Consider the following 55638-nt stretch of genomic DNA (forward strand, 5'->3'; position numbering starts at 1 on the left):
GACGACCCAGACGAACCAGAAGCTTGCCGGTGAGGCGAAGAAGTCCGCCGCGCGCCAGACTGAAGTCGAGCAAATGGAACAGAAGAAGGTCGAGCAGGAAGCGATAAAGGCCGCGGAACAAAAGAAAGAGGAAGCGGCTCAAAAGGCCGAGGAAGCCAAGAAGGCCGATGAGGCGAAAAAAGCGGACGAGGCGAAAAAGGCTGACGAAGCCAAGAAAGCCGACGAAGCGAAGAAAGCCGAGGCCAAAAAGGCAGAAGAGAAACAATTGGCTGATATAGCCAAGAAGAAAGCCGAAGAAGAAGCCAAGAAAGCCGCTGAAGAAGAGGCCAAGAAAGCGGCCGCTGAAGAAGCGAAGAAAAAGATCGTCGAGGACGCGAAGAAAAAAGCCGCCGAAGACGCCAAGAAGAAAGCTGAAGCTGAAGAGGCGAAAAAGAAAGTCGCCGAAGACGCGAAGAAGAAAGCCGCCGCCGACGCCGCCAAGAAAAAGGCCCAGGACGCAGCGCGTAAATCCGCCGAAGACAAAAAGGCCCAGGCCTTGGCAGATTTGCTTTCCGACACGCCGGAGCGCCAGCAGGCATTGGCTGATGAGCAGGGCGATGAAGTCGCCGGCAGCTACGATGACTTGATTCGCGCACGAGCGGCAGAAGGCTGGGCTCGTCCACCTTCGGCGCGCAAAGGCATGACGGTCGTATTGCAAATCGGCATGTTGCCCGACGGTACGGTTACCTCGGTCAGCGTCGCCAAGTCCAGTGGTGACGGTCCGTTCGACGCTTCGGCGGTCGCAGCGGTCAAGAACATTGGGCGATTGACGGAAATGCAAGGAATGAAACCGAGCGACTTTGCTCCCTATCGTTCATTCAAGATGACATTCACACCTGAGGATCTAGCCTTGTGAGAAACCTTCTTCGATCAATGCTGGTCGTTATCTGCTGCCTGGCAGGGATAGCGGTAGCAGAGGAAAAGAACATCCTGGTCACCAGCGGCAGCGACCGGGCGACCCCGATTGCCGTCGTACCGTTCGGCTGGCAGGGCGGTAACGTCCTGCCGGACGACATGGCGGAAATCATCGGCAACGACCTGCGCAACTCGGGTTACTACGCGCCGATTCCGAAGCAGAACATGATCAGCCTGCCAACCCAGGCCAGCGAAGTCATCTACCGTGACTGGAAGGCCCTGGGCGCCCAGTACATCATGGTCGGCAGCATCGTTCCGGCTGGCGGTCGCCTGCAGGTGCAGTACGCCCTGTTCAACGTCGCCACCGAACAGCAAGTGCTGACCGGCAGCGTGTCGGGCAGCGTCGATCAATTGCGTGACATGGCGCACTACATCGCCGACCAGTCGTTCGAGAAACTTACCGGCATCAAGGGCGCGTTCTCCACTCGCATGCTCTACGTGACGGCCGAGCGCTTCTCCGAGAACAACACCCGCTACACCCTGCAGCGCTCCGACTATGACGGCGCCCGTGCGGTGACACTGCTGCAATCGCGCGAGCCGATCCTGTCGCCGCGCTTCGCCCCCGATGGCAAGCGCATCGCCTATGTCTCGTTCGAGCAGAAGCGCCCGCGCATTTTCGTGCAGCACATCGACACCGGTCGTCGTGAGCAGATCACCAACTTCGAAGGCCTGAACGGCGCGCCAGCCTGGTCGCCGGACGGTTCGCGCCTGGCATTCGTGCTGTCCAAGGACGGTAACCCGGACATCTACGTGATGAACCTGGCTTCGCGTTCGATTTCCCGTGTCACCAACGGCCCGGGCATCAACACCGAACCGTTCTGGGGCAAGGATGGCTCGACCATCTACTTCACCTCCGACCGTGGCGGCAAGCCACAGATCTACAAGACCAGTGCGGGTGGCGGCGGTGCCGAACGCGTGACGTTCGTCGGTAACTACAACGCCAACCCGAAGTTGTCGGCAGATGAAAAGACCCTGGTGATGATCCATCGCCAGGATGGTTTCACTAATTTCAAGGTGGCGGCCCAGGATTTGCAGCGCGGTAGCGTAAAAATCCTCACTGATAGCACTCTGGACGAGTCACCCACTGTTGCGCCCAACGGCACCATGGTAATCTACGCCACCCGCCAGCAGGGCCGGGGAGTCTTGATGCTCGTGTCCATTAATGGACGCGTGAGGCTCCCGCTTCCTACCGCTCAAGGCGAAGTCAGAGAACCGTCCTGGTCCCCTTACCTGAACTGACGCGGCGCTATACGTTTTACTTAACACACTGGGGTTCATTAGGAGTTTCACGATGGAAATGCTGAAGTTTGGTAAATTTGCTGCGCTGGCTCTGGCCATGGCTGTAGCTGTAGGTTGCTCGTCCAAAGGCGGCGACAATGCCGGTGAAGGCGCTGTTGATCCAAACGCTGGTTACGGCGCTAACACCGGTGCAGTTGACGGCTCCCTGAGCGAAGAAGCTGCTCTGCGCGCAATCACCACCTTCTACTTCGAATACGACAGCTCGGACCTGAAGCCAGAAGCCATGCGCGCTCTGGACGTTCACGCCAAGGACCTGAAAGCAAACGGCGCTCGCGTTGTTCTGGAAGGCAACACCGACGAACGTGGTACTCGTGAGTACAACATGGCACTGGGCGAGCGTCGTGCGAAAGCCGTTCAGCGCTACCTGGTACTGCAAGGTGTTTCCCCAGCTCAGCTGGAACTGGTTTCCTACGGCGAAGAGCGTCCAGTTGCTACCGGCAACGACGAGCAGTCCTGGGCTCAAAACCGTCGCGTCGAACTGCGTAAGTAATTCGTCATGCGAACGTGCCGTCGTGCTGTAACTGTTCTGGCTCTCAGCCTTGCGCCGCTTGCGGCGTGGGCTGCGGTTCCTGTGGTCGATAACGATGCCGGCTATAACAATAGCGGGAGTAGCTATCCGCCTGCGGGTTACGGTACGAACGGCGCCTATGCCGGGGGAGGGGTTTCGGCCCCTGTCTCGGCACAGGGCCAGCTGTTCAACCAACTGCAGCAAATGCAGGATCAGATCTCGCGCCAACAGGGTGTGATCGAAGAACTGCAAAATGATATTTCGCGCATGAAGCAGGAAAACCTGGAGCGATACCAGGATCTTGATCGGCGCATAGGAACCGGCGTTGCACCTGCACCTGCCGCGACTCCTGAGAATTCTCCTGCCGGTGGCGACTTGAACGCCCCCGGCGCAGCCGCAGGCGCGGGGGCAGCCGCTCCCGCAGCACCTGCCGCCGGTGGCGAGCCGGCTGATCCGGCGAAGGAAAAGCTCTATTACGATGCTGCCTTCGACTTGATCAAGGCCAAGGATTTCGACAAGGCCAGCCAGGCTTTTGCCGCTTTCCTGCGCAAATACCCAAACAGCCAGTACGCGGGCAATGCCCAATACTGGTTGGGCGAAGTGAACCTGGCCAAAGGCGACCTGCAAGGTGCCGGCCAGGCATTCGCCAAGGTTTCGCAACTGTATCCCAAGCACGCCAAGGTGCCGGATTCGCTGTACAAGCTGGCTGATGTAGAGCGCCGCCTCGGTCACACCGACAAGGTAAAAGGCATTCTGCAGCAGGTGGTGGCCCAATATCCGGGGACATCCGCCGCCCAGTTGGCCCAGCGCGATCTGCAACGCATGTAAGCTGGCTTGACCTGTTTTGAAGAAACCCGCGCCTGTCGCGGGTTTTTTCGTTAGAATTCACGCCCTTTTTATGAAACACGCTTTTTGGGATCTGCGCGTTGGCGGGGTTCCTTGAAGTGCCTGACGGAGGCGGACAGCCTGTTTAGCTGTTACGCCCGTGGCGACTATGCAAGACACATTGAGAATCACCGAAGTTTTTCACTCTTTGCAGGGTGAAACGCGGACGGCTGGGCTGCCCACAGTATTTGTGCGCCTCACCGGTTGCCCGCTACGTTGCCAATACTGCGACAGTGCCTACGCGTTCAGCGGCGGCACCGTGCGAACCCTCGACGATATCCTTGAGCAAGTGGCCGGTTATCGTCCGCGTTATGTCTGCGTCACGGGCGGTGAGCCCTTGGCGCAACCCAACGCCATCCTCTTGCTCAAGCAGTTGTGTGATGCCGGTTACGAGGTTTCCCTGGAAACCAGCGGCGCCCTGGATATCTCGGCCGTCGACCCGCGCGTCAGCCGCGTCGTGGACCTGAAGACTCCAGGCTCCAAGGAAGCGCACCGTAACCGTTACGAGAATATCGAGTTGCTGACCCCTAACGATCAGGTCAAATTCGTGATCTGTTCACGGGAAGATTACGACTGGGCCGTGTCCAAGCTGATCCAGTACGGGCTCGACCAACGGGCCGGCGAAGTGTTGTTGTCGCCGAGCCATCACGATTTGAGCGCTCGGGACCTGGCGGACTGGGTGGTGGCGGATAACCTGCCGGTGCGCCTGCAACTGCAGCTGCATAAATATCTTTGGAACGACGAGCCGGGGCGCTGATATGACTGAACATTCGAACATTGCCGAAAAACGTGCGGTCATCCTGTTGTCCGGCGGCCTGGATTCGGCCACCGTCGTGGCCATGGCCCGTGCCGAGGGTTACCGCTGCTACACCATGAGTTTCGATTATGGTCAGCGCCACCGCGCAGAACTGCACGCGGCCGAGCGAGTGGCCCGGGACCTGGGCGTGGTGGAACACAAAGTGATCGGCCTGAACCTCAACGGCATTGGTGGCTCGGCCTTGACCGACAGCTCCATCGACGTGCCGGAGGCGCCTAGCGAAGGCATCCCGGTGACCTATGTGCCGGCGCGTAACACCGTATTCCTGTCCTTGGCATTGGGCTGGGCCGAAGTGCTGGGCGCCCGTGATATTTTCATCGGCGTCAATGCTGTGGATTACTCCGGTTACCCGGATTGCCGCCCGGAGTTCGTCGAAGCCTTCGAGCGCATGGCGAACCTGGCGACCAAGGCCGGCGTAGAAGGGCAGGGTTTCCGCATCCAGGCACCGTTGCAGAATCTCAGCAAGGCCGACATCGTCAAGGCCGGTGTGAAGCTTGGCGTGGACTATGGGCTCACTGTTTCCTGCTATCAGGCCGACGATCAGGGCCGTGCTTGCGGCAAGTGCGACAGCTGCCGCCTGCGCGCAGAAGGCTTTGCCGCGGCGGGTGTGAGCGATCCAACCCGTTATTTTTGATTTATTTCAAATTAGGTGTTGAATAGTCCTTAGAAATCAGTATTATACGCGCCACCACACAGCGGGTCGTTAGCTCAGTTGGTAGAGCAGTTGGCTTTTAACCAATTGGTCGTAGGTTCGAATCCCACACGACCCACCATTTTTTGCAGTTTTAAAAGTCTGGAAGGCCCACGAAAGTGAGGATTTCCGGATTTTTTTTTGCCTGGAATTAAGTGTCCTCCCGCCCAAGGGCAGGGAGTCAGCAGTCCTGTCGTGGAGCCGTCGCCATGCTCACGACTGCCAGGGCCTTCAGCCCTTTTTCTCGCCCGACGCGGAGCGATGAGCGCCAGAAACCAGCGCTTCCCATGCGAGCCAACGTCCTGCCTGGATCTGCCATGAGGGCACCCGGCAAGCCCATTCTTTCTGTGGTTTCCTGGCGAATACCGGTAACCGAGGTTTGCGCACAACCTTGCTATTGAGCGTGCTGACACAGAACTTCGAGTAGTTTTTCAGCTCTTTGAGTTCAAGTGACAGCATGTCTTTTGGGCACAGTAACAGTACGTCCCCAAAGGAATACAACTGGAACGCCTCGACTTCTATTTTTTGCGCAGCAACCTGACGTGTTTTCCACATGGTGGCGCTCAGGTCTTGCAGTTTTATCTCTTCTGGCAAGGCGTATCGCTCCGCCGTTTGTTGGCGAACCGATAAGCCTCCTGCTGCGATGTAGGTGATCTGGCTCAAACTGCCCGGCGAAAGCAATGTGAAGGCGCAGAAGGCCAGGATCATTGCGATCAGGCCATTGAAGGTCCGCCTGTAGATGTCCCCCTTGAAACAATGAAATATGACGACCGGTAGCAGGGTGAAGATGAGTGTCAGCCAGGACAGACCCGCCACGTAGGGGACGGTGTCAGGTGTTTCCCTCTCCATATATGAACGTATCGTCAGCAGGATTGGAAAGGCGGCGAAGAGCACGGTGACGAATATGGAGATCGAGAGCAGGGTGACGAGCCAGAACTCTTTGCGAGCCCGTACCCACGCCTGTAACCGCTGCCATTTTTCTTTTAGCCAGCGCCACGCTGGCGTCGTCTTGTTTTTGAGTGCCTGCAAACAGGTGAGCCATTTTTGCAGCCAGGCCTTCCGGGGGCGGGCAGGTTTATGTTGCTGCAGCTTTTTCCGCTTTATTTGTTGATGGGCTGCCAGGCGTTTCAAGCGGGCTCGCTCCAGCCTGGCTTGGACAAGTGTGCTTTTCCTGATGACTCTTTTGAACGGCGTGAATGCGTACATGAGAAAGCACGCAACGAAGACGATCAGGAGCAATGCCGCGAATATCGTCCAGGCGTTCAATGTGGACAGGAAAAAGGTGGCCCAGATGAATGCGCTAAATCCCACAACCGTGGGGAACACCAGATAGAAAACAATCTTCGATTGGTTGTCCTTCATGTTTGAAAAAAGCGAAACCGAGCAGCCGAACATCCACGTTGTCGCCCCCAAGATGAACAAATACGACAGCATCAGCAGCAGGACCAGCACGACCCAGACCAACAGTGCAGACTTCACATCGATGGACGGCATGAACAGATCGATTCGTCCAATCGTCCGGGTATAAAGGTACAACGTGACGAACCCAAGCCCTGTCGCGAGTAGGCCTAACGTGACGGTGATCTGGGTCCAATAGGAAAGAATGCGTTTGACGGTGTGCTTGAGCACTTCAGCGAAGGTTCTGTCAGGAATGACGGACAAGGCGTAGCTCCCTTACGAGGTAAAAATCCTGGCAGGTATAGTAACGCCAAGTCGCACCAGCTAAATCTTCAACCTAGCAAGTCCTCCTACTGGAAATTCAGCGGATGTGCTGTCCGTAATGTTTCGGGTCCAGGCGCAATACCATCACCATCATCAACGCCATGACCGCCGTGAGCGACCACCAGGCCCACTCAAAACTCCCCAACTGGTCGCGGATCATCCCGGCAATCAATGGCGAGAGGCCGGCGATGAGATAGCCGACACCCTGCACGAACGCGGTAAGGCCACCGGCCCGGCGTGGGTTGTCCAGGTGGTCGAGGGATACGATCAGGCTCATGGGGAATAGGCCGCCGATACCCAGCCCCAGCAGGCAGGCCCAGAGCAGGCTGAAGCGTTCCGGACTGAGGATCAGGCCGCAGAAGCCGCCGATGATCAGGGCCAGCAGGACGCTCAGGACCAGGCGTTTATCCCGGCTGCGGTTGGCAATAGCCGGAGTGACCAGGCCGGATAACACTTCCATTGCCGTGAGGAACCCCAGCAGCAGGCCAGCGTGCTGTTCGCTCCAGCCCTTTTCCACGTAGTACGGCGCCAGCCAGGCCAGCACGCAGGTGTAGGAAGCAGTGCCCAGGCCAAAGAAAATCGCCAGGAGCCAGGCCCGGGCGTTGCGGGAAAACGCTTCGTGATGCCGGGACGCTGCTTCGGGCAAGGGCGTGATGTTCGAACGCTGGGCGTACCAGCAGCCCAGGGCGACCAGCGCCAACAATGCCCAGATCGCCAGGCCGACGCGCCAACTGCCGGTCTGCGTCAGGACAAAGGGTGAAAACGATGCGGCAATCGCCGCCCCGCCCATGATGGAGGTGACGTACAAGCCCATGAACAGCGAGACGTTGTCGGCGAAGCGTGACTTGATCAGTGCCGGCATCACCGCCTGGATCAAGGCGATCCCAAGCCCGGCGACGATCGCACTGGCGATCAACCCGGCGGCGCTGTCCAGGTACAAGCGCGAGGCCGTGGCGATGCCAATGATCAACAGCGACAGCACGATGGTGCGGTGTTCTCCGATGCGCAGGGCGATGCGCATGCCCAGGAACATCGCCAGGCCCATCGCCATGACGGGCAACATGGTCAGCAGCGAGGCGGTACTGAAACTCAAGGGCACCTCGCCGCGAATGGCCGACAACAAGGGCCCGACCGCCGCCATTGAGGGTCGCAGGTTCAGCGCCACCAAGACGATGCTGACCATCAGCCAGATGGCGTGGGTGGTTGAGGTTCGAATGTTTTCCATGGAGCCGCCTTTGCTGGACAAAAGGGCATTTAGGCTGGGGCGGCCTGTCATGGGCAAACTGAAAACTGGCAGGGCGTATCGAAAAATTAAATACGGCACGCAATCAGTGAAGGGATCAGAGTTTTTGTGTGGCGAGGGAGCTTGCTCCCGCTGGGGCGCGTAGCGGCCCCTTGCGGTGTGTCAGGCAAACCAGGGGGCTGCTTCGCAACCCAGCGGGAGCAAGCTCCCTCGCCACACAATAGTCGTTCACAACCTCCTATTCCATCGCCGGGCTCAGCGTCCCCAGCCACGCCACCAATCCCAGAATGATCACCGCCACACAGAACTCCAGCACCATGCTGCGCCGCAGGGCATTCACCGCAACGCCGTGCTCGCCGGTCTGTCGGGCCTGTTCCAGCAATGGGCTCAGATGAAAGCGGTTCAGCGCGGCGAACACCAACATGGCCGCGAACAAGATCAGCTTGAGCGCCAGTAACTGACCATAAGTGCTGTCCAGCAGCCCTTCGACATTCGGGCCGACGATAAACAGATAATTCACCACCCCCGTCACGCTGATGACCACCACGATCACCGCTCCGGCGGTTTCAAACCCGGTCAACGTCCGGGCCAGTACCGCCAGCCGAGGTTCGGCCTGGCGCAGCAGCAGCGCAAACGCGGCCAAGGCCCCGACCCAGCCACCCGCCGCCCACAGGTGCAGGAAGTCGGTGATGAAGTGCCAGTTGCGGCGCTCACCTTCGTCCATGGCGCCATGCCCGGCCCAGGCCAGCGTCGCCAACGCGACGGCGCCGCCCAGCATGACCAGCCATAGGCTGAGGGTCGGCCAACGTCCATTGAGCGTCGCGGCGACACCGGCCAACAGCAGCGCCGCTATCCGCAGTGTCCAACTCAAGCCGACGTCGGTCTCCAACACCATCATTTCAATGTGCGGCCACAGTTCGGCCCAGTCTGAAACACCGCTCATGGCCCAGGCCATGCACGCCATGGCGGCGAAGGACAGCAGTCCGCCCAGCACCGCCGTGGTCACTAGCAGCGGTGTGAAAGGCAACTGCGCGCCCGACGCCCGCTCCTGGCCTCGCAGGCTATAGAGCCCGAACGCGGCCAGGCCGAACAACAACATCAGATCCAAATACAGGGCAAACCGCAGGGCGATGTTGATCGAGTCGCTCATCAACTCACTTCACCTTGAACGTGACGTTACCGGTGATCGGGTGAGTGTCGGACGACACCGCGCGCCACTGGACCTGATAGGTGCCGGCGCTGAGGGGACCATTCGGGACAATGACCATGGTTTTCGGGTCATCGCTGCCGGAGACCTTGGCTGGCATGGGCATGGGCGAATGCGCCGCCATGCCGGGCATCTCGGTCATCATCAGCTTGGCACCGGAAAACTTGGTCATCAGGTTTTCGGAAAAGTGCAGCTCGATCTTTGCCGGTGCCGCACCCTCGGCGCCCTCGGCGGGGGTAGAGGACAGCAGCTTCGGATGGGCCTGGGCCAAGCCGCTGATCAACAGGCCAGTGGACAGGGCGACAACAGCAACAGCGTTTTTGAGCAATGACATGCAAGGACTCCTACAACGTGGTTTTTTAATTTTGGGTGAAACAGCTCAGCGGGTCAGAACCACATGCGCAGCCCCAATACCAGGCGGGCTTCGCTGCGATCTTCACCTTCTGCGCGGGCGTAGTCGGCGGTGTTGCCGTAGGTCCGGTTCCAGGTGACGCCAACGTATGGCGCGAATTCGCGGCGTATTTCATAACGTAGCCGTACGCCGAGTTCGGTGTCCGACAGCCCTGAGCCGACACCGCGGGCGGGGTCGTTCTTGCCATAGAAGTTGACCTCGGCGGTGGGCTGCAGGATCAACCGATTGGTCAGCAGGATGTCGTAGTCGCCTTCCAGCCGCGCCGCGCTCTGGCCACCTTCGCCGATGAACGCGGTGGCTTCGGCTTCGAAGTTGTACAGCGCCATGCCTTGCACGCCGAAGGCGGCCCAGGTTTGCGCATCGCCCGGCTTGAAGTCCTGGCGTACGCCGGCCACCAGGTCCCACCAAGGACTGATGGCGTGGCCCCACAGGGCCTGAAGTTCCGCCTCGTCGGTCTTGCCGTTGAGGCGTTCACCTTCGGAGCGCAGCCATAAACGGTCGATGTCGCCACCGATCCAGCCGGAGGCATCCCAGCTCAGGGCGCTGCCGTCATCGGCGTCTTGCCACTCCAGCTGGTCGATGAGGAAAAACGAATTGATTGCGCTGTCATGCACCGCGTGTCCGCCATGATCCTCGTAGACGGCGGCGCGATCAGCGGCTGTCAGTTCCGGGATCGGCGTGCGGCTGGTGGTCGGCGCTGATTGCATGGGCTCCATGCCCTGCATCGAGTCCATGCCTTGCATTGAATCCATACCTTGCATCTGGCTATGGTCCATCCCGGGCATCTGGCTGTGATCCATGCCTTGCATGTCGTTGCCCGCCGCCCAGGCCGAGGTGGTGGCGCCGAGGGTGAGGCTGGCAATGAGTGCCATGGGGTATTGAAAAAAAGTGGTCATGGTCGGCTCCTCATTCCTGCACCCGAACTTCACGGAACATCCCCATCTCCATGTGAAACAGTAGATGACAGTGGTACGCCCAGCGCCCGAGGGCATCGGCGGTGACGCGGTAGCTGCGCTTGGCGCCCGGTGGCACGTCGATGGTGTGCTTGCGCACCATGAACTGGCCGTTCTCGTCCTCCAGATCGCTCCACATGCCGTGCAGGTGGATGGGGTGGGTCATCATGGTGTCGTTGATCAGCACGATGCGCAGTCGCTCGCCGTACTTGAGCAGCAGCGGCGCGGCGTCGGAAAATTTCACGCCGTTGAACGACCAGACGAATTTCTCCATGTGCCCGGTCAGGTGCAGCTCGATCGTACGGCCCGGCTCGCGACCGTCGGGGTCGGGGAAGGTGCTGCGCAGGTCTGAGTAGGTCAGCACTTTGCGGCCGTTGTCGCGCAGCCCCATGCCTGGGTCGTCGAGCTTGGGCTTGACGCTCATGGCCTGCATGTCGACCAGGGGGTTGTCTTTCTCGGTGTCGGGGTGCGACAGCATGCCGTCCATGCCTTGCATGGCACCGTGATCCATACCGGCCATGTCGCCCATCCCCTGCATCTGGCTGTCGTCCATCCCGGCCATGTCCTGCATCGAGCCGTGGTCCATGCCGCTCATTTGCCCCATGTCGCCCATGCTGCCGTGGTCCATGCCACCCATGCCCATGTCGTCCATGGTCACCAGTGGCCGCGGGTCCAGGGGCGGCACCGGTGCCGACAACCCGGCCCTGGCCGCGAGAGTGCCGCGGGCATAGCCGGTGCGGTCCATGGACTGGGCGAACAGGGTGTAGGCCTCCTGGGTCGGTTCGACGATGACGTCATAGGTTTCGGCCACGGCGATCCGAAACTCATCGACACTCACCGGTTTGACGTATTGGCCGTCGGACGCCACCACCGTCATCTTCAAGCCGGGAATGCGCACGTCGAAATAGCTCATGGCCGAGCCGTTGATAAAGCGCAGGCGAAGACGCTCGCCAGGCTTGAACAGGCCGGTCCAGTTCATGTCCGGCGCCTGGCCGTTCATGAGGTAGGTGTAGGTGGCGCCACTGACATCGGCCAGGTCAGTGGGGTTCATCTTCATCTCGGCCCACATCTTGCGATCGGCCACAGTGCTGGCCCAGCCGTTCTTGCCCACATCGTCAATGAAGTCGCCGACGGTGCGTTTGTTGTAGTTGTAGTAGTCCGACTGTTTCTTGAGCTTGCGAAGGATGTTGCCGGGGTCTTCATCGGTCCAGTCGGTGAGCATCACCACATAGTCCCGTTCGTACTGGAAGGGCTCCGGTTCCCTGGCGTCGATCACCAGCGGGCCGTAGACCCCGGATTGTTCCTGGAAGCCAGAATGGCTGTGGTACCAGTAGGTGCCGTTTTGCCGGACCTTGAACTGATACACGTACATGCCGTCGGGTTCGATGCCCTTGAAACTCAACCCCGGAACACCGTCCATGTTGGCTGGCAGCAGGATGCCGTGCCAGTGGATGGAGGTTGTCTCCTTCAAGCGATTGCGCACCCGCAGGGTGACGGTGTCGCCTTCACGCCAGCGCAGCAGCGGGCCGGGAATGCCGCCGTTGATGGTCTGGGCGGTACGTGGGTTGCCGGTGAAGTTGATCGGGCTTTCGCCGATGAACAGATCGAACTCGGTGCCGCTCAGAACGTTGGGTTGGCCAGGGCTGGTGACCGCCCAGACAGGCGCGCGCCACAAGCCCAGGCCACCGAGGATGCCGCCGGCAGTCAGGCCCTTTACGAAGGTTCGCCGGGAAGTTTTTGTTTGCATGCGATGGAAGTCCGTCAGTCGATTCGCAGCGAGCACTGGGGCATTGCCCAGTGCCGGTGTGAACAGAAGATGACATAAGCCGGCTGGGCAGGTGATTACATTTCAGTCAGCTTGCCGGAGGCGCTTATCCACTGGCATGAACGGACTTTTGTGGCGAGGGAGCTTGCTCCCGCTGGGTTGCGAAGCAGCCCCAAAAAGGCTGGGTACAACGCACCTTGCGCGTCAAATGATGGATTTTGGGGCCGCTGCGCGCCCCAGCGGGAGCAAGCTCCCTCGCCACGGAGGGCCGCGTCCGGCCCCGGGACCTGGGCACAGGTCAGAATGATCTTTTGCATCGGTGGGATATTCTGTAGCCTTGCCGGCTTCATGCAGTCCCGTGCCTGATTGATACCCACTTTCCCGGCGGTACCCGAGTGGTCCGGAGCCGGGTGTATACTCGACTTTCGCGCTAAACGCGCTTGCAGGTCTTGCGAACATGACGCAAATTTCCGAACGCCTTCTGGTCCAGGCCCACCTCGACGCCAAGCAGCCCAAGCCGCTGAGCGCCGAGCAAGAGGCCTGGTACCGCGCCGCCATCGCCGCCGAGCTCAAGGCTCAGGACGCGGTGCTGGTCGCGCACTTCTACTGCGACCCGATCATCCAGGCCCTGGCCGAAGAGACCGGTGGGTGCGTGTCCGACTCCCTGGAAATGGCCCGCTTCGGCAATGCCCACCCGGCCAAGACCGTGGTGGTGGCGGGGGTCAAGTTCATGGGCGAGACCGCCAAGATCCTCAACCCCGAAAAACGTGTGCTGATGCCCACCCTGGAAGCCACCTGCTCCCTGGACCTGGGCTGTCCGGTGGACGAGTTCTCGGCGTTCTGCGACCAGCATCCGGAGCGCACCGTGGTGGTGTATGCCAACACCTCGGCGGCAGTGAAGGCCCGGGCCGACTGGGTGGTAACGTCCAGTTGCGCGCTGGAAATCGTCGAGAGCCTGATGGACAACGGCGAGACGATCATCTGGGGCCCGGACAAGCACCTGGGCACTTACATCCAGCGCAAGACCGGCGCCGACATGCTGCTCTGGGACGGTGCCTGTATCGTCCACGAAGAGTTCAAGTCCAAGCAGTTGGAGGACATGAAGGCGCTGTACCCGGACGCCGCGATCCTGGTGCACCCGGAGTCGCCGACGTCGGTGATCGAACTGGCGGATGCCGTGGGTTCCACCAGCCAATTGATCGCTGCGGCCCAGACCCTGCCGAACAAGACGCTGATCGTCGCCACCGACCGGGGTATTTTCTACAAAATGCAGCAGCTGTGCCCGGACAAGGTCTTCATCGAAGCCCCGACCGCCGGCAACGGCGCGGCGTGCCGCAGTTGCGCGCACTGCCCGTGGATGGCGATGAACACCCTGGAACGCACGCTCAAGAGCTTGCAGGAGGGTGCCAACGAGATCTTCGTCGACCCGGCGCTGATCCCCCAGGCGATTCGTCCGCTCAAGCGCATGCTGGACTTCACCCAGGCGGCGCGAATGAAGCTGGCGGGGAATGCCTGAAGCTGAAGAAGATTTCGAGGCTAGCGAGGTTTTGTGGTGAAGGGATTTATCTGTGGTGAGGGGATTTATCCCCGTTGGGCTGCGAAGCAGCCCCCTCTATTTTCCTGACATTGCACGGTGTCAGGTTTTAGGGCCGCTTCGCGACCCAGCGGGGATAAATCCCCTCGCCACAAATGTATTTCAACTTTTCTGATTAGGTGGCTTTACTTGGTCTTCTTGGGAATCCGCACCAGCTGCGTATCCGAGTAGATGTCATGCCAACTGCGCTTGCGCTTGTCGAACAGCGCCCAGATAAAGCCCAGCCCCACCAGCAGCAATGACGCAATCGATACCACGAACCGCAACAGCGCCTGCCACAGGCTGATGGCCGTGCCATCGGCGTTCTGTACGCGGATGCACCACACCTGCATACCCAGGGTCTGGCCATTGTGGGTCCAGAACTTGGCGAAGAAGCCGAACAGCACGAACAGCAGCACGGTGGACAGCAACGGGTCGCCGTCCAGTGCGCCAGCTTCGGTCAGGGCACGCATTTTTTCTTCACCGATGATCGCCATCTGGATCATCTTGTAGGCGCCGCTGGTAACGATCAGCAGCGCCGTGCACAGCAAAAAGTCATAGAACATTGCCGCCAGGCGACGGCCCAGGCCGGCGGGGGGGAAGTCGCCCTGGGGCGTGAGCAGGTGTTGGGGCATGACGGTCTCGGACGAAAAAGAAGCCATTTTACGGATTTACGCCCATAAAAAAGCCCCTGATATCAATCAGGGGCTTTTTAGTTCGCGAAAGCCTTAGGCTTCGGCTTGAACCTCGTCAGCCTGCATGCCTTTCTGGCCTTGCACAGCAACGAAAGTGACTTTCTGGCCTTCTTTCAGGCTCTTGAAGCCGTTGCCCTGGATGGCGCGGAAATGCACGAACAGGTCCGGACCGCTTTCAGGCGTGATAAAACCAAAACCCTTCTCGTCGTTGAACCACTTGACGGTACCGCTCTGACGTTGAGACATTTTCTTATTTCCTTTGACGCTAAAATTGATGACAGCCTCTTTCGCATGAAAGAGTACTGGGCTGGGTTGCAGGAAAGTAAGAGACGTCGAACGGGATGTAGCAAACTTCATAAGCTACTGCCCAGGTCACGATTCCAAGCGACCCATGCAAACACAGTGACCAAACTCTACGCCAACTACGAATGAAAAAACAACCCCCCGGGGAAGCCCGTATTTGCTCAGCTTGCAGGCATTTACATACATCGCCGGGCGGGGCTTATTCGATAGGCTAGTTCAATTGTTAACGACTGTTATAAGCGCCATTGAATGTCTAAGGATATGCACCTTTTTATGGCGGTTGCGTTACACATTAGTGCACGTATAACGCAATCGCGTTACTTATAGAAACAGTCAATCAACCGCGGTAGTAGCGCTGTGGGACGAATGGCATTTTGCTTACAAGTAAAGGCACCTTTTTCCCACGCACGATGGCCCAAACTGGCGTATCCAGGGCGACATAGGCGCTGTCCAGGTAACCCATCGCCAACGGACCGCCCAGGGTCGGGCCGAAACCGCCGCTGCACACCGTGCCGATAATCTCGCCCGCTTCGTTGACGATCTCTGCGCCTTCGCGCACCGGTGTACGTTCCTGGGGCAGCAGGCCGACGCGTTTGCGCTTCACGCCGCCCTGTTGTTGGGCGTACACGGTTTCAGCGCCGGGGAAACCGCCGGCGCGGGCGCCGTCGGCGCGACGTACTTTGGAAATCGCCCACAACAGGCTGGCTTCGATCGGCGTGGTCTCGGTGTTCATGTCGTGGCCGTAGAGGCACAGGCCGGCTTCCAGGCGCAGCGAGTCACGGGCGCCGAGGCCGATGGCCGCGACTTCCGGCTCGGCCAGCAGGGCACGGGCCAGTTTTTCCGCCTCGGCGGCAGGTACCGAGATTTCGAAACCGTCTTCACCGGTGTAGCCCGAACGGCTGACAAAGCAGTCCATGCCCAACAGCGTGACTCGCTGGAACTGCATGAAGGTCATCTTCGCCACGTCCGGCGCCAGGCGTGCGAGCACGGTGACGGCGGCCGGGCCTTGCAGGGCGAGCAGGGCGCGGGCTTCGAACAGTGGCTCGATGCTGCACTGCGCGCCAATATGGGCTCGCAGGTGGGCCAGGTCCTGGTCCTTGCAGGCCGCGTTGACCACCAGGAACAGTTCGTCATTGCCCAGGTTGGCGACCATCAGGTCGTCGAGGATGCCGCCGTTCTCGTTGGTGAACATGGCGTAGCGCTGCATGCCCACCGGCAGGTCGATGATGTCCACCGGCACCAGGGTTTCCAGGGCCTTGGCGGCGCCTGCGCCGGTCAGGCGGATCTGGCCCATGTGGGACACATCGAACAGCCCGGCCTGGTCGCGGGTGTGCTGGTGTTCCTTCATCACCCCCAGAGGGTACTGCACCGGCATGTCGTAGCCGGCGAACGGCACCATACGGGCGCCGAGTTCGAGGTGCAGCGCCTGCAGCGGGGTCTTCAGCAGTTGTTCGGTGGACATATCAGCTCCTGGAAAAGATGTGGAAGTGAGGCAAGCGCATCAGCATTCGATGATGTTGACCGCCAGACCGCCGCGGGCGGTCTCCTTGTATTTGCTTTTCATGTCGGCGCCGGTCTGGCGCATGGTGCGGATGACTTTGTCGAGGGAGACGAAGTGATGCCCGTCGCCGCGCATGGCCATGCGCACCGCGTTGATGGCCTTCACCGAGCCCATGGCGTTGCGTTCGATGCACGGTACCTGCACCAGGCCGCCGATCGGGTCGCAGGTCAGGCCAAGGTTGTGTTCCATGCCGATCTCGGCGGCGTTTTCCACTTGCTGCACGCTGCCGCCGAGCACTTCGCACAGGGCGCCGGCGGCCATGGAGCAGGCCACGCCGACTTCACCCTGGCAGCCGACCTCGGCGCCGGAGATGGAGGCGTTTTCCTTGTACAGGATGCCGATGGCGGCGGCGGTCAGCAGGAACCGCACCACGCCATCTTCGCTGGCGCCGGGGATAAAGCGCATGTAGTAATGCAGCACCGCCGGAATGATCCCCGCCGCCCCGTTGGTAGGCGCGGTGACGACGCGCCCGCCATAGGCGTTTTCTTCGTTAACCGCCAAGGCGTACAGGTTGACCCAGTCGAGCACCGACAGCGGGTCGCGCAGTGCGGCCTCCGGGTTCTTGCACAGCTGGCGGTGCAACGCCGCGGCCCGGCGCTTGACCTTCAGCCCGCCCGGCAGAATCCCTTCGTTGCGACAGCCCGCCGCCACGCAATCCTGCATCACCTGCCAGATTTTCAGCAGGCCGGCACGGGTCTCGGCTTCGGGGCGCCAGGCGCTTTCGTTGGTCAGCATCACCTGGCTGATGGACAGGCCATAGGTGCTGCAATGGCCCAGCAGGTCCTTGGCGCTCTTGAACGGGAAGGTCAGGGGCGTGGCATCTTCGACGATGCGGTCGGCGCCGGCCGCGCCTTCGTCGACGACAAAACCGCCACCGACCGAGTAGTACTCGCGGCTGCGCACTTGCAGCCCTGCGGCATCGAAGGCGCGGAAGATCATGCCGTTGGGGTGAAAGGCCAACGGCTTGCGGATCATCGCCAAGTGCAGCTTTTCATTGAATTCGATGGAGTGTTCGCCGAGCAGGTTCAGGCGACCGCTGCTGCGGATCGCTTGCAGGCGGGCGTCGACGGTTTCGGTGTCCACGGTGTCGGGATGCTCGCCTTCCAGGCCCAGCAGCACGGCCTTGTCGCTGCCGTGGCCCTTGCCGGTGGCGCCGAGCGAGCCGTAGAGCTCGACCTTGACGCTGGTGGTGCAATTGAGCAAGTCATCGCGACGCAGCCCCTCGGCGAAACGGGCAGCGGCACGCATCGGGCCGACGGTATGGGAGCTGGAAGGGCCGATACCGATCTTGAACAGGTCGAACACGCTTAACGACATGGTGTTTCTCCGGTTTCTTTTTATGAGGATCGACGGTTATGAAATGAGGCACAGGCTCCTTTGTGGGAGCGAGCTTGCTCACTCCCACAAAGGAGATGTGGTCCTTGAGAAGGTGACCTTCCACAAGGTTCGCGGTGTTGTTGAGAGGGGCGAGCAAACCCGCCCCCCTACAGGTCAAGCGTAGCTTTCGATCGACGGGCAGGCGCAGACCAGGTTGCGATCGCCGAACACGTTGTCGACCCGGCCCACCGGCGGCCAGTACTTGCCTTCGATCAACGACGCCACCGGGTACACCGCCTGTTCGCGGCTGTAAGGGTGGGTCCACTCACCGACGATTTCCGCCGCAGTGTGCGGGGCGTTCTTCAGTGGGTTGTCGTCTTTGTCCAGGCTGCCGTTTTCCACCGCGCGAATTTCTTCGCGGATGCAGATCATGGCGTCGCAGAAGCGGTCCAGCTCTTCCTTGGACTCGCTTTCGGTCGGCTCGATCATCAACGTGCCGGCCACCGGGAACGACATGGTCGGCGCATGGAAACCGAAATCGATCAGGCGCTTGGCCACGTCATCGACGCTGATGCCGCTGCTGTCCTTGAGTGGACGCAGGTCGAGGATGCATTCGTGGGCCACCAGGCCGTTGCTGCCGGAGTAGAGCACCGGATAATGCTCTTCCAGGCGACGGGCGATGTAGTTGGCGTTGAGGATCGCCAGTTGCGAGGCGCGCTTGAGGCCGGCGCCGCCCATCATGCGGATGTACATCCAGGTGATTGGCAGGATGCTCGCGCTACCGAACGGCGCCGCGCACACCGCGCCTTGCTTGCGTTCCATGTTGGCGTGGCCCGGCAGGAACGGTGCCAGGTGCGACTTGACGCCAATCGGGCCGACGCCAGGGCCGCCACCGCCGTGGGGGATGCAGAAGGTCTTGTGCAGGTTCAGGTGCGAGACGTCGCCACCGAACTTGCCTGGGGCGCAGAGGCCAACCATGGCGTTCATGTTGGCGCCGTCGATGTACACCTGGCCGCCGTTGTCATGAATGATGCCGCAGATTTCGCGGATACCTTCTTCGAACACGCCGTGGGTGGACGGGTAGGTGATCATCAGCGCCGCGAGGTGTTCGCGGTGCTCGATGGCCTTGGCCCGCAGGTCCTCGATGTCGACGTTGCCGCGGGTATCGCAGGCGGTCACGACCACGCGCATACCGGCCATGTGGGCGGTGGCCGGGTTGGTGCCGTGGGCCGAGGACGGGATCAGGCAGATGTTGCGACGGTCTTCGCCACGGCTCTGGTGATAGGCACGGATCGCCAGCAAGCCGGCGTATTCGCCCTGGGAACCGGCGTTGGGTTGCAGCGACACCGCGTCATAGCCGGTGGCGGCGCAGAGCATGGCCTCCAGCTCGTCGGTCAGTTGCTGGTAGCCAGCGCTCTGCTCGGCCGGGGCGAACGGGTGCAGGGCGCCGAACTCGGCCCAGGTCACCGGGATCATTTCGCTGGCGGCGTTGAGTTTCATGGTGCAGGAACCCAGCGGGATCATGGTGCGATCCAGGGCCAGGTCCTTGTCGGCGAGCTTGCGCAGGTAGCGCATCAGCTCGGTTTCGGAGTGGTAGCGGTTGAACACTGGGTGGCTGAGGATCGCCGATTGGCGCACCAGCTCGGCCGGGATATGGCTTTGCACGCTGGCGGCCAGTGCCGCGAAGTCCGGCACGGCCTTGCCGTCGGCCATCAGGTTACCTATCAAACGGAGCAGTGCTTCGACGTCAGCCTGGCTGGTGGTCTCGTCCAGGGACAGGCCCAGGCGTTCAGCGTCCACCACACGCAGGTTGATGCGCTGCGCGCGGGCCTTGTCGTGCAGGGCAGCGGTTTGCGCGCCGGTGCGCAAGGTCAGGGTGTCGAAGAAGCTCTCTTGCTCGACGCTCAGCCCTAGCGCGCCCAGGCCCTTGGCGAGGATCGCGGTCAGGTGATGGATGCGATTGGCAATTTGCACCAGGCCCTTGGGACCGTGGTACACGGCGTACATGCTGGCGATGTTGGCCAGCAGCACCTGGGCGGTGCAGATGTTGCTCGTGGCTTTCTCGCGGCGGATGTGTTGCTCGCGGGTCTGCATCGCCAGGCGCAGGGCCGGTTTGCCGAAACGGTCCACGGAAACGCCGACCAGGCGGCCCGGCATGTCGCGCTTGAAGGCGTCCTTGGTGGAGAAATACGCCGCGTGCGGGCCACCGAAGCCCAGCGGCACACCGAAGCGCTGGGCGCTGCCGATGGCCACGTCGGCGCCGAACTCACCGGGTGGGGTCAACAGGGTCAGGGCCAGCAGATCCGCGGCCACCGCTACCAGGGCGTTGGCCGTGTGGAAGCGTTCGGTCAGTTCGCGGTAGTCGAACAGGTCACCGTTGCTGGCCGGGTATTGCAGCAGCGCGCCGAAGAAGCCGCTGACGTCGCTCAGTTCGCGCTCATCGCCGACCACCACGTCGATGCCCAGGGGCTCGGCACGGGTGCGCAGCACGTCGAGGGTTTGCGGGTGGCTGTGCACGGAGGCGAAGAACGCGTTGCTGCCCTTGTTCTTGCTCAGGCGCTTGCAGAAGGTCATGGCTTCGGCGGCGGCGGTGGCTTCGTCGAGCAAGGACGCGTTGGCGATCGGCAGGCCGGTAAGGTCGCTGATCAGGGTCTGGAAGTTCAGTAGCGCTTCGAGACGGCCCTGGGAAATCTCTGGCTGGTACGGGGTGTAGGCGGTGTACCAGGCCGGGTTTTCCAGCAGGTTGCGCAGGATCGGTGCCGGCGTATGGCAGTTGTAGTAGCCCTGGCCGATGTAGGTCTTGAACAGTTGGTTCTTGGCGGCGATGGCCTTGATCGAGGCCAGTGCATCGGCTTCGCTCTGGCCGTCGCCCATGTCCAGCACGCTGGTGCCCTTGATGCTTTCCGGGATGACGCTGGCGCTCAGGGCTTCCAGGGAGTCGTAGCCCAGGCGCTCGAGCATGGCTTGCTCGTCGCTGGCACGCGGGCCGATGTGGCGGGCAATGAATTCGTTGGCAGTGCCGAGATTAACAGTCATGTGGCGCTCCTCAGGCTTCGGCGTTGGCTTTGATCAGGCGGTCGTAGGCATCCTGATCCAGCAGTTGGCCAACGGCAGCGGCGTTGACTGGCTTGAAACGGAAAAACCAGCCATCGCCCAGGGGATCTTCGTTGACCAATTCCGGATTGCTTTCCAGGGCCGGGTTCACCTCGAGCACTTCACCGTCCAGTGGCATGTAGACACCGCTGGCCGCTTTCACCGATTCCACGGTGGAGGCTTCGGCACCCTTGTCGTAGCTTTGCAGTTCCGGTAACTGAACATAGACCACATCGCCCAAGGCGTTCTGGGCAAACGCAGTAATACCGACAGTAACGCTGCCGTCGGCTTCGGTGCGCAGCCATTCGTGATCTTCAGTGAAACGCAACTCGCTCATGGAAACTCCTGGGGCCAGATTCGTCTGGTGGACGCGAAGAAAGGCGCGGGGCTTGGCCCGGCCGAATGCTAATAACCATAGCAAGAATGCGGCCAATGTTAATAAGTGCTTATATATCAATGGCTTGGTTGGTTTTGTCGAAACTTGGATCGACTTCGCTGTAGCGAAATCGCTACAGCTGGGAGGCTGGATAAAATCGTTGTGGGATCAAAGCCTTGCGCAGCGCTGCTTGGCGATGAGTGTAGCGATATCGTTCCACTGTAGCGCTTTCAGTACAGGTGGAGGTCGTTTTTGACGTGATTTCGACCACAGCTCAGAACCCTGTGGGCGCTTGCTCGCGACAGCGGTGTGTCAGTCAACCTATGGCTGACTGGGCTACCGTCATCGCGAGCAAGCTCGCTCCCACAAGGGGGACTGCGGCGGGTTTATGGCTTCCCGGAAATCCCGTACTTGCGCAACCGATGGGCAATCGCGGTGTGGGAAGTTTGCAGGCGGCTGGCGAGCTGGCGGGTGGAGGGGTAGTTGACGTAGAGGCTTTCGAGCAGGTGCTTCTCGAAGTTTTCCACGGCCTGTTCCAGGCTTTCGACTTCCACATCGCCCTGGCGCGCGACGGAGGTGCCGGCGATGTCCAGGTCGCCGATGTCCACCAGGCTGCTTTCGCAAATGGCGGCGGCGCGGAAGATCACGTTCTGCAATTGCCGCACGTTGCCCGGCCAGCGGTTGCCCAGCAGGGCCGGGTACGTGCCGGGGGCCAGGCGGCAGACCGGGCGCTGGATCTGCGCGCAGGCCTGCTGCATGAAATAACGCGCCAGCAGCAGGATGTCCTGGCCGCGTTCACGCAGCGGCGGGACTTCGACATTGAGCACGTTCAGGCGATAGAACAGGTCTTCGCGGAACGAGCCCTCGCTGACCATTTTCTCCAGGTTGCGGTGGGTGGCGCTGAGGATCCGCACGTTGACCTTGATTTCCCGGTCGCCGCCCACCCGGCGGAAGCTGCCATCGTTCAAGAAGCGCAGCAGCTTGGCTTGCAGGTATGGCGACATCTCGCCGATTTCATCGAGGAATACCGTGCCCTGGTTCGCCAGCTCCATCAGCCCCGGCTTGCCGCCTCGTTGCGCGCCGGTGAAGGCGCCGGGGGCATAGCCGAACAGTTCGCTTTCGGCCAGGTTCTCCGGCAATGCCGCGCAGTTCAGGGCCAGGAACGGTGCGCCATGACGGGCGCTGATGGCATGGCAAGCCCGGGCCACCAGTTCCTTGCCGGTGCCGGTTTCGCCCTGGATCAGCAGCGGTGCGTCCAGCGCCGCGACCCGCTGGGCCCGGGCCTTGAGGGTGCGGATTGCCGGGGATTCGCCCAGCAGCGCGTCGAAGCCTTCGGCGTGATCGTGATGCAATGCCGACAGGCGCTCGCCGATGCGGTTCGGCTGATACAGCGTCAGCAGCGCGCCGGCATCGGTGATGGGCGTAGCGTCCAGCAGCAAGGTCTGGCCATTGAGGGTGATTTCCCGCAGCGGCAAGCGAAAACCGTTCTCCAGCAAGGCGTCCAGCAATGCCTCGTCACCGAACAGCTCGGCCACGCTTTCCCCGGCCGGTTCACGCCCGTACAGGGCAATCAGCGCCGGATTGGCCAGCAGCACCTTGCCGGCACTGTCCAGGGCCAGCACCGGGTCGGTCATGGCCGCGAGCAAGGCATCGAGCTGCAAGTGCCGACGCTGGCCCGGCAGGATGTCCACCACGGTGACCGCCTGCACGCCGCGCACGCTGAACAGCGCCTCGCGCAACTCGTCGAGCACTTGCGGGCTGAGGGTCGGGGCGTCGATGTAGACGTTGGGCGGCACCATCTCCACCGCATCCAGGTTTAGATTGCGTCCACCGAGCAAGGCCAGGACTTCCTGGGTGATGCCGACGCGGTCGATGAAACTGACGTGGATACGCATGGGGCGATGGGTTCTGGAACTCGGAGGGTCGCAAGTATGCCTTGGGGCGGGCTATTGGTGAAATCCTGGTGCAACTCTTGAGAAACGCACCGAACTCCCACAGGGGGACGGTGGTGAGGCGAATATGTTCTACAACCCCACATCCCACTCCGGTACCTCGGGAAATTTCTGTACTAGGAAATCCAGCAGACTGCGCAGCGCCGAGGGCATGTGCTTGCGTGAGGCGTACACCGCGTACATGTTCATCCGGCGGGGTTCGGCGTGGGGCAGCAGGCGGATCAGTTCGCCGTTCTTGATATGGGCGCCGGCCTGGTAGCTGGGCAGCATGGCCACGCCGGCACCGGCTATCGTTGCCTGAAGCAATGTGCTGGCTTCGTTGGCGCTGATATTACCTTGCACCGGCACCGAGACCTGCTCGCCGTCCTGCTCGAAATGCCACAGGCTCTTGCCGACGTAGGAGTGGGTCAGGCAGTTGTGTCGGCTCAGGTCTTCCACTCGCAGCGGTGTCGAGTGCTCGCGCAGATACTGTGGCGAGGCGCAGATCACCGAGCGGCAGACCGTGAGGCGACGGGCAATCAGGTTCGGGTCCAGGTCGTTGCTCATGCGGATCGCCAGGTCGATGCGCTCATCCACCAGGTTCACGGTGCGGTCGAGCATCTGCAGGTCGACGCTCACCCCTGGGTAGCGCTTGACGTATTCGGCCATGGCGCTCGCCAGTTGGGCCTGGCCGAACGAGGTACTGGCACTGATACGCAACATGCCCCGTGGCGCATCGTCCGGGGTGCTGACGGCGGCTTGCATGTCGCCGGACAGCTCCAGCATCTGCCGGCACCGGGGCAGGATCTCCGTGCCTGCGGCCGTCAGGCTCAGCTTGCGGGTGGTGCGGTGCATCAGCCGGGCACCGACCCAGTCCTCCAGCTCCGCCAGATACCGCGACACCACTGGGCGCGACAGGTCCAGATGCTCGGCCGCCGCCGACTGACTGCCCAGGTCCACCACCGTGACGAACACCCGCATTGCTTGTAGACGATCCATGATCTGCCCGATTTCAGAAACAAACTATGTTGGATCATCGCATTTTTTGAAATGAATCAGGTCACTAAGCTTCGTCTCATTCCCTTCGGGCTTTTGGACAATGGAGCACCCATGACCGCATTCACCCCACTCAAGCGCCTGTTGCTGGCGACCGCCTCGCTGGCGTTCGCCACACACACCTGGGCTGCGGACCTGACGCTGGACGTCTACAACCCAGGGGCGGCAGCGATTTTTCCGGTGACCTCGGTATTGGTCAGCGGCGAGAGGGAGGCGATCCTGGTAGACGCCCAGTTCGGCGAGTCCCAAGCCGTGCAGGTCGTGGAAAAGATCCGCGCCAGCGGCAAGCGATTGACCACGATCTACATCAGCCATGGCGATCCAGACTACTATTTTGGTCTGGAAACCCTCACTGCCGCGTTCCCCGAGGCCAAGGTGCTGGCGTCCGCGCCGACTGTCGAGCACATCAAGCAGACCATGGACGGCAAGCTGAAATATTGGGGGCCGATCCTGAAGACCGATGCCCCGGCCAAAGCCATCGTGCCCCAGGTGCTCAAGGGCGACAGCCTGACCCTGGAAGGCCAGCGCTTGCAGGTCGTCGGCCTGGATGGCCCACAGCCGGACCGCAGTTTCGTGTGGATTCCGTCGATCAAGGCCGTGGTAGGCGGTGTGGTGGTGGCCGAGAACATTCATGTGTGGATGGCTGACACCCAGACGCCGCAGTCTCACAAGGATTGGCTGGCGACCCTCGCCAACATTGAAAAACTGCAACCGGGTACGGTAATTCCAGGTCACTACTTGGGTGACAGCGCCCGTTCCCTGGCCCCGGTGCGCTTCACCGCCGACTACATCAGGGCTTTCGACGAAGAAACCGCCAAGGCCAAGGATTCCGCCGCGCTGATCCGTGCCATGAAACTACGCTATCCGGACCTGGGTGAAGACCGCTCCCTGGAACTCAGCGCCAAGGTTGCCAAGGGCGAAATGAAGTGGTGAACCACAGTTTGTAATGCGAGCACACAGTTGTGGCGAGGGGATTTATCCCCGTTGGACCGCGAAGCGGTCCTGAGAAGGCTGATCAAGTTACATCAGGCCTGCTGCATGTGATGCATTAGGGGACTGCTTCGCAGTCCAGCGGGGATAAATCCCCTCGCCACAAGAGCATGTATTCAACATCGCTAATCACTGGAGAACACCATGAGCAAAATCGCAATCATCGGAGCCACCGGTCGCGCCGGCAGCCAATTGCTGGAAGAAGCCCTGCGCCGTGGTCACAGCGTGACGGCCATTGCCCGCAACACCGCGAAAATCGGTGAAAGGGCCGGTGTGGTCAGCAAGCAACTGGATGTATTGGACAGCGAGGCGTTGACGGCGGCGGTGACCGATCACGATGTGGTGATCAGCGCGGCGCACTTTGCCACCGTGCCGGCCGACAAGGTCATCGCGCCGGTGAAAGCCGCTGGGGTCAAGCGTTTGCTGGTCGTCGGTGGGGCGGGTTCGTTGTTGCTGCCGGATAACAGCCGTGTGATCGACAGCGATGGCTTCCCGGAGGAATACCTGGCCGAAGCCAGCGCCGGAGCATTGTTCCTGGACGTACTGCGCCAGGAGCAGGACCTGGACTGGACCTTCCTTTCGCCTTCGGCGGAGTTCGTCGAAACCGAGCGCACGGAGCAGTTCCGTCTCGGCAAGGATCACTTGCTGTTCGACGACGCCGGGCGTAGTTGGATCAGCTTTGCCGATTACGCCATTGCGATGATCGATGAAGTGGAAACGCCGCAGTTTTCGCGCACACGGTTTACCGTCGGGTATTGATCGGGCGCTTTCGCGAGCAGGGTGGCTCCCACATGGGGGCCACAGTTTATTTAGCCATGGACTCTCACCCAGACGCTGACCAGCACCGTCGCGGCCATCAACCACGCCACCGCCGCCACGGCCAGGGACGCCTCCAGGCGCATGCGGTCGACCATCACATACAGCGTCGCCAGGTAGACAAAGTACGGAATGATCGACCACATCCCAAACACGATGGTGGTCTTCAGGTCATCCACCGAACGGCCCTTGCCGACGATGTAATGGGCAATCAGGGCGAAGGTCGGGAACAGTGGCACGAGCCCGGCGATGTAATAGTTCCTGGTCTTGGCCAGCATTGCCAGGATGACCACCACGGCTGCACCGAGCGCTGCCTTGAAAATCAGATCCACAGGTTTCCCGCCCAGTTGATTAATGGCTCAAGCCATATTTTTTGACTTTGTCGAACAGCGTGGTCTTGGCCATGCCCAGCTCCTGGCTGGCCTGGGTCAGGTTGCCGCCGCTGCGTTGCAGGGCGTCCACCAGCAGGTTGCGCTCGAAGGCTTCGACTGCTTCGGCGAAAGCCAGGCCCTGGTTGCCGCCGCTGGCACCGGAGCGCTTGAACGCCGGCAGGCCCAGGGCGTAACGCTCGGCGACGTTGCGCAGTTCGCGTACGTTGCCCGGCCAGTCGTGGCTCATCAGGTTCGACAGGGTCTGGTTGTCCAGCTCCGGCACCGTGCGGTCGAAGCGCAGGGACGACTGCTGGAGAAAATGCTCGAACAGTTGCAGGATGTCTTCGCGTCGCTCGCGCAAGGGCGGCAGTTCCAGGGTCACCACGTTGAGGCGGTAATACAAGTCGCTGCGGAACTGCCCGGTCCGGCCCATTTCGTCCAGGTCGGACTTGGTGGCGGCGATCACCCGGCAATCCACGGCCACGCTCTGGTTCGAACCCAGGCGCTCTAGGGTGCGTTCCTGCAACACGCGCAGCAACTTGATCTGCAAGGGCAGGGGCATGCTTTCCACTTCGTCGAGAAACAACGTGCCGCCATCGGCGTGCTCGATCTTGCCGATCCGGCGTTTGCCGGCACCGGTAAAGGCATTGGCCTCGTGGCCGAAAATCTCGCTTTCGAACAGGTTCTCTGGCAGGCCGCCGCAGTTCAGTGCGACGAACTGCTTGTCGTGGCGTCGGCTGAAGTCATGCAGGCAACGGGCGACCAATTCCTTGCCAGTACCGGTTTCACCTTCGATCAGCACGTTGGCCGAGGTGTCGGCGACGTTGGCGATCAGCGCGCGCAGGTGCTGCATGGCGGGCGAGCGGCCGATGATCCGGCCTTCCAGGGAATCGCGTTCGGCCAATTGCCGACGCAGCGACGACACTTCCCGGGCGAGGCTGCGCTGCTCCAGGGCACGGCGGGCGACGTCCACCAGGCGTTCAGGGGAGAAGGGCTTCTCCATGAAGTCATAGGCACCTTTTTGCATGGCGCCGACGGCCATGGAGATGTCGCCGTGGCCAGTGATCAGCACCACCGGCAAGCTGCGGTCCCGCGCCTTGAGTCGGGTCAGCAGTTCCAGGCCATCGATGCCCGGCAGGCGAATGTCGCTGATGACGATGCCGGCAAAGTTATCGTCGACGCGCTCCAGGGCCTCTTCGGCGCTGCCCACGCCGATGCAGGGAATGTCTTCCAGGGTCAGTGCCTGCTTGCAGCCCAGCAGGACATGGGGGTCGTCTTCGACGATCAATACGCTCAGGTCGTTGTTCATAGCGGCTCGGCAGGTAAAAGGCTTACCAACGGTAAACTGAGGACAAACGTGGTTCCACTGCCCTCGACCGGGTGTTCGACGCCCAGGTAGCCACCCGTGGCGGCGGCCAAGCTGGCGGAAAGCGTCAGGCCCAGGCCCAGGCCTTGTTCGCCGGGTTTGGTGGTGAAGAAGGGTTCGAACAGATGCTTGCGTGCTTCTGGGTCAATGCCATGGCCGTTATCCCGCACGCGCAGGCGATATTTGCCATCGCCGGCCTGGCCTTCGAGCCAGAGCTGCGGTTCGGGTTGCGTCTGCATGGCGTCCAGGGCATTGCCGATCAGGTTCACCAGGATCTGCTCCAGGCGCGTCTGGTCAATTTGCACCTGGACGTCGTCGAAGCTGGAATGAATCTGGATGTTCAAGCTTTCAAGACGAGCGCCCAGCAGTTGCAGCGCGGCCTCGACACCGTTGCCGAGGCTGGCCTGGCCCTGGTCGTCCCCACGCCGGGCAAAGGAGCGCAGGCTGGCGGTGATCCGGCCCATGCGGTCGATCAAATCGTTGATGGTCTTGAGGTTGGCGCTGGCGATATCCAGCTGGCCGCGTTCCAGGAAGCGCACGGTGTTGCCGGACAAGGTGCGCAGTGCCGCCAGCGGCTGGTTGAGTTCGTGGGCGATGCTGGTGGACATCTGGCCGATGGCAGCCAGTTTTCCGGCCTGGACCAATTCGTCCTGGGCCCGGCGCAAGGTCTCTTCGGCCTGTCGCCGCTCGCGGATCTGGCCCTTGAGTCGTTCGTTGCTGGCGCGCAGGTCGGTGGTGCGTTCGGTAATCCGACGCTCGAGCTGGTTGTTGGCTTGCTGCAAGGCTTCCCGGGCCGCGAGACGGGTGGCGATGACCTTGCGCCGTTCGTTCCAGGCGATCAACAGGAATGCCACCAGGGCGAAGGCCACGGCCACCAGGATGCCTTGGTTGATCGCCTGGCGACGCAGGTCTTCAAGTGGGGTCAGCAGGGTGAAATTCCACGGTGTATCGCTCAAGGGCCGGGTCTGCGACAAGTAGCTGATGGCGCGCTCGTCGGACACCAGTTCGCTGTTGGCCGGGAACGTCAGCTTCTCCATGCCTTCGGCCAGGCGTTCCCGGGCCAGGGGCACCAGTTCATTGAGCGGGAACCAGTAGTACTGCAGGCTGCGGGCCAGGCGTTCCTTGGTGTCGTCGCTCAGGGGGCGAACCGACTTGAGCCGTCGCGCCGGGTCGCTGGACAGGATAATGATGCCGTTCTCATCACTGACGAACGCCTCCAGCCGCGCACGTTGCCAGCGTTCCTCAAGGGCTTCGAGGCGCACCTTGACCACGGCGACGCCGATGATCTTGCCTTGTTGCTCCAAGCCATGGGCCAGGTAGTAGCCGGGTTCGCCGTTGGTACTGCCAATTCCGTAGAAGCGCCCCGGCTGGCCGCGCACGGCATTCTGGAAGTAGGCGCGGAAGGACAGGTCTTCGCCCAGGTAACTGTCGACATCGCGCCAGTTGCTGGTGGCCATCACCCGGCCGGTGGTGTCCATCACGTAGATGGCCCGGCTGCGGCTGCGACGGTTAAGGCCTTCGAGGTATTCATTGACGATCTTGCGGTGCTCGGGTGTCGGGTCGTCGAGCAGTTGCGAGACACTTGACTCAAGCTCCAGCAGGCTGGGCAGGTAGGTGTACTTGCTGATCTCGCTCTCGACCGCACGGGCGTGCAGTTCCAACTGGCGCTCGCCATTCTCGGCGAGGCCACGTACGCCGTAGTGCTCGCTGATCCAGAAGCCGAGGTAACCCAGGCCGATCATCAGGGCAATGACCAGTGGCGGCAGGAACAGATGGCGGATCAGGCGGGGTTTCACGGCGAGTGATGGCGGCGCGGCGCGATAGAGGGTGGGGTCGCATTTCATCACAGAAGCCTTGGGTCAACCAGTGTGGCGGCGGCCGCCCTTCGAACCCGGTCCGGTGGCGAGGGAGCTTGCTCCCGCTCGGCTGCGAAGCAGTCGCATAATCGGCTCATGCAGTATGCCAGGTACACCGCATTCGCCGGTTTTGGGGTCGCTGCGCGACCCAGCGGGAGCAAGCTCCCTCGCCACAGGAGCCGCTCCAAAGGACGTGGCGCTTAGTGCTGCAGGATTTTCTCGAGGAAATGCTGCGCGCGTTCGGAACGGGCGCTGATGTCGCCGAAGAACTCTTCTTTCTTGCAGTCTTCGATGATCTGGCCCTGGTCCATGAATATCACCCGGTTCGCCACTTTGCGGGCGAAGCCCATTTCGTGGGTCACGCACATCATGGTCATGCCTTCGTGGGCCAGTTGCACCATCACGTCGAGCACTTCGTTGACCATTTCCGGGTCGAGAGCCGAGGTCGGCTCGTCGAACAGCATCACCACCGGGTCCATCGCCAGGGCACGGGCAATCGCCACGCGCTGCTGCTGACCGCCGGAGAGCTGGCCCGGGTGCTTGTGGGCGTGGGCCGAGAGGCCGACCCGCTCAAGCAGTTGCAAGCCTTTCTTGGTGGCCTCTTCCTTGCTGCGGCCCAGCACCTTGATCTGCGCGATGGTCAGGTTTTCGGTGATGGTCAGGTGCGGGAACAGTTCGAAATGCTGGAACACCATGCCCACGCGCGAGCGCAGTTTCGGCAGGTTGGTCTTCGGGTCGGCGATGGACGTGCCATCGACCACGATGTCGCCTTTCTGGAACGGTTCCAGGGCGTTCACGCATTTGATCAGCGTGGATTTGCCGGAACCGGACGGCCCGCACACCACCACCACCTCACCTTTGCTGACCTCGGTGCTGCAATTGGTCAGTACCTGGAAGTCCCCATACCACTTGTTGATGTTCTTGATAGAGATCATACGGCGAACCTTTTTTGCAGACGCTTGACCAGCTGCGAGGCGGCAAAGCTGACGGTGAAGTACACGAGACCTGCGATGATCAGGAACTCATTGGAGCGGCCGATGATGTCGCCACTGGCCCGCGAAGCATTGAGGAAGTCCACCAGGCCGACCGTGTAGACCAACGAGGTGTCCTGAAACAGGATGATGCTTTGTTGCAACAGCAGCGGGGTCATTTTGCGAAACGCCTGGGGCAGGATGATCAGGCGCATGGTCTGGCCGTAATTCATCCCCAGTGCCTGGGCGGCCCCCATCTGGCCCTTGGGAATCGACTGCACGCCAGCCCGGACGATTTCGCAGAAGTACGCCGCTTCGAACATCATGAACGCCACGATGCAGGAACCGAATGCCCCGATCGGCGTATCTTCGCCGGTGATCCAGCGCAGCACGAACGGTACCGCCAGGTAGAACCAGGTGATCACCAGCAGCAGCGGGATCGAGCGGAAATAGTTGACGTAGGCGCCAGCGATATTGGAGACCAGCTTGTTATGGGACAGGCGCATCAGCGCCAGGATCGTGCCGAGGATGATCCCGCCGACCACTCCCAAGGCCATCAGCTTGAGGGTCATCACCATGCCGTTCCACAAACCGGGAATGGCCGGGATGATGCCAGTGAAGTCGAATTCCATTATTTACCCCCCACGGAGATCAGGCCGGGCACCGCGACTTTCTTCTCGACCATGCGCATGAGCAGCATCAGGCTCATGTTCAGGGTGAAATAGATCAGCGTGGCCAGGGTAAAGGCTTCGAACAGGTTGGCGGAGAACTCGGCGGTCTGCTTGGTCTGCGCGAGCAACTCCATCAGGCCGATCAGCGAGGCCACGGAGGAGTTCTTGAAGACGTTGAGGAATTCCGAGGTAAGCGGCGGAATGATGATCCGGTAGGCCTGGGGCAGCAGCACGTTCCAGTAGATCTGCGGCAGCTTGAAGCCCATGGCACGGGCGGCGGATTCCTGGCCGCGCGGCAGCGCCTGGATACCGGTACGCACCTGTTCGCAAACACGGGCGGCGGTGAACAGGCCCAGGCACACGACTACGCTCAGGTAGGCCGAGGTGGTCGGGTTCAGGTCCTGCTTGTACCACTCCTGCATATCGGCCGGCAGCAGGTCCGGCACCAGGAAGTACCAGATGAACAGCTGAACCAGCAGCGGCACATTACGGAAAAGTTCCACGTAGCACGTGGCGATACCCGATACGAGCCGGTTCGGCACGGTACGCATGACGCCTAGTATCGAGCCGAGCAGCAGGGCGATGATCCAGGCTACGATGGCTATGGCGATGGTCCAGCCCAAGCCGGACACGTACCAGTCGAGATAGGTCTCGCTGCCCACGCCGGTGGACTTGAAGAACACGCCCCAGTCCCAGTTGTAATTCATTAGGGTCTCCCCTCAGATCGTTCGATGTACAAATGCCCGCCTGGGGAAACTCCGTTCCCGCCCGACTTGAAGGCCAGGCACACGCGATCGGCTCGACAGCCACCGGTTCGAGTGTTTCCAGATTTGCCAGCAGGGAGTGACCATCCCCTGAAAGGGCCGGGCCCTTTCAGGGGATAAGGTTAGTCAGAAATCAGGATTTCTTGTCGTCAGCCGCTTTATCGGTCGGCTTGGCGATCAGTGCCTTGAGTTCGTCGCTCATCGGGAAGTTCAGGTTCAGGCCTTTTGGCGGGATAGGTTGCATGAACCATTTTTCGTAGATCTTGTTGATCTCGCCCGAAGCGTAGGTGGCCTTGATGGCGTCATCGACAGCCTTTTTGAACGGCTCGTCGCCCTTGCGCATCATGCAGCCATAGATTTCGTAGGACTGTGGGGTGCCGGTCACGGCCCAGTCATCGGCTTTCTTGGCCTTGGCGGCTTCGCCAGCCAGCAGGGCGTCGTCCATCATGAACGCGACGGCACGACCCGATTCCAGCATCTGGAAGGATTCGCCATGGTCCTTGGCGGAGATGACGTTCATGCCCATCTGCTTGTCGGCGTTCATCGCCTTGAGAATGCGCTCGGACGTGGTGCCGGCGGTGGTCACGACGTTCTTGCCCTTGAGGTCGTCGAAATCCTTGTACTTGGAATCTTTCTTGGAGAGCAGCTTGGTGCCGATCTCGAAAATGCCAACGGAGAAGTCAACCTGCTGCTGACGCTCGACGTTGTTGGTGGTGGAGCCGCATTCCAGGTCCACGGTGCCGTTCTGCACCAGTGGGATACGGGTTTGCGAGGTGACCAGGTTGTATTTGATCTGCAGGTTGGGCAGGTCCAGGTCTTTTTTCAGTGCTTCGACGACTTTCATCTGGATATCGTGGGAGTAGCCAACCGGTTTGCCGGAAGCGTCCGCGATGTAGGAAAACGGAATGGAAGCGTCGCGATGGCCAAGCGTGATAACGCCGGACTCTTTGATCTTTTTCAGCGTGCCGGTCAGTTCGGCTGCGAAAACCGGGGTGCTGATCAGAGCGGCAGCCATGGCTGCGCCCAGGAGATGGGGAACGATACGCATCGATGTTTCCTCGACATTGTTTTTTTTATTTCGGCCGGTTTGTCGGCCCTGAGTACTTCGAAGTGCCTGGCAGCTCCTGTTGTGTTGGCGTACAGGCATTCGTCTCCAGAAGTGTAGAGCATGACTCGTGCCAGGCTAGGGCTGTCTGTTTAACTTGTTGTTTTATATGGTAATTAATGTTTTGTTTCAGGTTTGTGCGGGCTGCTTTATCCGGTTAGCCGAACTGACGGGCGGGTCATGTTCGGAAAACCGAATGGCTTGAGCCCGTCTCGATCCATTGTGGGAGCGAGCTTGCTCGCGATAGCGGTGTGTCGGTCCCATACAGGGTTGAATGTGCTGGCCTCATCGCGAGCAAGCTCGCTCCCACAGGTGGGCGGAGGTGGATGCCACATAGCAAAAAGCCCCTGAATCGCTGGATTCAGGGGCTCTGGGTTTTGCGGGATATCCGTCAGGCCGCTTCGATCTTGCGGCGGTTGTGCTCGACCTTGTCCAGGTACTGCTGCAGTTTCTCCTGCTCGACCGGGGTGGTGAACAAGCCCAGCTTGCTGCGGCGCCACAGGATGTCCTGGGCATCGACGGCCCACTCGTCGCTGCACAGGTAGTCGACTTCGCGCGTATAGAGGCCGGCGCCGACGTGCTCACCCAAGTCGCCCAGGTTGTGCACGCCTTCGAGCATGCGCCAGGTGCGGCTGCCGTAGGTAGTGGCCCAGCGGCGTGCGATGTCGGTTGGCAGCCAGTCGAACTTGTCGCGGATCGCCGAGCACAGCGCCTGCGGGGTGGTCATGTTTTCGCCGCCGGGGAGGGCCTCTACGGCGGTCCAGCCCGGACGCATTTGCGTGAAATACGGGGCCAGTTGCGCCATCGCCGATTCGGCCAACTTGCGATAGGTGGTCAGCTTGCCGCCGAACACCGACAGCAAGGGGGCTTCTTCACCGCCACCCGACAGCGCCAGGGTGTAGTCGCGGGTCACGGCCGATGGGTTGTCGGATTCGTCGTTGCACAGCGGGCGTACACCGGAATAGCTGTGCAGGATATCGTCGCGGCTGATCTGCTTCTTGAAGTGGGCGTTGACCACCTTCAACAGGTAGTCGGTTTCACCCTCGGTGATCGCCACTTTGGCCGGGTCACCGGTGTATTCGCGGTCAGTCGTGCCGATCAGGGTGAACTGGTTAAGGTACGGAATGGTGAACACGATGCGCTGGTCTTCGTTCTGCAGAATGTGCGCATGTTCGCCTTCGTAGAGTTTCGGCACGATCAGGTGGCTGCCCTGGATCAGGCGGATGCCATAGGGCGATTCCAGCTTCAGGTCATCGCGAATGAACTTGGCGACCCACGGGCCGGCGGCGTTGACCAGTGCCTTGGCGCGGATCGAAAACAGGCTGCCGTCGGCACGTTCCAGGTGCAGGTGCCACAGGCCTTTGCTGCGGCGGGCATTCACGCAGCGCGTGCGGGTGTGGATGTGCGCGCCTTTTTCCCGGGCGGCCATGGCGTTGAGTACCACCAGCCGCGCATCGTCGACCCAGCAGTCGGAATATTCGAAACCTTTGGTGATCTCGCTTTTCAATGCGCTGTCGGCACCGAACTTCAGGCTTTTGGAGCCGGCGAGCTGCTCACGCTTGCCCAGGTGATCGTAGAGGAACAGGCCGGCGCGAATCATCCAGGCCGGGCGCAGATGCGGGCGGTGAGGCAATACGAAGCGCATTTGCTTGACGATGTGCGGGGCCTTGGTCAGCAGCACTTCGCGCTCGGCCAGCGCTTCGCGCACCAGGCGAAATTCATAATGTTCGAGGTAACGCAGGCCACCGTGGATCAGCTTGCTGCTGGCCGACGATGTGTGGCTGGCCAGGTCGTCCTTTTCGCAAAGGAACACCGAAAGACCGCGACCGGCAGCGTCCGCGGCAATCCCCACGCCGTTGATCCCGCCACCAATGACGGCGATGTCGTAAATCTCGGCGAGAGGGGGCGTAGGCAAGGTAGAAGTGGGCATCGGCTGGCCTCGGGCTCTTTTTCGCAATATTTGAATTCGAACATAAATGTTCATTTGCGAAAATACTAGCCCATAAAGACCGCAACAGCCAGCTGACTTCGATTGAAAATACTGATCAAAGGAAGCTGAAAGGAAAATTTTCGAACAAAAAAGTTACTGGTGAAGTGCGTTTGTGGCGAGGGAGCTTGCTCCCGCTGGGCGGCGCAGCCGCCCCAAGATGGACTGACGCGGTCTTCCAGGCAGACCGCGTCAACCGGTTTTACGACGGCTGCGCCGCCGAGCGGGAGCAAGCTCCCTCGCCACAAAAGCAGGTCGGTATTTCACTGCGCTACACCGAAGCGCTCGGCCAGCCAGCGGATCTGCCTCAAATTGAGCTGACGCTTACCGCTCAAAACCTCCGATACCACCGACTGGGTACCAACGCCTGGCAAGTCGCTCTGGCTCATGCCATGTTCACGGAATGGGGCAAGCGCCTGGAGTTCATCTGCTCGTCGTAACCCAGCCCCTCGGCTGAACACATAACTGTTTGGAGGCATGGTTAACCCTGTGGCGAGGGAGCTTGCTCCCGCTCGGCTGCGAAGCGGTCGTAAAACCGGCTGGCGCGGTGTGCCTGAAAGGTCGCGTCAGATCATTGGGGGCGGCTGCGCCACCCAGCGGGAGCAAGCTCCCTCGCCACAGGGAGACTTGGATGCAGTCAGACCACTTCCAGGCGAATCTTGTGCTGGCTCAGCAACTGCGCCAGGGCCGGCACCGGTTGCTGGTCGGTCACCAGGCAGTCGATCAGGCTGATGGGGCCCAGGCGGACCATGGCATTGCGTCCGAACTTGCTGGAGTCCGCCGCCAGCAGCACTTGTCGGGCGTTGGCGATGATGGCTTGGGAAACCCGTACTTCCTGATAGTCGAAGTCCAGCAGGCTGCCGTCTTCATCGATCCCGCTGATGCCCACCAGGGCGAAGTCGACCTTGAACTGGTTGATGAAGTCGACGCTCGCCTGGCCCACCACGCCGCCGTCACGCCGTACGTTGCCGCCAGCGATCAGGACTTCGAAGTCGTCCTTGGCACTGAGGATCGAAGCCACGTGCAGGTTATTGGTGATGACCTTCAGATGGTTGTGATTGAGCAGCGCCCGGGCAATGGATTCGGTGGTGGTGCCGATGTTGATGAACAGCGAGGCATGATCGGGGATCTGGGCGGCGATGGCTTCGGCGATGCGTTGCTTCTCGTCGCGCATCTGATCGGCGCGCATGGCGTAGGCGGTGTTTTCCACGCTTGAATCGTAGGCGGCGCCGCCGTGGTAGCGACGCAGCAGGTTCACCTCCGCCAGTTGGTTGATATCGCGGCGAATGGTTTGCGGGGTGACGACGAATAGCTGCGCCATTTCCTCGATGCTGACATAGCCGCGTTCGCGGACCAGTTCGAGGATTTGCTGCTGGCGGGGAGGCAGATTCATGGGGCTTCCTTTGGGCTGCCGTACAAAATTTGCCCATGATGCCGCAGGAATCCACTCCCGACCAGTTTCAGAAGCTTATCAGGCTTTATTCAGCGTCTTCATGGGGTTCCCAGTCACGGGTGCGACTGACCGCCTTCTGCCAGCCGGCGTAGAGTTTTTCCTTCGCCTGTTCGTCCAGTTGCGGTTCGAATTCGCGCTCGATCACCGCTTTGCCGCGCAGTTCTTCCAGGCTGCCCCAGAAGCCGCATGCCAGGCCGGCCAAATACGCAGCACCCAGGGCGGTGGTTTCACGCATTTTCGGGCGCTCGACCTGGGTACCCAGGATGTCGGCCTGGAACTGCATGAGGAAGTTGTTCGCCACCGCGCCACCGTCGACGCGCAGGGCCTTGAGGCGTTCACCCGAATCCTGCTGCATGGCGTCGAGTACGTCGCGGGTCTGGTAGGCAATCGACTCCAGTGCTGCACGAATGATGTGGTCGACGCGTACGCCGCGGGTCAGGCCAAACAGCGCGCCACGGGCATAGGGGTCCCAATACGGCGCGCCCAGGCCGGTGAAGGCGGGCACCAGGTACACGCCGTTGCTGTCCTTGACCTTGTTGGCAAAGTATTCGGTATCCAGCGCATCGTTGATGATTTTCAGTTCGTCGCGCAGCCACTGGACCGTGGAGCCGCCATTGAAGACTGCACCTTCCAGGGCGTAGGCGACTTCGCCGCGTGGGCCGCAGGCGATGGTGGTGAGCATGCCGTGATTGGATTTGACGGCCTTGCTGCCGGTGTTCATCAGCAGGAAACAGCCGGTGCCGTAGGTGTTTTTCGCCTGGCCCGGCTCCACGCACATCTGGCCGAAAAGCGCCGCCTGCTGGTCGCCGGCGATGCCGCCGATGGCGATGCCGCTCTTGGTGCGGCCATAGATCTCCGAGGACGATTTCACTTCCGGGAGCATTTCGCGGGGGATGTCGAGGATGTCGAGCATCTTCGCGTCCCATTCCAGCGAGTGAATGTTGAAGAGCATGGTGCGCGAGGCGTTGGTGTAGTCGGTGACGTGGACCTTGCCGCCGGTGAATTTCCAGATCAGCCAGCTGTCGACGGTGCCGAACAGCAGTTCACCGTTGCGCGCACGCTCGCGGCTGCCTTCGACGTTGTCCAGGATCCACTTGAGCTTGGTGCCGGAAAAGTACGGGTCGGTGACCAGGCCGGTGGTTTGGCTGATGTATTGTTCGTGGCCATCGCGCTTGAGCTGCTGGCAGATTTCGGTACTGCGGCGGCATTGCCAGACGATGGCGTTGTAGATCGGCCGGCCGGTGGTCTTGTCCCAGACCACGGTGGTTTCACGCTGGTTGGTGATGCCGATGGCAGCCACCTGGTCATGGTGCAGGCCGGCCTGGGCGAGGGCTTCGACCATGACCGCGCTCTGGGTGGCGAAGATTTCCATAGGGTCGTGTTCGACCCAGCCGGCCTGTGGGTAATGCTGGGCGAATTCGCGCTGGGCGGTGCAGACCACGTTGGCGTCACGGTCGAAGATGATTGCCCGCGAGCTGGTCGTACCCTGGTCGAGGGCAATGATGTAGTTCTTGTTCTGTATATCGGTCATGTCGATTGCCTCGGGTCTTTCTATAAAAGGGAGACTAGATAAGGGAAGAAGCCACGGCGCAGGCTGGAATGGCAGAAGCCTGCGCCGACTGTTTCAGGATGTTCTGGGCTTGCCGTCAATGGCCGGTTTTGCATCCTTTGTAGCAGTTATGGCGCTGGGCAGGTGGCGGGCAATCAAGCCGCGATAAGCCGCAGCACCCAGGCATGCACCCACAATCGGGGCAAAAATCGGAACCAGGAAGTACGGGATGTCACGCCCGCCCGTGAGGGAAATTTCACCCCAGCCGGTGAAGAAAGTCATCAGTTTAGGGCCGAAGTCCCGCGCCGGGTTCATCGCAAAGCCTGTCAGCGGCCCCATGGAGCTGCCGATCACCGCAATCAGCAGGCCGATCAGCAGTGGCGCCAGCGGGCCGCGAGGCAAACCATTGTTGTCATCGGTCAGGGACATGATCACTCCCATCAGGATGGCTGTGATGATCACCTCCACGAGGAAGGCTTGGCCGGTGGACAGTGCGGCGTGGGGGTAGGTGGAAAACACCGAGGCCAGTTCGAGGCTGGCTTCGGTGCCTCTAATCATGTGCCGAGACTGTTCGAAATCGAAGAATAGGTTGCTGTACAGCGTGTAGACCAGAAATGCGCCGCAGAAAGCACCGGCCACTTGGGACAGCATATAGAAAGGCAGTTTGCGCTTTTCGAAACCGGTGAAAATGCACAGGGCAATGCTGACGGCGGGGTTGAGATGGGCGCCGGAAATGCCCGCGCTCAGATAGATCGCCATGCTGACGCCGACACCCCAGATGAGGCTGATTTCCCACAATCCGAAGCTGGCACCCGCAACCTTGAGGGCCGCGACGCAACCGGTGCCAAAAAAAATCAGTAGGGCGGTGCCTAGGAATTCAGCCAGGCATTGGCTGGGCAGGGACGGCTGTTGTAAAGCAGTTGTCATTCAAACCTCGGTTTTTTGTTGTTTTGCTGCGCCTTCGATAAAGCTCGATGGCGCGATCTCCAACGAGGCAGGATCCCCATCCTGATCTCGAGTTGCTGCTTGAGACCTGCGATATGACTTTCAGTTTCGAAAAAATATAGACAAGAAACGCTGGTGTCAAAGGTCGAAAGTGAACCGTCGGTCACATTTCAACTATTCGTGACGTGAATGACTCTTGCGCTGGCGGCGGATCACCGGCACTCATGACGCCCTCCCAAGCCTTTTCGCTGGCGATGGCTTAGAATCCGGCCACTCTTTTTTTCATTTCCTTGTCAGGAGCAGTCATGACACCCGCGTTGGATCTGCTTAAGAAAGTGCGCGCCGAACATCGCATCCACAGTTACGAACACGATCCCAAGGCCGCGTCCTACGGTTTGGAAGCGGCGGAAAAGCTCGGCCTGGATCCGGCGCAGGTGTTCAAGACGTTGTTGGCGGCCAGCGAAAAGGGTGAACTGTTGGTGGCGGTGGTGCCCGTGGCCGGAAGCCTGGATTTGAAAGGTCTGGCCCATGCCGCCGGGGTGAAAAAGGTCGAGATGGCCGACCCCGCCGCTGCGCAGCGTTCGACCGGTTATTTACTGGGTGGGATCAGCCCGCTGGGGCAGAAGAAGCGCCTGCGCACCTTTATCGACAGTTCCGCACAGCCGCTCGCCAGCATGTTTGTCAGTGCGGGAAGACGCGGCTTGGAAGTCGAGTTGGCGCCTTCGGTATTGAAGGAGCACACCGGGGCGACGTTTGCTGACATTGGGCGCGCTTGAATAACGGCTGCGCAGCCGAGCGGGAGCCAGCGCCCTCGCCACAAGGGTATGAAAGGCTAAGCTTGGAGTCAGAGCTTCCATCCCCCGCTGTAGGGTGAAAATTCTACTGATCTGTCACTGGATAAGCTGTGCCGCTGCGCCGCATGCTGGCGCATCAAAAAAAAAGGAGAAGTGCCATGCAGCTTGCGTTTCATCAGGTCGATGCGTTCAGTGACCGGCCGTTTGGCGGTAACCCGGCGATGGTCTATCGCCTCGACGGCTGGCTTGCTGATGACTTGATGCAGAAGATCGCCGCCGAACATAACCTGGCTGAAACCGCGTTTCTGGTGCGTGAAGGCCAGCATTGGCATATCCGCTGGTTCACGCCCACCACCGAAGTCCCGCTGTGCGGGCACGCCACGTTGGCCAGCGCTTATGTACTGTTCGAGGTCTACCACGAACCCGTAGGGCGGCTGGATTTCATCTGCAAGTCCGGGGCGTTGAGCGTCACGCGCGAAGGTGATCGGCTGTGGCTGGATTTTCCGGCCATCGTGCCCGCCGAGCTGGGGGCATCCCTGGCAGTCCAGAGTGCCTTGGGTGTCGAAGCGGTGGACGTGCTGAGCTCCAACGAACTGTTCGTGGTGCTGGAGTCGGAGCAAGCGGTGCTTGATTGCAAGCCGGACATGGCGGCCCTGGCTAAACTGCCTTGGCCGGGCGCTATCGTGACCGCGCCGGGGAGCAAGCATGATTTTGTTTCGCGCTATTTTGCCCCGGCGATTGGCATCAACGAAGACCCGGTCACCGGCTCGACCCACTGCAGCCTGATTCCCTACTGGTCCAAACGCTTGGGTAAACATGGGCTGACGGCTTATCAATGCTCGGCCCGGGGTGGGGCGTTGTTCTGTCGGTTGGAAGGTGAGCGGGTGAAGATCGGTGGGAATGCGACGTTGGTGGCCAGTGGGACGTTGATGCTGGGTTGACACCACGGTCTGTGCACTTCTGTGGCGAGGGAGCTTGCTCCCGCTGGGCTGCGAAGCAGCCCTCAAAACAGTCACCTCGGCCTACATCTACCTGATCCACCGCGTTGTCAGGTTTTAGGGCTGCTGCGCAGCCCAGCGGGAGCAAGCTCCCTCGCCACACAAAAGCGGGTATCCGGCGTTAGCTGGCGGTGCTATAGCGCCGCACGCCGCTTTCCACCGGCGGTATATGCGCCGCCGTGCTGCCCGAGGCCTGGAACAGCACCAGGTGTTCTGCCGCTACCCGGATGCCGACCCGGTCACCGACCTGATGGTCGGCGTGGCTTGGGAAGATCGACTCCAGTTGCGCGCCCGTCGGCAGTTGCAGGCGATACAAGGTCGAGGCGCCTAGGAACGTCTTGCCGACTATGCTGGCGGTGAGCGGGCTGTCCGGTGCGTAGACGATATCGTCCGGGCGCAGCAGCACGTCCACCGCGCCGCCGATGGGCCAGGTGTAGGCTCGGTTACCGCGCAGGGTGCCCAACTCGGTTTGCACCGATTCAGGGCTGTCCAGCTGGCCGCGAATGAAGTAGCCCTGGCCAATGAAACTGGCGACGAATGGCGTCAGCGGTTCGTGATACAGGTTGTAGGGCGTGTCCCACTGTTCCAGTCGACCTTCCTTGAATACCCCAACATGATCACTCACGGCGAAGGCTTCTTCCTGATCGTGTGTGACCAGGATCGCGCTGGTGCCGCGGGCCTTGAGGATATCCCGCACTTCATGGCTGAGCTTGCGTCGCAACTCGCCATCGAGGTTGGAGAACGGCTCATCGAGCAACAGCAGTTGTGGTTCTGGTGCCAGCGCGCGGGCCAGGGCCACGCGTTGCTGCTGGCCGCCGGACAACTCATGGGGAAAGCGCTTGCCCAGATGCATCAGGTTGACCAGTTCCAGCAACTCTTCGACGACGCGATCCTTGTCCGGATGCTTGCGAATGCCAAAGGCGATGTTCTCGGCCACGCTCAGGTGGGGGAACAGGGCATAGTCTTGGAACACCATGCCGATACGGCGTTTTTCCGGGGCGAGGGTGAAACCGGCGCGGGAAATGGTTTCCCCGGCCAGTTGGATTTCACCCTCGTGCACGGGTTCGAAGCCGGCTATGGCACGCAACGTGGTGGTCTTGCCGCACCCGGACGAACCGAGCAGGCAACCGATATCGCCGGCATTGAGGTGCAGGTTGAGGTTCTGCACGACCCGCTGGTTTTGGTAACCGCAGGCCAGGTCGTGCAAATTCAGCAGCAGCGAATGGCTCATGCGTGGTGATACGCCGGCTCGACAAGGAACTCGAGCAGTGCCTTTTGCGCGTGAAGTCGATTTTCTGCCTGGTCCCAGGCCACCGAGCGCGGATCGTCCAGCAAATCGAAGCTGATCTCCTCGCCACGGTGGGCCGGCAGGCAGTGCATGAACAGCACGTCGGCATCCGCCAGGTCGAGCAAGGCCCGGTTGACCTGCAGCGGCGCGAACAGCTCGAGGCGCTTGGCGGTTTCTTCTTCCTGGCCCATGGAGGTCCAGACGTCGGTGCTCACCAGGTGCGCGCCGGCCACGGCCTGTTTCGGATCACGCACGATGGTCACCCGGTCGCCGGCCTTGGCGAGCAGTTCGGCATTGGGGTCATAACCTTCGGGGCAGGCAATGCGCAGTTGGAAGTCGAATTGCAGCGCCGCTTCTATATAGCTGTTGCACATGTTGTTGCCGTCGCCGATCCAGGCTACGGTCTTGCCCTGGATCGAGCCGCGATGCTCGAGGAAGGTCTGCATGTCGGCCAGCAACTGGCAGGGGTGCAGGTCATCGGACAGGCCGTTGATGACGGGTACGCGGGAATGGGCTGCGAACTCGGTCAGGGTGCTGTGGGCAAAGGTACGGATCATCACCGCGTCCAGCATGCTCGACATGACGATGGCGCAATCGCTGATGGGTTCGCCACGGCCCAGTTGAGTGTCGCGCGGCGACAGGAAGATCGCCTGGCCGCCCAGCTGGATCATGCCGGCTTCGAAAGAGATGCGGGTGCGGGTCGATGACTTCTCGAAGATCATCCCCAGCACGCGGTTTTTCAAGGGCTCGAACAGTACGCCGCGGTTACGCAGGTCCTTGAGCTCCACGCCTCGACGGATCACGCCGAGCAACTCATCGGGCGTGAAATCCATCAGGGAGAGAAAGTGCCTTGCGCTCATGATTGACTACCTTTTTGTAACTGACCGCAGATGCTCAAAGCCTTGTTTATTCAAAAAACGGGCGAGACCTGCGGCAAAAGCCGCACGGGGCGACGAAATAGGGGAAGGCGCGATCTTATAATTAAATGTCGCGTCTTACCAATAGGGCTACGGTTTTTGGGGATTTCAGCGAGGCCATCGTGCGAAGGCGATGGCGTATTTGTGGCCGGTTTCCTGACTGCAGCGACCCATTTGTACACTGGCGTTGCTTGGATTGGCAATCGAGCGCGGCGGGCGTGCCATGGATGAACGTCGTTTTGCACCGTGGCATCCCAGCCTTTCGCCTGTCTGCGGGTGGCTGTGAAACATTTCCTAATGCAAAGGCCTGGGTTATAAATGAACCTCAGCGACACAGGAGCCCGAAATGGATTCGAAAGAGCAACAATTGATGGAATTGCTGGGGCTGACTGCACGCTCGCTGACGCACCTGACGGCTTCGGTGACTTCCATGTCATTCGAATTGCTGCGCAGCGATGACGAGGTGACCAAGGCAGCGGGCCGTCGGATGATCGACCGCATGGCCACTATCAGCAGCGGCCTCGACGAGCATTGGCGGCTGATTGGCGAGCTCACGGGGGTGCCCATTGCCCAGGAGCAGGTGGAAACCGTCGAAGAAATCCAGATGCTGGCACCGCCTTCCGATCAGCCTTGACGCGCGCTCATCGGTGGGCCTGATGCCCGGCAATTCACAGGACGAACGTCGCTGGCGCTGCCGGGAATCACGCGCCATAGTTTTGTTCCCGCGGCCGAAAGCGCCCGCCACGAATAAAACAGAGACTGGCCATGACCAAGACTCTCCACCACCGTGCGTGCCACCTGTGTGAAGCCATCTGCGGCTTGACCCTCGAAACCACCGAAACCGACGGCCAGGGCCTGGCAATCACCTCGATCAAGGGCGATGCGCTGGACACCTTCAGCCGCGGTCACATCTGCCCCAAGGCGGTGGCCCTGCAAGATATCCAGAACGACCCGGACCGGCTGCGCCAGCCCATGCAGCGCGTTGGCAATGAATGGCAACCCATTGCCTGGGACGATGCCTTCGCGTTGGTGGCCGAGCGTCTGGCGGATATCCAGGCGCGCCACGGCCAGAACGCGGTGGCGGTCTACCAGGGCAACCCCAGCGTGCATAACTATGGGCTGATGACCCACAGCAACTATTTCCTGGGCCTGTTGAAAACCCGCAGCCGTTTCTCGGCGACTTCGGTGGATCAACTGCCCCATCACCTGACCAGTTACTTGATGTATGGCCACGGCCTGCTGCTGCCGATTCCGGACATCGACCACACCGACTTCATGCTGATCCTGGGCGGCAACCCGCTGGCTTCCAACGGCAGCATCATGACCGTGCCGGACGTGGAGAAGCGCCTCAAGGCGATCCAGGCCCGTGGCGGCAAGGTGGTGGTGGTCGATCCGCGCCGCAGCGAAACGGCGGCCATTGCCAACCAGCATGTCTTTGTACGCCCCGGCGGTGATGCTGCGCTGCTGTCTGGTTTGCTCAATACATTGTTCAGCGAAGGCCTGACCCGTGACAGCCACCTGCCAGTGGACGGCCTGGACGAGGTGCGCGAGGCCGTTGCCACGTTCACGGCTGAAGCCATGAGCCCGCTCTGTGCGGTGCCGGCAGCGCAGATCCGGCAATTGGCCCGGGACTTCGCCGCCGCGCCGTCAGCGGTGTGCTACGGTCGGATGGGGGTCTCGACCCAGGCGTTTGGCACGCTGTGCCATTGGCTGATCCAGGTGATCAACCTGGTCACCGGCAATCTTGATCGGGTGGGCGGGGCGCTGTGCACCGAGCCGGCGGTGGACTTGGTCGCTACCACCTCGGGCGGGCATTTCAACCGTTGGCAGAGCCGGGTGTCCGGGCGTCCCGAGTACGCAGGGGAGCTGCCGGTGTCGGCCCTGGCCGAGGAGATGCTCACCGAGGGCGAAGGCCAGATTCGTGCGCTGGTCACCGTGGCCGGCAACCCGGTGCTGTCTACACCCAACGGGCGGCAGTTGGAGCAGGCCCTGGATGGGCTGGAGTTCATGGTCAGTGTCGATCTGTACATCAACGAAACCACCCGCTACGCCGACCTGATCCTGCCTTCGACCTCGGCCCTGGAAAACGATCATTACGACACCACCTTCAACCTGTTCGCGGTGCGCAACGTGACCCGTTTCAACCGGGCGATCCTGCCCAAGCCCGAGGGTGCGCTGCACGATTGGGAAATCTTCGTCGGCCTGGCCAAGGCTTTTGCCGCCCGAACCGGCAAGGAACTCAAGCCGACCATGCCGCCGGCGCAGATGATCGATTTCGGCCTGCGCAGCGGAGCGTATGGCGATGCCTCGCCGCATAAGCTGTCCCTGGCGACCCTGTTCGATCATCCCCATGGCATCGACCTCGGTGCGCTCAAGCCCAACCTGGCTGCGCGCCTGAAAACCGAAAACCAACGTGTGCAGGCTGCGCCAGCCGTGATACTTGTCGATCTCGAGCGCTTCGCTGGGTTGCAGGCGCCAAAACCAGACGAATTGCTGATGATTGGTCGCCGCCATGTGCGCAGCAATAACTCCTGGATGCATAATTTTCATCGACTGGTGAAGGGCAAGCCGCGCCATCAATTGTTGATGCACCCGGATGACCTCGCCAGTCGCGGCCTTGTCGACGGGCAACGGGTGACCGTCAGTTCGCGGGTGGGCGTCATCGAAGTCGAGGTGCTGGGCAGCCTGGACATGATGAAAGGCGTGGTCAGCCTGCCCCACGGCTGGGGGCATGCCCGGCCGGGCGTGCAGATGACCATTGCCAGCGGACAACCGGGCTCCAGCGCCAACGACCTGACCGATGATTGTCAGCTCGATGAGTTGTCTGGCAATGCGGCGCTTAACGGCGTACCGGTGAAGGTGGCAGCTGCGTAAAATTGTCTCTGGAGCAGGTTCGGCTTTCCGTTACAATGCGTCACCGTGTCGACAACTTAAGTCGCAAAAGTTTTAAGCCGAGGTGCTCCATGGATATCATCGAAACGATTAAAGACCAGATTGCCAACAACACCATCCTGCTTTACATGAAAGGCTCGCCGAACGCGCCACAGTGCGGTTTCTCGGCCAAGGCTGCTCAGGCTGTGATGGCGTGTGGCGAGAAGTTTGCCTACGTGGACATCCTGCAGAACCCGGAAATCCGCGCCAACCTGCCCAAGTACGCCAACTGGCCAACCTTCCCACAGCTGTGGGTGGGTGGTGAACTGATCGGCGGTAGCGACATCATGACCGAGATGGCCGCCGACGGCTCTCTGCAGACCACGATCAAGGAAGCGGTGGAAAAAGCGGCGGCGAACAAGACCGAAGCCTGATTCATGGATGTATGTTCACCACATCCGTCGTGGTGAACGGGAAACCTTGTGGGAGCGAGCTTGCTTGCTCCCACAGTGGTTTTTCGGTGGCCTGGGAATCCAGGCAATAAAAAGCCCCGCCTCTCGAAAGAGGGCGGGGCTTTTTAGTGGCTGGCTTTCGGGGAAGCTTACTCTTCACCCATCTGCGATTGCAGATAGTTCTCAAGACCGACTTTGTCGATCAAGCCCAATTGGGTTTCCAGCCAGTCGATGTGCTCTTCCTCGGATTCGAGAATGTCTTCCAGCAGTTCGCGGCTACCGAAGTCGCCAACGCTTTCGCAATGGGCGATAGCGGCTTTCAGGTCGGCGTGGCCGGTGCGCTCGATACGCAGGTCGCACTCGAGCATCTCGCGGGTATGTTCGCCGATGTGCAGCTTGCCCAGGTCCTGGACGTTCGGCAGGCCTTCAAGGAACAGGATGCGCTTGATCAGCTTGTCCGCGTGCTTCATCTCGTCGATGGATTCGTGGTACTCGTGCTTGCCCAGCTTGTTCAGGCCCCAATCCTCGTACATGCGCGCATGCAGGAAGTATTGGTTGATCGCGACCAGCTCATTGGCAAGGATCTTGTTGAGATGCTGGATGACTGTAATGTCGCCTTTCATGATGAGGCCTGCCCTGTAATAGCTGTGTATAAGGCAGAGTTTGAGCCGCGTATTTACGAGTGTCAAACCTAAGTTATTGAATAATAAATGAAAATTAATCGGAATAAGAATGTTTGTGTTCCGCGTCTGGAGGCTAAGCGCTTGATTTACAGGCATAAAAAAACCGGACATTGAGTCCGGTTCTTCAAAAAGCTGGTTTCAAGCGGCAGTAAATTCTACCGGATAGGGAATCGAGGCTTGGGCCGTTTGCACTTTGGCGAGGGTTTCACGAACCACTTCCTTGGCCAGGCAGGCACATTTGCCGCATTGGCTGGCTACGCCGGTGGCCTGGCGGACTTCGCGATAGCTGCAGCAACCTTCGTAGATCGCTTCGCGGATTTGCCCGTCGGTGACGCCAGTGCAGAGGCATACATACATAAGTGAGAACCGTCGCTGGTTGTGACTCAATTGGGACGGATCTTAATGTTAACGAGAATGATTGTCAAAGTGGTTTCTCAAGGTCTTGCGCCAGAGCGTTGCCAGGCTGACGAACGGTTTATCCAGGACGACTGGTGCGGCATGGAACCGGACGGCGATTTTTTCGATGTCGCCGAAAAACCGTTGAAGACAGTCCAAATGCGCGGTGTATGATGATCGGCCCTTGCAAGCGGGTTCGTGTCACAGGGCTGTCGCCTGAGGGTGGCAGGCTGGCCCGGACCTTGTTTTCACGCTATTACATCAGGAGATATCCAATGAGCGTACTCGTAGGCAAACAAGCCCCAGACTTCACCGTTCCAGCCGTCCTCGGCAACGGCGAAATCGTCGACAGCTTCACCCTGTCCTCGGCCATCAAAGGCAAATACGGCCTGGTGTTCTTTTATCCACTGGACTTCACCTTCGTCTGCCCGTCCGAGCTGATCGCACTGGATCACCGCATGGATGATTTCAAGGCGCGCAACGTCGAAGTGGTCGCTGTTTCGATCGACTCGCACTTCACCCACAACGCCTGGCGCAACACCCCGATCAACAATGGCGGTATCGGTCAGGTGAAATACACCATGGCTGCCGACATGAAGCACGAAATCGCCAAGGCCTATGACGTTGAGTCCGAAGGCGGCGTGGCCTTCCGTGGCGCGTTCCTGATCGACGACAAAGGTGTTGTCCGTTCGCAGATCATCAACGACCTGCCACTGGGTCGTAACATGGAAGAACTGATCCGTCTGGTCGACGCGCTGCAATTCCACGAAGAGCACGGCGAAGTCTGCCCGGCCAACTGGAAAAAAGGCGACAAGGGCATGGACGCATCGCCTGAAGGCGTGGCCGCTTACCTGACCGAGCACGGCGGCAAGCTGTAAGCGCGCAAGGCATAAAAAAACCGGCCCTCGACAGGCCGGTTTTTTTATGGGGGTTCTAAAGCAGAACCCAGACCCCGTGGCGAGGGAGCTTGCTCCCGCTGGGTGGCGCAGCCGCCCCAAGATCTTGTGAGCGCTGCGCACTCAAGCGGGAGCAAGCTCCCTCGCCACACAAAGAGCCAGGCCGATGTCAGTCGTCGAAATCCTGCCAGCCACCCATCTGCTTCCACCGATTGACGATGCCGCAGAACAGCTCGGCGGTCTTCTCGGTGTCGTAGCGGGCCGAGTGGGCTTCACGGCCATCGAAATCGATGTCGGCCGCCTGGCACGCCTTGGCCAGGACGGTCTGGCCGTACGCCAGGCCAGCCAGGGTCGCGGTGTCGAAGCTGGAGAACGGGTGGAACGGGTTGCGCTTCATGTCCAGGCGCGCGACGGCGGCGTTGAGGAAGCCTAGGTCGAAGCTGCTGTTGTGGCCGACCAGGATCGCTCGCTTGCAACCATTGGCCTTGAGCGCCTTGCGCACGCCGCGGAAGATGTCGGTCAGGGCCGTTTCTTCGCTGACAGCCATGCGCAATGGGTGATCGAGCTTGATCCCGGTGAACTCCAGGGCCGCCGCTTCGACGTTGGCGCCTTCGAACGGTTCGACACGGAAGAAGTAGGTGTGGTCAGGGAACACGAAGCCTTTTTCGTCCATGCCAATGGTGGTCGCGGCGATTTCCAGCAAAGCGTCGGTGGCGGAGTTGAAACCGCCGGTTTCTACGTCGACGACGACCGGCAGGTAGCCACGGAACCGAGCTGCCATGGGATGACGGGCGCCGCCCGAACCACCGTTGCCGTCCAGTTCGTCGTCGAAATGATCTTCACTCACGCGTTTTCCTCCAGCAGGCGCCAGCGCAGTTTTTCACCGGCGCGCAGCGGGATGACAGCCAGATCGCCGAAAGGCAGGCTGGCGGGGGCGGTCCACTCATCGCGAACCAGGGTAATACGATCGGTGTTCACCGGCAGGCCATAGAAACGTGGGCCATGCAGGCTGGCGAAGCCTTCGAGCTTGTCCAGCGCATTGCGCTGTTCGAAGGCTTCGGCGTACATCTCGATGGCGGCATAGGCGGTGTAGCAACCGGCGCAACCGCAGGCCGCTTCCTTGGCATGCTGGGCGTGGGGTGCCGAGTCGGTGCCGAGGAAAAACTTGGCGCTGCCGCTGGTGGCGGCGTCCAGCAAGGCTTCCTGGTGGGTATTGCGCTTGAGGATCGGCAGGCAATAGAAGTGCGGCCGGATCCCGCCCACCAGCATGTGGTTGCGGTTGTACAGCAGGTGATGTGCGGTAATGGTCGCGCCGACGTTGGCCGGGGCCTCGTTGACGAACTGCACGGCATCGCCGGTGGTGATGTGTTCGAACACTACCTTGAGGGTCGGGAAGCGCTCCACGACGCGGCGCATGTGCTCGTCGATGAAGATTTTCTCGCGGTCGAACACGTCGACGTCGCCCCGGGTGACTTCACCATGGATCAACAATGGCATACCGACTTCGGCCATCGCCTCCAGCGCCGGGAAGATCTTGTCGATGCTGGTGACGCCGGAATCGGAGTTGGTGGTCGCGCCAGCCGGGTACAGCTTGGCCGCATGGACGAAGCCGCTGGCCTTGGCCTCGCGGATTTCTTCGGGCTGGGTGCGGTCGGTGAGGTAAAGCACCATCAACGGTTCGAAGCGGCTGCCAGCCGGGCGTGCGGCGAGGATGCGCTGGCGATAGCCGTCGGCTTCGGCGGCATTGCGCACTGGCGGAACCAGGTTAGGCATGATGATTGCGCGCCCGAAGGTGCGCGCGACATCGGCGACGGTATGGGTCAACACAGCACCATCGCGAAGATGAATATGCCAGTCGTCGGGACGCAGCAGGGTCAGGCGGTCGGACATTGGGGAGCTTCCAGGCGGGTCAAACTGTGGGAATGCTACCGGAAAAGACCGATTCAGGCACCCGCTATCAAGTTCTGGCGCAACTTACCGATAGCTCCTACAGGTGTGCCACGAATCCGTTCAGTGCCCCGGACAGGCGTCATGCCCTCGGCATGCGTCGATCTTTGTATAAAAGTCAGTGGAGCCTCCCGTGCGCCAGCGTTATCTAGCCTTGCTCAGTGTGTTTGCCAGTCTTCCCGCCATGGCGCTCACTTTCCAGACCCGTCTGGAGAGCATTGAGTGGACGGTCGAAGGCGACAAGTTCGAGTGCCGGCTGAGCCAGCCGATCACTGATTTTGGCAGTGGCGAATTCGTGCGCCGGGCGGGTGAGCAGGCCACCTTCAGGCTCAAGGCCTATAATCCGATGCTCGGCGGCGGTTCCGCGACCTTGCTGGCGGCGGCCGCACCATGGCAACCGGGGAGAGGCGATATCAACCTGGGCTCGGTCAGCATTGGCAGTGGCGATGTGTTGTTCAACAGCTCGCAGGTCCAGGCCGGTCGCTTGATCAGCGGCCTGATGGACGGTCGCAGCCCTGTGGTACGGCGCAATACCGAGGACGGTCGAGTGTCGGAAGTCCGGTTGCTGCCGGTGCGTTTCAACAAAGCCTTCAGCGACTATCAGAGCTGCGTGGCCAAGTTGCTGCCGAAGAATTTCGAACAGGTGAAGCAGACCCAGATCGGCTTCCCTGGCGAGGAAGTCGAGCTCGATGCGCGGGCCAAGGCCCAGTTGCAGGTGATGCTCGACTTCATCAAGGCCGACCCGAGCGTCAATCATGTCGAACTCGATGGTCACTCCGACAACAGTGGCAATCGCCTGACCAACCGTGAACTGTCGCGCCGTCGGGCCCTGGCGGTCCAGGATTTCTTCAAGGCCAATGGCTTCCAGGAATCGCAGATCACCCTGCGTTTCCACGGCGAGCGTTATCCCCTGGTGCCCAATACCAACGCCGCCAACCGGGCCAAGAATCGTCGCGTGGTCGTGCGCCTGGAGCGTGTGGCGCCGACCGAAGCACCGGCCCCGCAGCCGACAACCCCGGCGCCAGCCCCAGCAGCAGCCCCCGCCAAGGTTCCGGCACCGGCTGCGGCACCGGCCAAGGTTCCCGCTGCCGCCACTGCACGCACGTCCTGATCAAGGGCGGCCGTCGCTCAATCGACATAATCTGTCGCTTCGTCGTCATAAGCTGTCGCGCCTCTGTAAATTATCCGCATTGGACGTTAGACTTCCCGGCTTTCCGTACAACCCGTGGAGTGATGGCATGGCGGACGTAAACAAGGTCGTTCTGGCGTATTCCGGCGGCCTGGACACTTCGGTGATCCTCAAGTGGCTGCAGGACACTTATAACTGCGAAGTGGTGACCTTCACCGCTGACCTGGGGCAGGGCGAAGAAGTCGAGCCTGCACGCGCCAAGGCCCAGGCCATGGGCGTCAAAGAGATCTACATCGATGACCTGCGCGAAGAATTCGTCCGCGACTTCGTGTTCCCGATGTTCCGCGCCAACACCGTTTACGAAGGCGAGTACCTGCTGGGCACCTCCATCGCCCGTCCGCTGATCGCCAAGCGCCTGATCGAAATCGCCAACGAAACGGGCGCCGATGCCATTTCCCATGGCGCCACCGGCAAAGGCAACGACCAGGTGCGTTTCGAGCTGGGTGCCTATGCCCTCAAGCCGGGCGTGAAAGTCATTGCCCCGTGGCGTGAATGGGACTTGCTGTCCCGTGAAAAACTGATGGACTACGCCGAGAAACACGCGATTCCGATCGAGCGCCACGGCAAGAAGAAATCCCCGTACTCGATGGATGCCAACCTGCTGCACATCTCCTATGAAGGCGGCGTGCTGGAAGACACCTGGACCGAGCACGAAGAAGACATGTGGCGCTGGACCGTCTCCCCGGAGAAGGCTCCTGATACTCCGCAATACCTGGAACTGACCTATCGCAACGGCGATATCGTCGCGCTGGACGGCGTTGAGATGAGCCCGGCCACCGTGCTGGCAACCCTGAACCGCATCGGTGGCGAACACGGCATCGGTCGTCTGGACATCGTCGAAAACCGCTATGTGGGCATGAAGTCCCGCGGTTGCTACGAGACCCCGGGCGGCACCATCATGCTGCGCGCCCACCGGGCGATCGAGTCGATCACCCTGGACCGCGAAGTGGCTCACCTCAAGGACGAGTTGATGCCCAAGTACGCCAGCCTGATCTACACCGGCTACTGGTGGAGCCCAGAGCGCCTGATGCTGCAACAGATGATCGACGCCTCCCAGGCTCACGTGAATGGCGTGGTACGCCTGAAGCTGTACAAGGGCAACGTGATCGTCACCGGGCGCAAGTCCGACGAGTCGTTGTTCGATGCCAACATCGCGACTTTCGAAGAAGACGGCGGTGCCTACAACCAGGCTGACGCGGCCGGCTTCATCAAGCTCAACGCCCTGCGCATGCGCATCGCGGCGAACAAGGGTCGCAAGTTGTTCTGACCCTGGTGACCTGAAAACGGCCTGCCATGAGCAGGCCGTTTTTTTTACCCTTTTTTTGTGTGGCTTTTGTTGCGGCGCTGCCCCGGCTCGCTTATTTATCCTGCCCGTGCGTTGCCAGGTCTGCGCTGCTGTAGATGACGTACACGACGATGCTGGTTTGCTTCAAATGTCTTGATCGACAAGTCTCGATCGGGCGTTTCGATTGGCTGCATACGATACAAAGGGTATCTGGTCCGCGCCTGCGTCGATGAAGACGTATCACCAGCAGTTCCTTGACGTCGTCGGCCCGACGTAGCTGTCGTTTGCGTCGACAGGGCGAATCATCCATGGTCTTTATGAAGTGTTTGCTCTTGCGAAAATCCGAAGGTGAATACAACGAACGATAATTGAAGTTGAGCGTTATGAAAAAAAGCAGCAATAGATAAAAAGGAAAACTGATCAGGAACCACAGGTAATACTCACGATCCTGGTCATCCAGAAAGGGCAGGGAAATCGCTGCGGAAGTTTCGGATAAAGTGGCGAATATGGCGATGAGAGTCATGGGGTTGGTTATGGTCTTCAAAGGTTTGTTCATGGTTAATGCTCATGGAGTACTTGTGCTCGGTGTGTGGGTTGGAAAGTGGTTGTCCATGCCGAATGAAATATAGGCATGGTCGCAATGGCTGCCGATGCTGGATGTCAGGCGCCTGAATATGTTTTATATAGGATTCCCCTTCCTTAAGTGAGTGGAAGGTAGTTTTAACAGTAAATAATTCAGTTACTTTCTATGAGTGAAGAACTTTCCAGTGGGCTGTCCATAGGTGGGTGGGCCGCTGAAAAAGCGCATTGTTCACAGGGTTACCGAATTGTTAAGAAAGGTCATTCCTTCTCTGTAAAAAAATCCATGACACATTTTTTCTGCGGCGATTTGTAGGACTTTTCTGTATAGCTTGTAGGTTCTGTCTCTCGGTGCGAGCGTTCAGGGGGGGGCGGCATGCCAAGGTAGAAATGACTAGGCTATTGTGCGTGCTCTAAAAATTCGAACAGCGAAGTTGGATTTGCCCATGAATAAAGTGCTGATCGTGGATGATCATCCCGTCATTCGTCTTGCTGTACGTTTGCTGATGGAGCGTCATGGTTATGAAGTCGTTGCCGAAACCGATAATGGCGTCGATGCGTTACAGTTTGCTCGCGAACTTATGCCCGATATCGTCATTCTCGATATTGGTATTCCGAAGCTGGACGGATTGGAAGTCATTGCTCGTCTGACGGCCATTCCTTCACCCATGAAGGTGTTGGTGCTGACTTCCCAGGCGCCGGGACATTTTTCAATGCGCTGCATGCAGACGGGGGCGGCCGGGTATGTATGCAAGCAACAGGATCTTACCGAGTTACTGAGTGCAATAAAGGCGGTACTGTCCGGTTACAGTTACTTTCCCAACCAGGCATTGCATACGGTGCGGTCGAGCCTGGGTAATGCCAGTGAGTCCGATATGGTCGATCGATTATCGGGGCGGGAAATGATGGTCTTGCAGCAACTGGCGCGCGGAAAGACCAACAAGGAGATCGCCGATGGAATGTTCTTGAGCAACAAGACCGTCAGTACTTACAAGACGCGCCTGTTATTGAAGCTCAATGCCCGTTCGCTGGTCGACCTGATCGAACTGGCGCAGCGCAATGGCTTGGTGTGAGTTTTCGGGTCACGCGTACTCAGTAAAAAGCCTCCATCAGGGAGGCTTTTACGTGTCAGAGGTCAAAATCATAATCGGCCAGTTGTTTCTGCAGGCGACGCTCTTCCAGCAGGTTATCGATGGTGCGGCGCTTGCTCAGGTTGGTTTTCGCCACTTCCACGACCACAGGTTCGACGTCGTCGCCCTCAGCGGCGATGAATTCGTCTTCTACATCCAGTTGTTCTTTGCCAGCACTCATGGGTTCGACTCCAGGCTAAGACTGCCATTGGCGCTCCTTATATCGATAAACCGCGGGCGGGTAAAAAAGATTTTTTCAATCGATGGATCGATAAAAGCAATAGCACCTCAATCGTCGGAGGTCTTGTGCTTGTATTCGCATAAATCTTCGATTCGGCAGCTGCCGCAGCGAGGCTTGCGCGCCAGGCAAACGTAACGGCCGTGAAGGATGAGCCAGTGATGGGAGTCCAGCAGGAATTCCTTGGGAACAAATTTCATCAATTTCTTCTCGACCTCCACCACGTTTTTGCCGGGGGCCAGCCCGGTGCGGTTGCTGACGCGGAAAATGTGGGTGTCGACCGCCATGGTCAACTGCCGAAACGCGGTATTGAGCACGACGTTGGCGGTTTTGCGGCCGACCCCCGGGAGGGCTTCCAGCGCTTCGCGAGTTTGCGGGACTTCACTGCCGTGGCGCTCGATCAGCAGGCGGCAGGTCTCGATCACGTTTTTGGCCTTGCTGTTGAACAGCCCGATGGTCTTGATGTATTCGGACAGTCCTTCGACGCCCAGGGCATAGATCGCCTCTGGCGTATTGGCCACCGGGAACAGTTTGGCCGTGGCTTTGTTGACGCCGACATCGGTGGACTGGGCTGACAGGATGACCGCGATCAGCAACTCGAACGGCGAGGAATAGGCCAGTTCGGTTTTCGGTTCCGGGTTGTCCTCGTGAAGGCGACGAAATATTTCCAGGCGTTTTGCGGCGTTCATGGGCGCGGCGTTTCCTCAACGGATGAATGGGGTCTGGCGGCCGTCCAGGCCTGTCGGGCCGCCAACAGCAGCCCGAGCAGA

The 55638-nt window shown here is 60.4% G+C and carries 54 protein-coding genes, 1 tRNA gene and 1 pseudogene (2 of these 56 running past the window's edge); 20 read left to right on the forward strand and 36 right to left on the reverse strand.

Annotation, left to right across the window (positions count from 1 at the left end; all coding sequences use genetic code 11):
* The 7 genes from tolA to BLU76_RS16170 all read left to right on the forward strand — a co-directional run.
* A protein-coding gene (gene tolA, locus BLU76_RS16140; RefSeq protein ID WP_092145116.1) for a cell envelope integrity protein TolA crosses the window boundary here: on the forward strand, positions 1–895 show its 3' portion. 182 nt of this gene lie to the left of the window's left edge; 895 of the gene's 1077 nt are visible here — the last part of the coding sequence; its start codon lies off the left edge, out of view; its stop codon occupies positions 893–895.
* Positions 892–2193, forward strand: coding sequence for a Tol-Pal system beta propeller repeat protein TolB (gene tolB / locus BLU76_RS16145; RefSeq protein WP_063324614.1), 1302 nt, complete (start codon positions 892–894; stop codon positions 2191–2193). The genes tolA and tolB overlap by 4 nt, the downstream gene beginning before the upstream one ends.
* A gap of 52 nt (positions 2194–2245) precedes the next feature.
* Complete coding sequence (pal, locus tag BLU76_RS16150) at positions 2246–2743, forward strand: peptidoglycan-associated lipoprotein Pal (RefSeq protein WP_003178634.1); 498 nt, start codon at positions 2246–2248, stop codon at positions 2741–2743.
* 6 nt (positions 2744–2749) lie between these two features.
* The gene (ybgF, locus tag BLU76_RS16155) at positions 2750–3589 is read left to right on the forward strand and encodes a tol-pal system protein YbgF (protein ID WP_063324615.1); all 840 of its coding nucleotides are present in this window, start codon (positions 2750–2752) and stop codon (positions 3587–3589) included.
* 166 nt (positions 3590–3755) lie between these two features.
* Positions 3756–4403: a 7-carboxy-7-deazaguanine synthase QueE gene (gene queE / locus BLU76_RS16160; protein WP_092145118.1), complete on the forward strand. Its 648-nt coding sequence runs from the start codon at positions 3756–3758 to the stop codon at positions 4401–4403.
* Between the two features lie 19 nt (positions 4404–4422).
* Positions 4423–5097 (forward strand): 7-cyano-7-deazaguanine synthase QueC, encoded by a 675-nt coding sequence (gene queC, locus BLU76_RS16165; RefSeq protein WP_170862027.1) that lies wholly within the window; start codon positions 4423–4425, stop codon positions 5095–5097.
* Positions 5098–5160: 63 nt separating this feature from the next.
* A tRNA-Lys gene (locus BLU76_RS16170) sits at positions 5161–5236 on the forward strand.
* Positions 5237–5385: 149 nt separating this feature from the next.
* Here the strand turns inward: BLU76_RS16170 and BLU76_RS16175 are convergent.
* The 6 genes from BLU76_RS16175 to BLU76_RS16200 all read right to left on the reverse strand — a co-directional run bounded on the left by BLU76_RS16175 (position 5386) and on the right by BLU76_RS16200 (position 12438).
* Positions 5386–6816 (reverse strand): hypothetical protein, encoded by a 1431-nt coding sequence (locus tag BLU76_RS16175; RefSeq protein WP_092145122.1) that lies wholly within the window; start codon positions 6814–6816, stop codon positions 5386–5388.
* 97 nt (positions 6817–6913) lie between these two features.
* A complete protein-coding gene (locus BLU76_RS16180; RefSeq protein WP_063324619.1) occupies positions 6914–8101 on the reverse strand; it encodes a cyanate transporter in 1188 nt (395 codons plus the stop codon).
* A gap of 256 nt (positions 8102–8357) precedes the next feature.
* On the reverse strand, positions 8358–9269 hold the full coding sequence (copD, locus tag BLU76_RS16185) for a copper homeostasis membrane protein CopD (protein WP_092223477.1): 912 nt from the start codon (positions 9267–9269) through the stop codon (positions 8358–8360).
* 4 nt (positions 9270–9273) lie between these two features.
* Positions 9274–9660, reverse strand: a complete 387-nt coding sequence (copC, locus tag BLU76_RS16190; RefSeq protein WP_063324621.1) for a copper homeostasis periplasmic binding protein CopC — start codon at positions 9658–9660, stop codon at positions 9274–9276.
* A 53-nt stretch (positions 9661–9713) separates the two neighbouring features.
* The gene (locus BLU76_RS16195) at positions 9714–10634 is read right to left on the reverse strand and encodes a copper resistance protein B (RefSeq protein WP_063324622.1); all 921 of its coding nucleotides are present in this window, start codon (positions 10632–10634) and stop codon (positions 9714–9716) included.
* Positions 10635–10644: 10 nt separating this feature from the next.
* Positions 10645–12438 carry a copper resistance system multicopper oxidase gene (locus BLU76_RS16200; RefSeq protein ID WP_092223479.1) on the reverse strand — a complete coding sequence of 598 codons (1794 nt, stop codon included), beginning with the start codon at positions 12436–12438 and terminating at the stop codon, positions 10645–10647.
* A 475-nt stretch (positions 12439–12913) separates the two neighbouring features.
* On the opposite strand from BLU76_RS16200, the gene nadA reads away from it, so the two are divergent.
* Positions 12914–13972 (forward strand): quinolinate synthase NadA, encoded by a 1059-nt coding sequence (gene nadA / locus BLU76_RS16210; RefSeq protein WP_063324624.1) that lies wholly within the window; start codon positions 12914–12916, stop codon positions 13970–13972.
* 203 nt (positions 13973–14175) lie between these two features.
* Here nadA and BLU76_RS16215 read toward each other — a convergent pair whose 3' ends face one another.
* The 8 genes from BLU76_RS16215 to BLU76_RS16255 all read right to left on the reverse strand — a co-directional run bounded on the left by BLU76_RS16215 (position 14176) and on the right by BLU76_RS16255 (position 24304).
* Positions 14176–14664, reverse strand: coding sequence for an RDD family protein (locus BLU76_RS16215; protein ID WP_092223622.1), 489 nt, complete (start codon positions 14662–14664; stop codon positions 14176–14178).
* A 93-nt stretch (positions 14665–14757) separates the two neighbouring features.
* Positions 14758–14970, reverse strand: coding sequence for a cold-shock protein (locus tag BLU76_RS16220; protein WP_003175786.1), 213 nt, complete (start codon positions 14968–14970; stop codon positions 14758–14760).
* Positions 14971–15364: 394 nt separating this feature from the next.
* A complete protein-coding gene (gene gcvT / locus BLU76_RS16225) occupies positions 15365–16489 on the reverse strand; it encodes a glycine cleavage system aminomethyltransferase GcvT (protein ID WP_092223482.1) in 1125 nt (374 codons plus the stop codon).
* 39 nt (positions 16490–16528) lie between these two features.
* The gene (locus BLU76_RS16230; protein ID WP_063324627.1) at positions 16529–17905 is read right to left on the reverse strand and encodes an L-serine ammonia-lyase; all 1377 of its coding nucleotides are present in this window, start codon (positions 17903–17905) and stop codon (positions 16529–16531) included.
* Positions 17906–18079: 174 nt separating this feature from the next.
* Positions 18080–20941: an aminomethyl-transferring glycine dehydrogenase gene (gene gcvP / locus BLU76_RS16240; protein ID WP_092223487.1), complete on the reverse strand. Its 2862-nt coding sequence runs from the start codon at positions 20939–20941 to the stop codon at positions 18080–18082.
* 10 nt (positions 20942–20951) lie between these two features.
* Positions 20952–21335 carry a glycine cleavage system protein GcvH gene (gene gcvH, locus BLU76_RS16245; RefSeq protein ID WP_003205000.1) on the reverse strand — a complete coding sequence of 128 codons (384 nt, stop codon included), beginning with the start codon at positions 21333–21335 and terminating at the stop codon, positions 20952–20954.
* Positions 21336–21760: 425 nt separating this feature from the next.
* Positions 21761–23269: a sigma-54-dependent transcriptional regulator gene (locus tag BLU76_RS16250; RefSeq protein WP_063324630.1), complete on the reverse strand. Its 1509-nt coding sequence runs from the start codon at positions 23267–23269 to the stop codon at positions 21761–21763.
* A 129-nt stretch (positions 23270–23398) separates the two neighbouring features.
* Positions 23399–24304, reverse strand: coding sequence for a LysR family transcriptional regulator (locus tag BLU76_RS16255; protein ID WP_092223489.1), 906 nt, complete (start codon positions 24302–24304; stop codon positions 23399–23401).
* A 111-nt stretch (positions 24305–24415) separates the two neighbouring features.
* Here BLU76_RS16255 and BLU76_RS16260 point away from each other — a divergent pair, with 111 nt between their 5' ends.
* Together BLU76_RS16260 and BLU76_RS16265 are read left to right on the forward strand one after the other, a co-directional pair.
* The gene (locus BLU76_RS16260; RefSeq protein ID WP_092223491.1) at positions 24416–25294 is read left to right on the forward strand and encodes an MBL fold metallo-hydrolase; all 879 of its coding nucleotides are present in this window, start codon (positions 24416–24418) and stop codon (positions 25292–25294) included.
* A 201-nt stretch (positions 25295–25495) separates the two neighbouring features.
* Complete coding sequence (locus BLU76_RS16265; RefSeq protein ID WP_092145142.1) at positions 25496–26110, forward strand: NAD(P)-dependent oxidoreductase; 615 nt, start codon at positions 25496–25498, stop codon at positions 26108–26110.
* 50 nt (positions 26111–26160) lie between these two features.
* On the opposite strand, the gene BLU76_RS16270 is transcribed toward BLU76_RS16265, so the two are convergent.
* The 12 genes and pseudogenes from BLU76_RS16270 to BLU76_RS16325 form a co-directional block, all read right to left on the reverse strand.
* The gene (locus tag BLU76_RS16270; RefSeq protein ID WP_170862026.1) at positions 26161–26490 is read right to left on the reverse strand and encodes a GlpM family protein; all 330 of its coding nucleotides are present in this window, start codon (positions 26488–26490) and stop codon (positions 26161–26163) included.
* Positions 26491–26518: 28 nt separating this feature from the next.
* Positions 26519–27847 carry a two-component response regulator AauR gene (locus BLU76_RS16275; RefSeq protein WP_063324635.1) on the reverse strand — a complete coding sequence of 443 codons (1329 nt, stop codon included), beginning with the start codon at positions 27845–27847 and terminating at the stop codon, positions 26519–26521.
* On the reverse strand, positions 27844–29748 hold the full coding sequence (locus tag BLU76_RS16280; RefSeq protein ID WP_063324636.1) for a two-component sensor histidine kinase AauS: 1905 nt from the start codon (positions 29746–29748) through the stop codon (positions 27844–27846). The genes BLU76_RS16275 and BLU76_RS16280 overlap by 4 nt, the downstream gene beginning before the upstream one ends.
* A gap of 212 nt (positions 29749–29960) precedes the next feature.
* Positions 29961–30695 (reverse strand): amino acid ABC transporter ATP-binding protein, encoded by a 735-nt coding sequence (locus BLU76_RS16285; RefSeq protein WP_003204983.1) that lies wholly within the window; start codon positions 30693–30695, stop codon positions 29961–29963.
* On the reverse strand, positions 30692–31363 hold the full coding sequence (locus tag BLU76_RS16290; RefSeq protein ID WP_063324637.1) for an amino acid ABC transporter permease: 672 nt from the start codon (positions 31361–31363) through the stop codon (positions 30692–30694). Before BLU76_RS16290 ends, BLU76_RS16285 begins: the two co-directional genes overlap by 4 nt.
* A complete protein-coding gene (locus tag BLU76_RS16295; RefSeq protein ID WP_063324638.1) occupies positions 31363–32109 on the reverse strand; it encodes an amino acid ABC transporter permease in 747 nt (248 codons plus the stop codon). Before BLU76_RS16295 ends, BLU76_RS16290 begins: the two co-directional genes overlap by 1 nt.
* Before the next feature lie 190 nt (positions 32110–32299).
* Positions 32300–33214 carry a glutamate/aspartate ABC transporter substrate-binding protein gene (locus BLU76_RS16300; protein WP_063324639.1) on the reverse strand — a complete coding sequence of 305 codons (915 nt, stop codon included), beginning with the start codon at positions 33212–33214 and terminating at the stop codon, positions 32300–32302.
* 448 nt (positions 33215–33662) lie between these two features.
* On the reverse strand, positions 33663–35201 hold the full coding sequence (glpD, locus tag BLU76_RS16305) for a glycerol-3-phosphate dehydrogenase (RefSeq protein WP_092145144.1): 1539 nt from the start codon (positions 35199–35201) through the stop codon (positions 33663–33665).
* A 320-nt stretch (positions 35202–35521) separates the two neighbouring features.
* Positions 35522–35659: pseudogene (locus tag BLU76_RS31905) on the reverse strand (transcriptional regulator); the annotation flags it as partial.
* 236 nt (positions 35660–35895) lie between these two features.
* Positions 35896–36651, reverse strand: coding sequence for a DeoR/GlpR family transcriptional regulator (locus tag BLU76_RS16315; RefSeq protein ID WP_003204973.1), 756 nt, complete (start codon positions 36649–36651; stop codon positions 35896–35898).
* An 85-nt stretch (positions 36652–36736) separates the two neighbouring features.
* Positions 36737–38242, reverse strand: a complete 1506-nt coding sequence (glpK, locus tag BLU76_RS16320) for a glycerol kinase GlpK (RefSeq protein WP_092223493.1) — start codon at positions 38240–38242, stop codon at positions 36737–36739.
* A 93-nt stretch (positions 38243–38335) separates the two neighbouring features.
* Positions 38336–39187 carry an MIP/aquaporin family protein gene (locus BLU76_RS16325; protein ID WP_092145146.1) on the reverse strand — a complete coding sequence of 284 codons (852 nt, stop codon included), beginning with the start codon at positions 39185–39187 and terminating at the stop codon, positions 38336–38338.
* Positions 39188–39510: 323 nt separating this feature from the next.
* Between BLU76_RS16325 and ybaK the strand changes: the two genes are divergently transcribed.
* Positions 39511–39981 (forward strand): Cys-tRNA(Pro) deacylase, encoded by a 471-nt coding sequence (gene ybaK, locus BLU76_RS16330; RefSeq protein WP_063324643.1) that lies wholly within the window; start codon positions 39511–39513, stop codon positions 39979–39981.
* Between the two features lie 176 nt (positions 39982–40157).
* The gene (locus BLU76_RS16335; protein WP_063324644.1) at positions 40158–40940 is read left to right on the forward strand and encodes a PhzF family phenazine biosynthesis protein; all 783 of its coding nucleotides are present in this window, start codon (positions 40158–40160) and stop codon (positions 40938–40940) included.
* Positions 40941–41118: 178 nt separating this feature from the next.
* Here the strand turns inward: BLU76_RS16335 and BLU76_RS16340 are convergent, their stop codons facing one another.
* Entirely contained in the window at positions 41119–42228 is a 1110-nt protein-coding gene (locus tag BLU76_RS16340; RefSeq protein ID WP_092145148.1) for an ABC transporter ATP-binding protein, read from the reverse strand.
* Positions 42225–43145 carry an ornithine carbamoyltransferase gene (gene argF, locus BLU76_RS16345; protein WP_092145150.1) on the reverse strand — a complete coding sequence of 307 codons (921 nt, stop codon included), beginning with the start codon at positions 43143–43145 and terminating at the stop codon, positions 42225–42227. The genes BLU76_RS16340 and argF overlap by 4 nt, the downstream gene beginning before the upstream one ends.
* A 403-nt stretch (positions 43146–43548) precedes the next feature.
* Between argF and BLU76_RS16350 the strand changes: the two genes are divergently transcribed.
* The 3 genes from BLU76_RS16350 to grxD all read left to right on the forward strand — a co-directional run bounded on the left by BLU76_RS16350 (position 43549) and on the right by grxD (position 46507).
* Positions 43549–43836, forward strand: coding sequence for a hypothetical protein (locus BLU76_RS16350; RefSeq protein WP_072348410.1), 288 nt, complete (start codon positions 43549–43551; stop codon positions 43834–43836).
* Between the two features lie 131 nt (positions 43837–43967).
* Positions 43968–46076 (forward strand): molybdopterin oxidoreductase family protein, encoded by a 2109-nt coding sequence (locus tag BLU76_RS16355; RefSeq protein WP_092223495.1) that lies wholly within the window; start codon positions 43968–43970, stop codon positions 46074–46076.
* Between the two features lie 89 nt (positions 46077–46165).
* Entirely contained in the window at positions 46166–46507 is a 342-nt protein-coding gene (gene grxD / locus BLU76_RS16360) for a Grx4 family monothiol glutaredoxin (RefSeq protein ID WP_092223497.1), read from the forward strand.
* 167 nt (positions 46508–46674) lie between these two features.
* Here the strand turns inward: grxD and bfr are convergent, their stop codons facing one another.
* Positions 46675–47148 carry a bacterioferritin gene (gene bfr, locus BLU76_RS16365; RefSeq protein WP_003178701.1) on the reverse strand — a complete coding sequence of 158 codons (474 nt, stop codon included), beginning with the start codon at positions 47146–47148 and terminating at the stop codon, positions 46675–46677.
* Positions 47149–47346: 198 nt separating this feature from the next.
* Complete coding sequence (locus BLU76_RS16370) at positions 47347–47565, reverse strand: bacterioferritin-associated ferredoxin (protein WP_003178704.1); 219 nt, start codon at positions 47563–47565, stop codon at positions 47347–47349.
* Positions 47566–47622: 57 nt separating this feature from the next.
* On the opposite strand from BLU76_RS16370, the gene BLU76_RS31545 reads away from it, so the two are divergent.
* Together BLU76_RS31545 and BLU76_RS16375 are read left to right on the forward strand one after the other, a co-directional pair.
* On the forward strand, positions 47623–47778 hold the full coding sequence (locus tag BLU76_RS31545; RefSeq protein ID WP_158265801.1) for a hypothetical protein: 156 nt from the start codon (positions 47623–47625) through the stop codon (positions 47776–47778).
* Between the two features lie 101 nt (positions 47779–47879).
* The gene (locus BLU76_RS16375) at positions 47880–48482 is read left to right on the forward strand and encodes a peroxiredoxin (protein ID WP_025215179.1); all 603 of its coding nucleotides are present in this window, start codon (positions 47880–47882) and stop codon (positions 48480–48482) included.
* 187 nt (positions 48483–48669) lie between these two features.
* Here BLU76_RS16375 and rnt read toward each other — a convergent pair whose 3' ends face one another.
* On the reverse strand, positions 48670–49347 hold the full coding sequence (rnt, locus tag BLU76_RS16380) for a ribonuclease T (RefSeq protein ID WP_063324649.1): 678 nt from the start codon (positions 49345–49347) through the stop codon (positions 48670–48672).
* The gene (pyrC, locus tag BLU76_RS16385; RefSeq protein ID WP_003204946.1) at positions 49344–50390 is read right to left on the reverse strand and encodes a dihydroorotase; all 1047 of its coding nucleotides are present in this window, start codon (positions 50388–50390) and stop codon (positions 49344–49346) included. Before pyrC ends, rnt begins: the two co-directional genes overlap by 4 nt.
* A 190-nt stretch (positions 50391–50580) precedes the next feature.
* Between pyrC and BLU76_RS16390 the strand changes: the two genes are divergently transcribed.
* On the forward strand, positions 50581–51558 hold the full coding sequence (locus BLU76_RS16390) for a flagellar protein MotY (RefSeq protein WP_063324650.1): 978 nt from the start codon (positions 50581–50583) through the stop codon (positions 51556–51558).
* A gap of 127 nt (positions 51559–51685) precedes the next feature.
* Complete coding sequence (locus tag BLU76_RS16395) at positions 51686–52903, forward strand: argininosuccinate synthase (RefSeq protein ID WP_003204943.1); 1218 nt, start codon at positions 51686–51688, stop codon at positions 52901–52903.
* Between the two features lie 91 nt (positions 52904–52994).
* On the opposite strand, the gene BLU76_RS31910 is transcribed toward BLU76_RS16395, so the two are convergent.
* Positions 52995–53477 (reverse strand): hypothetical protein, encoded by a 483-nt coding sequence (locus BLU76_RS31910; RefSeq protein ID WP_092223499.1) that lies wholly within the window; start codon positions 53475–53477, stop codon positions 52995–52997.
* A gap of 469 nt (positions 53478–53946) precedes the next feature.
* Between BLU76_RS31910 and BLU76_RS16405 the strand changes: the two genes are divergently transcribed.
* A complete protein-coding gene (locus BLU76_RS16405; RefSeq protein WP_003204939.1) occupies positions 53947–54573 on the forward strand; it encodes a response regulator transcription factor in 627 nt (208 codons plus the stop codon).
* Positions 54574–54628: 55 nt separating this feature from the next.
* On the opposite strand, the gene BLU76_RS16410 is transcribed toward BLU76_RS16405, so the two are convergent.
* The 3 genes from BLU76_RS16410 to BLU76_RS16420 form a co-directional block, all read right to left on the reverse strand.
* Positions 54629–54811, reverse strand: a complete 183-nt coding sequence (locus tag BLU76_RS16410) for a PA3496 family putative envelope integrity protein (protein ID WP_063324652.1) — start codon at positions 54809–54811, stop codon at positions 54629–54631.
* Positions 54812–54918: 107 nt separating this feature from the next.
* Positions 54919–55557, reverse strand: a complete 639-nt coding sequence (gene nth / locus BLU76_RS16415; protein ID WP_003204935.1) for an endonuclease III — start codon at positions 55555–55557, stop codon at positions 54919–54921.
* A protein-coding gene (locus BLU76_RS16420; protein ID WP_092223501.1) for an Rnf-Nqr domain containing protein crosses the window boundary here: on the reverse strand, positions 55554–55638 show its end. It continues 449 nt past the right edge of the window; the window shows 85 of its 534 coding nt (coding positions 450–534); its start codon lies off the right edge, out of view; it ends in the stop codon at positions 55554–55556. The genes nth and BLU76_RS16420 overlap by 4 nt, the downstream gene beginning before the upstream one ends.

It is taken from the genome of Pseudomonas sp. NFACC08-1 (assembly GCF_900106735.1).
In the GTDB taxonomy this organism is placed as follows: domain Bacteria; phylum Pseudomonadota; class Gammaproteobacteria; order Pseudomonadales; family Pseudomonadaceae; genus Aquipseudomonas; species Aquipseudomonas fluorescens_Q.

Excerpts from the sequence above, each read along its gene's own strand:
- pal (WP_003178634.1), top strand. The coding sequence starts at position 2,246 with ATGGAAATGCTGAAGTTTGGTAAATTTGCTGCGCTGGCTCTGGCCATG.
- ybgF (WP_063324615.1), top strand. The coding sequence starts at position 2,750 with ATGCGAACGTGCCGTCGTGCTGTAACTGTTCTGGCTCTCAGCCTTGCG.
- queE (WP_092145118.1), top strand. The coding sequence starts at position 3,756 with ATGCAAGACACATTGAGAATCACCGAAGTTTTTCACTCTTTGCAGGGT.
- BLU76_RS16180 (WP_063324619.1), bottom strand. The coding sequence starts at position 8,101 with ATGGAAAACATTCGAACCTCAACCACCCACGCCATCTGGCTGATGGTC.
- copD (WP_092223477.1), bottom strand. The coding sequence starts at position 9,269 with ATGAGCGACTCGATCAACATCGCCCTGCGGTTTGCCCTGTATTTGGAT.
- copC (WP_063324621.1), bottom strand. The coding sequence starts at position 9,660 with ATGTCATTGCTCAAAAACGCTGTTGCTGTTGTCGCCCTGTCCACTGGC.
- BLU76_RS16195 (WP_063324622.1), bottom strand. The coding sequence starts at position 10,634 with ATGACCACTTTTTTTCAATACCCCATGGCACTCATTGCCAGCCTCACC.
- BLU76_RS16200 (WP_092223479.1), bottom strand. The coding sequence starts at position 12,438 with ATGCAAACAAAAACTTCCCGGCGAACCTTCGTAAAGGGCCTGACTGCC.
- nadA (WP_063324624.1), top strand. The coding sequence starts at position 12,914 with ATGACGCAAATTTCCGAACGCCTTCTGGTCCAGGCCCACCTCGACGCC.
- BLU76_RS16215 (WP_092223622.1), bottom strand. The coding sequence starts at position 14,664 with ATGCCCCAACACCTGCTCACGCCCCAGGGCGACTTCCCCCCCGCCGGC.
- BLU76_RS16220 (WP_003175786.1), bottom strand. The coding sequence starts at position 14,970 with ATGTCTCAACGTCAGAGCGGTACCGTCAAGTGGTTCAACGACGAGAAG.
- gcvT (WP_092223482.1), bottom strand. The coding sequence starts at position 16,489 with ATGTCCACCGAACAACTGCTGAAGACCCCGCTGCAGGCGCTGCACCTC.
- BLU76_RS16230 (WP_063324627.1), bottom strand. The coding sequence starts at position 17,905 with ATGTCGTTAAGCGTGTTCGACCTGTTCAAGATCGGTATCGGCCCTTCC.
- gcvP (WP_092223487.1), bottom strand. The coding sequence starts at position 20,941 with ATGACTGTTAATCTCGGCACTGCCAACGAATTCATTGCCCGCCACATC.
- gcvH (WP_003205000.1), bottom strand. The coding sequence starts at position 21,335 with ATGAGCGAGTTGCGTTTCACTGAAGATCACGAATGGCTGCGCACCGAA.
- BLU76_RS16250 (WP_063324630.1), bottom strand. The coding sequence starts at position 23,269 with ATGCGTATCCACGTCAGTTTCATCGACCGCGTCGGCATCACCCAGGAA.
- BLU76_RS16255 (WP_092223489.1), bottom strand. The coding sequence starts at position 24,304 with ATGGATCGTCTACAAGCAATGCGGGTGTTCGTCACGGTGGTGGACCTG.
- BLU76_RS16260 (WP_092223491.1), top strand. The coding sequence starts at position 24,416 with ATGACCGCATTCACCCCACTCAAGCGCCTGTTGCTGGCGACCGCCTCG.
- BLU76_RS16265 (WP_092145142.1), top strand. The coding sequence starts at position 25,496 with ATGAGCAAAATCGCAATCATCGGAGCCACCGGTCGCGCCGGCAGCCAA.
- BLU76_RS16275 (WP_063324635.1), bottom strand. The coding sequence starts at position 27,847 with ATGAACAACGACCTGAGCGTATTGATCGTCGAAGACGACCCCCATGTC.
- BLU76_RS16280 (WP_063324636.1), bottom strand. The coding sequence starts at position 29,748 with ATGAAATGCGACCCCACCCTCTATCGCGCCGCGCCGCCATCACTCGCC.
- BLU76_RS16285 (WP_003204983.1), bottom strand. The coding sequence starts at position 30,695 with ATGATCTCTATCAAGAACATCAACAAGTGGTATGGGGACTTCCAGGTA.
- BLU76_RS16290 (WP_063324637.1), bottom strand. The coding sequence starts at position 31,363 with ATGGAATTCGACTTCACTGGCATCATCCCGGCCATTCCCGGTTTGTGG.
- BLU76_RS16295 (WP_063324638.1), bottom strand. The coding sequence starts at position 32,109 with ATGAATTACAACTGGGACTGGGGCGTGTTCTTCAAGTCCACCGGCGTG.
- BLU76_RS16300 (WP_063324639.1), bottom strand. The coding sequence starts at position 33,214 with ATGCGTATCGTTCCCCATCTCCTGGGCGCAGCCATGGCTGCCGCTCTG.
- glpD (WP_092145144.1), bottom strand. The coding sequence starts at position 35,201 with ATGCCCACTTCTACCTTGCCTACGCCCCCTCTCGCCGAGATTTACGAC.
- BLU76_RS16315 (WP_003204973.1), bottom strand. The coding sequence starts at position 36,651 with ATGAATCTGCCTCCCCGCCAGCAGCAAATCCTCGAACTGGTCCGCGAA.
- glpK (WP_092223493.1), bottom strand. The coding sequence starts at position 38,242 with ATGACCGATATACAGAACAAGAACTACATCATTGCCCTCGACCAGGGT.
- BLU76_RS16325 (WP_092145146.1), bottom strand. The coding sequence starts at position 39,187 with ATGACAACTGCTTTACAACAGCCGTCCCTGCCCAGCCAATGCCTGGCT.
- ybaK (WP_063324643.1), top strand. The coding sequence starts at position 39,511 with ATGACACCCGCGTTGGATCTGCTTAAGAAAGTGCGCGCCGAACATCGC.
- BLU76_RS16335 (WP_063324644.1), top strand. The coding sequence starts at position 40,158 with ATGCAGCTTGCGTTTCATCAGGTCGATGCGTTCAGTGACCGGCCGTTT.
- BLU76_RS16340 (WP_092145148.1), bottom strand. The coding sequence starts at position 42,228 with ATGAGCCATTCGCTGCTGCTGAATTTGCACGACCTGGCCTGCGGTTAC.
- argF (WP_092145150.1), bottom strand. The coding sequence starts at position 43,145 with ATGAGCGCAAGGCACTTTCTCTCCCTGATGGATTTCACGCCCGATGAG.
- BLU76_RS16350 (WP_072348410.1), top strand. The coding sequence starts at position 43,549 with ATGGATTCGAAAGAGCAACAATTGATGGAATTGCTGGGGCTGACTGCA.
- BLU76_RS16355 (WP_092223495.1), top strand. The coding sequence starts at position 43,968 with ATGACCAAGACTCTCCACCACCGTGCGTGCCACCTGTGTGAAGCCATC.
- grxD (WP_092223497.1), top strand. The coding sequence starts at position 46,166 with ATGGATATCATCGAAACGATTAAAGACCAGATTGCCAACAACACCATC.
- bfr (WP_003178701.1), bottom strand. The coding sequence starts at position 47,148 with ATGAAAGGCGACATTACAGTCATCCAGCATCTCAACAAGATCCTTGCC.
- BLU76_RS16370 (WP_003178704.1), bottom strand. The coding sequence starts at position 47,565 with ATGTATGTATGCCTCTGCACTGGCGTCACCGACGGGCAAATCCGCGAA.
- BLU76_RS31545 (WP_158265801.1), top strand. The coding sequence starts at position 47,623 with ATGATTGTCAAAGTGGTTTCTCAAGGTCTTGCGCCAGAGCGTTGCCAG.
- BLU76_RS16375 (WP_025215179.1), top strand. The coding sequence starts at position 47,880 with ATGAGCGTACTCGTAGGCAAACAAGCCCCAGACTTCACCGTTCCAGCC.
- pyrC (WP_003204946.1), bottom strand. The coding sequence starts at position 50,390 with ATGTCCGACCGCCTGACCCTGCTGCGTCCCGACGACTGGCATATTCAT.
- BLU76_RS16395 (WP_003204943.1), top strand. The coding sequence starts at position 51,686 with ATGGCGGACGTAAACAAGGTCGTTCTGGCGTATTCCGGCGGCCTGGAC.
- BLU76_RS31910 (WP_092223499.1), bottom strand. The coding sequence starts at position 53,477 with ATGAACAAACCTTTGAAGACCATAACCAACCCCATGACTCTCATCGCC.
- BLU76_RS16405 (WP_003204939.1), top strand. The coding sequence starts at position 53,947 with ATGAATAAAGTGCTGATCGTGGATGATCATCCCGTCATTCGTCTTGCT.
- BLU76_RS16410 (WP_063324652.1), bottom strand. The coding sequence starts at position 54,811 with ATGAGTGCTGGCAAAGAACAACTGGATGTAGAAGACGAATTCATCGCC.
- nth (WP_003204935.1), bottom strand. The coding sequence starts at position 55,557 with ATGAACGCCGCAAAACGCCTGGAAATATTTCGTCGCCTTCACGAGGAC.